The sequence below is a fragment of the Zhihengliuella sp. genome, from assembly GCF_031178195.1.
Taxonomy (GTDB): domain Bacteria; phylum Actinomycetota; class Actinomycetes; order Actinomycetales; family Micrococcaceae; genus Zhihengliuella.
The window spans coordinates 1-56,629 of sequence record NZ_JAPSJL010000007.1; the positions used below are offsets into that span (position 1 = coordinate 1).

The 56,629-nt window shown below is 70.4% G+C and carries 52 protein-coding genes, 3 tRNA genes and 1 pseudogene (1 of these 56 cut by a window edge); 17 read left to right on the forward strand and 39 right to left on the reverse strand.

The window, feature by feature from the left end:
- The 11 genes from rplB to rpoB form a co-directional block, all read right to left on the reverse strand.
- Positions 1–671: 50S ribosomal protein L2 (gene rplB / locus RIN46_RS10515; RefSeq protein WP_309109465.1), on the reverse strand; the 671-nt coding region annotated here is incomplete at its 3' end.
- A gap of 28 nt (positions 672–699) precedes the next feature.
- Positions 700–1,005: a 50S ribosomal protein L23 gene (gene rplW, locus RIN46_RS10520; protein WP_309081126.1), complete on the reverse strand. Its 306-nt coding sequence runs from the start codon at positions 1,003–1,005 to the stop codon at positions 700–702.
- Positions 1,002–1,604 carry a 50S ribosomal protein L4 gene (rplD, locus tag RIN46_RS10525; RefSeq protein WP_309081127.1) on the reverse strand — a complete coding sequence of 201 codons (603 nt, stop codon included), beginning with the start codon at positions 1,602–1,604 and terminating at the stop codon, positions 1,002–1,004. Before rplD ends, rplW begins: the two co-directional genes overlap by 4 nt.
- A gap of 4 nt (positions 1,605–1,608) precedes the next feature.
- On the reverse strand, positions 1,609–2,259 hold the full coding sequence (gene rplC, locus RIN46_RS10530; RefSeq protein ID WP_309081128.1) for a 50S ribosomal protein L3: 651 nt from the start codon (positions 2,257–2,259) through the stop codon (positions 1,609–1,611).
- A 19-nt stretch (positions 2,260–2,278) separates the two neighbouring features.
- Positions 2,279–2,587, reverse strand: coding sequence for a 30S ribosomal protein S10 (gene rpsJ, locus RIN46_RS10535; RefSeq protein ID WP_013349689.1), 309 nt, complete (start codon positions 2,585–2,587; stop codon positions 2,279–2,281).
- Positions 2,588–3,139: 552 nt separating this feature from the next.
- A complete protein-coding gene (tuf, locus tag RIN46_RS10540) occupies positions 3,140–4,330 on the reverse strand; it encodes an elongation factor Tu (RefSeq protein ID WP_309081129.1) in 1,191 nt (396 codons plus the stop codon).
- Between the two features lie 332 nt (positions 4,331–4,662).
- Complete coding sequence (gene fusA, locus RIN46_RS10545; RefSeq protein WP_309081130.1) at positions 4,663–6,777, reverse strand: elongation factor G; 2,115 nt, start codon at positions 6,775–6,777, stop codon at positions 4,663–4,665.
- Positions 6,778–6,864: 87 nt separating this feature from the next.
- The gene (rpsG, locus tag RIN46_RS10550) at positions 6,865–7,335 is read right to left on the reverse strand and encodes a 30S ribosomal protein S7 (RefSeq protein WP_309081131.1); all 471 of its coding nucleotides are present in this window, start codon (positions 7,333–7,335) and stop codon (positions 6,865–6,867) included.
- Positions 7,335–7,709 (reverse strand): 30S ribosomal protein S12, encoded by a 375-nt coding sequence (rpsL, locus tag RIN46_RS10555; protein WP_189349245.1) that lies wholly within the window; start codon positions 7,707–7,709, stop codon positions 7,335–7,337. Before rpsL ends, rpsG begins: the two co-directional genes overlap by 1 nt.
- A gap of 339 nt (positions 7,710–8,048) precedes the next feature.
- Positions 8,049–11,939 (reverse strand): DNA-directed RNA polymerase subunit beta', encoded by a 3,891-nt coding sequence (locus RIN46_RS10560; RefSeq protein WP_309081132.1) that lies wholly within the window; start codon positions 11,937–11,939, stop codon positions 8,049–8,051.
- Between the two features lie 121 nt (positions 11,940–12,060).
- Complete coding sequence (gene rpoB, locus RIN46_RS10565) at positions 12,061–15,567, reverse strand: DNA-directed RNA polymerase subunit beta (protein ID WP_309081133.1); 3,507 nt, start codon at positions 15,565–15,567, stop codon at positions 12,061–12,063.
- A 312-nt stretch (positions 15,568–15,879) separates the two neighbouring features.
- On the opposite strand from rpoB, the gene RIN46_RS10570 reads away from it, so the two are divergent.
- Complete coding sequence (locus RIN46_RS10570) at positions 15,880–17,097, forward strand: acetyl-CoA C-acetyltransferase (protein WP_309081134.1); 1,218 nt, start codon at positions 15,880–15,882, stop codon at positions 17,095–17,097.
- Here RIN46_RS10570 and RIN46_RS10575 read toward each other — a convergent pair.
- The 8 genes from RIN46_RS10575 to RIN46_RS10610 form a co-directional block, all read right to left on the reverse strand.
- Positions 17,045–18,160 carry an acyltransferase gene (locus tag RIN46_RS10575; RefSeq protein ID WP_309081135.1) on the reverse strand — a complete coding sequence of 372 codons (1,116 nt, stop codon included), beginning with the start codon at positions 18,158–18,160 and terminating at the stop codon, positions 17,045–17,047. The two genes, RIN46_RS10570 and RIN46_RS10575, sit on opposite strands and share 53 nt — an antisense overlap.
- Before the next feature lie 167 nt (positions 18,161–18,327).
- Positions 18,328–18,705, reverse strand: coding sequence for a 50S ribosomal protein L7/L12 (gene rplL, locus RIN46_RS10580; protein WP_309081136.1), 378 nt, complete (start codon positions 18,703–18,705; stop codon positions 18,328–18,330).
- Positions 18,706–18,774: 69 nt separating this feature from the next.
- Positions 18,775–19,335, reverse strand: coding sequence for a 50S ribosomal protein L10 (gene rplJ, locus RIN46_RS10585; protein ID WP_309081137.1), 561 nt, complete (start codon positions 19,333–19,335; stop codon positions 18,775–18,777).
- Positions 19,336–19,698: 363 nt separating this feature from the next.
- Entirely contained in the window at positions 19,699–20,403 is a 705-nt protein-coding gene (gene rplA, locus RIN46_RS10590; protein ID WP_309081138.1) for a 50S ribosomal protein L1, read from the reverse strand.
- 151 nt (positions 20,404–20,554) lie between these two features.
- Positions 20,555–20,986 (reverse strand): 50S ribosomal protein L11, encoded by a 432-nt coding sequence (rplK, locus tag RIN46_RS10595; RefSeq protein WP_309081139.1) that lies wholly within the window; start codon positions 20,984–20,986, stop codon positions 20,555–20,557.
- Between the two features lie 144 nt (positions 20,987–21,130).
- Positions 21,131–21,964, reverse strand: a complete 834-nt coding sequence (gene nusG / locus RIN46_RS10600) for a transcription termination/antitermination protein NusG (protein WP_309081140.1) — start codon at positions 21,962–21,964, stop codon at positions 21,131–21,133.
- Between the two features lie 76 nt (positions 21,965–22,040).
- The gene (gene secE, locus RIN46_RS10605; RefSeq protein ID WP_309081141.1) at positions 22,041–22,304 is read right to left on the reverse strand and encodes a preprotein translocase subunit SecE; all 264 of its coding nucleotides are present in this window, start codon (positions 22,302–22,304) and stop codon (positions 22,041–22,043) included.
- A gap of 126 nt (positions 22,305–22,430) precedes the next feature.
- Positions 22,431–22,503, reverse strand: a tRNA-Trp gene (locus RIN46_RS10610).
- Between the two features lie 219 nt (positions 22,504–22,722).
- On the opposite strand from RIN46_RS10610, the gene RIN46_RS10615 reads away from it, so the two are divergent.
- Entirely contained in the window at positions 22,723–23,916 is a 1,194-nt protein-coding gene (locus RIN46_RS10615; RefSeq protein ID WP_309081142.1) for a pyridoxal phosphate-dependent aminotransferase, read from the forward strand.
- Here the strand turns inward: RIN46_RS10615 and RIN46_RS10620 are convergent.
- Together RIN46_RS10620 and RIN46_RS10625 are read right to left on the reverse strand one after the other, a co-directional pair.
- On the reverse strand, positions 23,913–24,614 hold the full coding sequence (locus RIN46_RS10620) for a response regulator transcription factor (protein ID WP_309081143.1): 702 nt from the start codon (positions 24,612–24,614) through the stop codon (positions 23,913–23,915). The genes RIN46_RS10615 and RIN46_RS10620 overlap by 4 nt on opposite strands.
- Complete coding sequence (locus RIN46_RS10625) at positions 24,611–26,080, reverse strand: PspC domain-containing protein (protein ID WP_309081144.1); 1,470 nt, start codon at positions 26,078–26,080, stop codon at positions 24,611–24,613. The genes RIN46_RS10620 and RIN46_RS10625 overlap by 4 nt, the downstream gene beginning before the upstream one ends.
- A 126-nt stretch (positions 26,081–26,206) precedes the next feature.
- Between RIN46_RS10625 and RIN46_RS10630 the strand changes: the two genes are divergently transcribed.
- The 4 genes from RIN46_RS10630 (at position 26,207) to RIN46_RS10645 (ending at position 29,698) form a co-directional block, all read left to right on the forward strand.
- Positions 26,207–27,625, forward strand: a complete 1,419-nt coding sequence (locus RIN46_RS10630) for a PspC domain-containing protein (protein ID WP_309081145.1) — start codon at positions 26,207–26,209, stop codon at positions 27,623–27,625.
- Entirely contained in the window at positions 27,622–28,275 is a 654-nt protein-coding gene (locus RIN46_RS10635) for a hypothetical protein (protein WP_309081146.1), read from the forward strand. Before RIN46_RS10630 ends, RIN46_RS10635 begins: the two co-directional genes overlap by 4 nt.
- A 4-nt stretch (positions 28,276–28,279) precedes the next feature.
- Positions 28,280–28,525: a PspC domain-containing protein gene (locus tag RIN46_RS10640; RefSeq protein WP_309081147.1), complete on the forward strand. Its 246-nt coding sequence runs from the start codon at positions 28,280–28,282 to the stop codon at positions 28,523–28,525.
- Positions 28,526–28,669: 144 nt separating this feature from the next.
- Positions 28,670–29,698 carry a 6-phosphofructokinase gene (locus RIN46_RS10645; RefSeq protein WP_309081148.1) on the forward strand — a complete coding sequence of 343 codons (1,029 nt, stop codon included), beginning with the start codon at positions 28,670–28,672 and terminating at the stop codon, positions 29,696–29,698.
- Between the two features lie 113 nt (positions 29,699–29,811).
- Here RIN46_RS10645 and RIN46_RS10650 read toward each other — a convergent pair whose 3' ends face one another.
- The 3 genes from RIN46_RS10650 to RIN46_RS10660 form a co-directional block, all read right to left on the reverse strand.
- Positions 29,812–30,879, reverse strand: coding sequence for a folate-binding protein (locus RIN46_RS10650; RefSeq protein ID WP_309081267.1), 1,068 nt, complete (start codon positions 30,877–30,879; stop codon positions 29,812–29,814).
- Positions 30,880–30,944: 65 nt separating this feature from the next.
- On the reverse strand, positions 30,945–31,541 hold the full coding sequence (locus RIN46_RS10655; protein ID WP_309081149.1) for an FABP family protein: 597 nt from the start codon (positions 31,539–31,541) through the stop codon (positions 30,945–30,947).
- 182 nt (positions 31,542–31,723) lie between these two features.
- The gene (locus RIN46_RS10660; RefSeq protein WP_309081150.1) at positions 31,724–32,374 is read right to left on the reverse strand and encodes a hypothetical protein; all 651 of its coding nucleotides are present in this window, start codon (positions 32,372–32,374) and stop codon (positions 31,724–31,726) included.
- Positions 32,375–32,559: 185 nt separating this feature from the next.
- Between RIN46_RS10660 and RIN46_RS10665 the strand changes: the two genes are divergently transcribed.
- The 9 genes from RIN46_RS10665 (at position 32,560) to asd (ending at position 40,977) form a co-directional block, all read left to right on the forward strand.
- On the forward strand, positions 32,560–33,264 hold the full coding sequence (locus RIN46_RS10665) for a response regulator transcription factor (RefSeq protein WP_309081151.1): 705 nt from the start codon (positions 32,560–32,562) through the stop codon (positions 33,262–33,264).
- A 56-nt stretch (positions 33,265–33,320) separates the two neighbouring features.
- Positions 33,321–34,322 carry a mycothiol synthase gene (mshD, locus tag RIN46_RS10670; protein WP_309081152.1) on the forward strand — a complete coding sequence of 334 codons (1,002 nt, stop codon included), beginning with the start codon at positions 33,321–33,323 and terminating at the stop codon, positions 34,320–34,322.
- Between the two features lie 115 nt (positions 34,323–34,437).
- On the forward strand, positions 34,438–36,645 hold the full coding sequence (locus RIN46_RS10675; protein WP_309081153.1) for an RNA degradosome polyphosphate kinase: 2,208 nt from the start codon (positions 34,438–34,440) through the stop codon (positions 36,643–36,645).
- Between the two features lie 8 nt (positions 36,646–36,653).
- A complete protein-coding gene (locus RIN46_RS10680) occupies positions 36,654–37,601 on the forward strand; it encodes an NUDIX domain-containing protein (protein WP_309081154.1) in 948 nt (315 codons plus the stop codon).
- A gap of 115 nt (positions 37,602–37,716) precedes the next feature.
- Positions 37,717–38,025 (forward strand): GNAT family N-acetyltransferase, encoded by a 309-nt coding sequence (locus RIN46_RS10685; RefSeq protein WP_309081155.1) that lies wholly within the window; start codon positions 37,717–37,719, stop codon positions 38,023–38,025.
- A 61-nt stretch (positions 38,026–38,086) separates the two neighbouring features.
- The gene (locus tag RIN46_RS10690; RefSeq protein ID WP_309081156.1) at positions 38,087–38,890 is read left to right on the forward strand and encodes a thymidylate synthase; all 804 of its coding nucleotides are present in this window, start codon (positions 38,087–38,089) and stop codon (positions 38,888–38,890) included.
- Between the two features lie 50 nt (positions 38,891–38,940).
- The gene (locus RIN46_RS10695) at positions 38,941–39,489 is read left to right on the forward strand and encodes a dihydrofolate reductase (protein ID WP_309081157.1); all 549 of its coding nucleotides are present in this window, start codon (positions 38,941–38,943) and stop codon (positions 39,487–39,489) included.
- Between the two features lie 4 nt (positions 39,490–39,493).
- Positions 39,494–39,757, forward strand: coding sequence for an NF038396 family protein (locus RIN46_RS10700; protein ID WP_309081158.1), 264 nt, complete (start codon positions 39,494–39,496; stop codon positions 39,755–39,757).
- Between the two features lie 101 nt (positions 39,758–39,858).
- A complete protein-coding gene (gene asd, locus RIN46_RS10705; protein ID WP_309081159.1) occupies positions 39,859–40,977 on the forward strand; it encodes an aspartate-semialdehyde dehydrogenase in 1,119 nt (372 codons plus the stop codon).
- A 157-nt stretch (positions 40,978–41,134) separates the two neighbouring features.
- Here asd and RIN46_RS10710 read toward each other — a convergent pair whose 3' ends face one another.
- The 13 genes and pseudogenes from RIN46_RS10710 to RIN46_RS10765 all read right to left on the reverse strand — a co-directional run bounded on the left by RIN46_RS10710 (position 41,135) and on the right by RIN46_RS10765 (position 53,167).
- On the reverse strand, positions 41,135–41,326 hold the full coding sequence (locus tag RIN46_RS10710; RefSeq protein ID WP_309081160.1) for a hypothetical protein: 192 nt from the start codon (positions 41,324–41,326) through the stop codon (positions 41,135–41,137).
- A gap of 42 nt (positions 41,327–41,368) precedes the next feature.
- Positions 41,369–41,704, reverse strand: a complete 336-nt coding sequence (locus RIN46_RS10715) for a DNA glycosylase AlkZ-like family protein (protein ID WP_375141872.1) — start codon at positions 41,702–41,704, stop codon at positions 41,369–41,371.
- A pseudogene (locus RIN46_RS14345) lies at positions 41,665–42,660 on the reverse strand (DNA glycosylase AlkZ-like family protein); the annotation flags it as partial. The gene RIN46_RS10715 and the pseudogene RIN46_RS14345, both read right to left, overlap by 40 nt.
- Before the next feature lie 16 nt (positions 42,661–42,676).
- On the reverse strand, positions 42,677–43,741 hold the full coding sequence (locus tag RIN46_RS10720) for a UDP-N-acetylmuramate dehydrogenase (RefSeq protein ID WP_309081162.1): 1,065 nt from the start codon (positions 43,739–43,741) through the stop codon (positions 42,677–42,679).
- A gap of 2 nt (positions 43,742–43,743) precedes the next feature.
- Positions 43,744–44,187, reverse strand: coding sequence for a MaoC family dehydratase (locus RIN46_RS10725; protein WP_309081163.1), 444 nt, complete (start codon positions 44,185–44,187; stop codon positions 43,744–43,746).
- 2 nt (positions 44,188–44,189) lie between these two features.
- Positions 44,190–44,636: a MaoC family dehydratase N-terminal domain-containing protein gene (locus RIN46_RS10730; protein WP_309081164.1), complete on the reverse strand. Its 447-nt coding sequence runs from the start codon at positions 44,634–44,636 to the stop codon at positions 44,190–44,192.
- 62 nt (positions 44,637–44,698) lie between these two features.
- Positions 44,699–44,938, reverse strand: coding sequence for a hypothetical protein (locus tag RIN46_RS10735; RefSeq protein WP_309081165.1), 240 nt, complete (start codon positions 44,936–44,938; stop codon positions 44,699–44,701).
- 10 nt (positions 44,939–44,948) lie between these two features.
- A complete protein-coding gene (locus RIN46_RS10740) occupies positions 44,949–46,664 on the reverse strand; it encodes an ATPase (RefSeq protein WP_309081166.1) in 1,716 nt (571 codons plus the stop codon).
- Positions 46,665–47,209: 545 nt separating this feature from the next.
- Positions 47,210–47,283, reverse strand: a tRNA-Met gene (locus RIN46_RS10745).
- A 61-nt stretch (positions 47,284–47,344) separates the two neighbouring features.
- Positions 47,345–47,416 (reverse strand) — tRNA-Thr (locus tag RIN46_RS10750).
- A gap of 164 nt (positions 47,417–47,580) precedes the next feature.
- Complete coding sequence (locus RIN46_RS10755) at positions 47,581–49,968, reverse strand: excinuclease ABC subunit UvrA (protein ID WP_309081167.1); 2,388 nt, start codon at positions 49,966–49,968, stop codon at positions 47,581–47,583.
- Positions 49,969–50,188: 220 nt separating this feature from the next.
- Positions 50,189–52,009: a DEAD/DEAH box helicase gene (locus tag RIN46_RS10760; protein ID WP_309081168.1), complete on the reverse strand. Its 1,821-nt coding sequence runs from the start codon at positions 52,007–52,009 to the stop codon at positions 50,189–50,191.
- Positions 52,010–52,450: 441 nt separating this feature from the next.
- A complete protein-coding gene (locus RIN46_RS10765; protein ID WP_309081169.1) occupies positions 52,451–53,167 on the reverse strand; it encodes an MOSC domain-containing protein in 717 nt (238 codons plus the stop codon).
- 51 nt (positions 53,168–53,218) lie between these two features.
- Between RIN46_RS10765 and RIN46_RS10770 the strand changes: the two genes are divergently transcribed.
- The gene (locus RIN46_RS10770) at positions 53,219–53,728 is read left to right on the forward strand and encodes a hypothetical protein (protein WP_309081170.1); all 510 of its coding nucleotides are present in this window, start codon (positions 53,219–53,221) and stop codon (positions 53,726–53,728) included.
- 47 nt (positions 53,729–53,775) lie between these two features.
- Positions 53,776–54,960, forward strand: a complete 1,185-nt coding sequence (locus tag RIN46_RS10775) for an amidohydrolase (RefSeq protein WP_309081171.1) — start codon at positions 53,776–53,778, stop codon at positions 54,958–54,960.
- Between the two features lie 81 nt (positions 54,961–55,041).
- Here the strand turns inward: RIN46_RS10775 and RIN46_RS10780 are convergent, their stop codons facing one another.
- Together RIN46_RS10780 and RIN46_RS10785 are read right to left on the reverse strand one after the other, a co-directional pair.
- Complete coding sequence (locus RIN46_RS10780; protein ID WP_309081172.1) at positions 55,042–56,229, reverse strand: cystathionine gamma-synthase; 1,188 nt, start codon at positions 56,227–56,229, stop codon at positions 55,042–55,044.
- 49 nt (positions 56,230–56,278) lie between these two features.
- Positions 56,279–56,629: the end of a cystathionine beta-synthase gene (locus RIN46_RS10785; RefSeq protein ID WP_309081173.1), read on the reverse strand. 1,080 nt of this gene lie beyond the right edge of the window; 351 of the gene's 1,431 nt are visible here — the last part of the coding sequence; the start codon falls outside the window, past its right edge; its stop codon occupies positions 56,279–56,281.

Genomic DNA, 56,629 nt, shown 5'->3' on the forward strand with positions numbered 1-56,629 from the left:
ACACCGCGGACGGTCGGGCGGATGCCCTTCCAGCGGTTACGGCCGGCCTTGCCCCAGTTGATGTTCGACTGCTCGGCGTTGCCGACCTCGCCGATCGTCGCGCGGCAGCGGACGTCGACGTTGCGGATCTCGCCGGAGGGCAGGCGCAGCTGGGCGAACTTGCCCTCACGGGCCACCAGCTGGATGGAGGCACCGGCCGAGCGGGCCATCTTGGCACCGCCGCCCGGGCGCAGCTCCACGGCGTGGATGACCGTACCCACCGGGATGTTGCGCAGCGGGAGGTTGTTGCCCGGCTTGATGTCGGCGTTGGCGCCGGCCTCGACGGTGTCGCCCTGGGAGAGCTTGTTCGGGGCAATGATGTAGCGCTTCGTGCCGTCCACGTAGTGGAGCAGCGCGATGCGGGCCGTGCGGTTGGGGTCGTACTCGATGTGAGCGACCTTCGCCGGCACGCCGTCCTTGTCGTGACGACGGAAGTCGATCAGACGGTACGCGCGCTTGTGGCCGCCACCCTTGTGCCGGGTGGTGATCTTGCCGCTGTTGTTACGACCACCGGACTTCGTCAGCGGGCGAACCAGCGACTTTTCCGGAGTGGTCCGGGTGATTTCTGCGAAGTCGGCAACGGACGAGCCGCGAAGGCCCGGCGTTGTCGGCTTGTACTTACGGATTCCCATTTTTATTCCTCGTTAAAGTGGTCTCCGCTTAGGAAAGCGGACCGCCGAAGATGTCGATAGTGCCTTCCTTCAGCGACACGATCGCACGCTTGGTAGCCTTGCGCTCGCCCCAGCCGAAGCGGGTGCGCTTGCGCTTCCCGGCACGGTTGATGGTGTTGACCGAAGCAACCTTCACGCCGAAGATCTGCTCCACGGCGTTCTTGATTTCGGACTTGTTCGAGCGCGGGTCGACCAGGAAGGTGTACTTACCCTCGTCGATCAGGCCGTAGCTCTTCTCGGAGACGACGGGAGCAATGATCACGTCGTGCGGAGTCTTGGTGAAGGCGGCGCTCACTTGGCTTCCTCCTTGTTGACCAGGGCATCGAATGCATCCTTGGTGAAGACCACGTCATCGGCGACCAGCACGTCGTACGTGTTGAGCTGGTCGACGTAGATCACGTGGACGTCGGTGAGGTTGCGCACGGAGAGTGCTGCAACGTCATCGGCGCGGTCGATGACAACGAGCATGTTCTTGCGCTCGGTGAGAGCGCGAAGGGTTGCCAGCGCTTCCTTGGTGGACGGCTTGGTGCCGGCCACGAGGGACTCGATGACGTGGATGCGCTCGTGACGAGCGCGATCCGAGAGAGCGCCACGCAGTGCGGCGGCCTTCATCTTCTTGGGCGTCCGCTGCGAGTAGTCGCGCGGGGTCGGGCCGTGCACGATGCCGCCGCCGGTCATGTGCGGGGCGCGGATCGAGCCCTGACGAGCCCGGCCGGTGCCCTTCTGCTTGAACGGCTTGCGGCCTGCGCCCGAAACCTCGGCGCGGGTCTTGGTCTTGTGCGTACCCTGGCGAGCCGCGGCCAGCTGGCCGACGACGACCTGGTGCAGCAGCGGGACATTGGTCTGGACGTCGAAGATCTCGGCGGGGAGATCGACCTTCACAGTGTTAGCCATTTGGTTATGCTCCCTTCACGGCAGAGCGCACGAGGACGACCTGGCCGCGGGCGCCGGGAACGGCACCCTTGATCAAGAGGAGGTTCTTCTCGGCATCCACCGCGTGAACCGTGAGGTTCTGCGTGGTGTGGCGAACGGCGCCCATGCGGCCAGCCATGCGCAGGCCCTTGAAGACGCGGCCCGGGGTGGACGCGCCACCGATGGAACCCGGCTTACGGTGGTTCTTGTGCGCGCCGTGCGAAGCGCCGACGCCGGAGAAGCCGTGACGCTTCATGACACCGGCGAAGCCCTTGCCCTTGCTCTTACCGACGACGTCGACCTTCTGGCCGGCCTCGAAGATCTCGACAGAGAGTTCCTGGCCGAGCTCGTAGGAGTCGGCATCAGCAGTGCGCAGTTCGACGACGTGGCGGCGCGGCGTGACGCCGGCGGCCTCGAAGTGGCCGGCGAGCGGCTTGGTGACCTTGCGCGGGTCGATCTGGCCGAAGCCGATCTGGAGCGCGGTGTAGCCGTCGCGGTCTGCATTGCGCAGCTGGGTCACGACGTTGGAGTCGGCCTGCACGACGGTGACCGGGATGAGCTTGTTGTTCTCATCCCACACCTGGGTCATGCCGAGCTTCGTGCCCAGCAGGCCCTTGACATTACGGGTTGCGGTCATAGTCTCTCAGCACCTCCCCTTAAAGCTTGATTTCGATGTTGACGTCAGCCGGAAGGTCGAGACGCATGAGCGAGTCGACAGCCTTCGGAGTCGGATCGACGATGTCGATCAGGCGCTTGTGGGTGCGCATCTCGAAGTGCTCGCGGCTGTCCTTGTACTTGTGGGGCGAACGGATGACGCAGTACACGTTCTTCTCCGTCGGCAGCGGCACGGGGCCGACTACGGTTGCGCCTGCGCGCGTGACCGTCTCTACGATCTTCCGGGCAGAAACGTCAATGACCTCGTGGTCATACGACTTCAGCCGGATGCGGATTTTTTGTCCCGCCATGGCGTCATGCCTCTTTCTGATTAGCACTCTCTGTACAGTTGCTGTGCCCTAGACGTGATCCTCACCGGATCGGCACGCCTCGCACGGACTGAATCCGGATGAATCCGGGTTCCTCACCCCGCCGAGGTCCGACCCCCGCGGTCGGGCGTGTCGCTAACTCTTCTCAGAGTTGCCCGCCGTGGGGGAATCTTCAATTGCGCTCTGTTCGCTCCAGTCGGCCACTCCCCCGCCCCGGGCATTATCCCGGGCGGGAAGCTGGCTCCGTCGGAGCCGGCCTGCGGACCGCGTTCTGGTACCGGACACGGCTGACCGCAGGCAAAGCAAATGAACAACTTGTCTAGTGTGCCATGCCCTGCCGCGGCGTCGCAAATCGGGGCCCAGGGCTCGGCCCTCCCCCGGTGCCCGGCCGTTGAATGAACCGGGCCCCGAACGGCATTGCCGTTGAACGACCTGCCGTTAGACGACCTGCCGTTAAAACGACGAGGGGCCCCGCTGCCTTCCGGCAACGGGGCCCCTCGTACGATCCTGCGGATCTACAAGAAGGTCGGGACCTTACTTGAGGATCTTGGTGACGCGGCCCGAGCCAACGGTGCGGCCACCCTCGCGGATGGCGAAGCCGAGGCCGTCCTCCATGGCGATCGGCTGGATGAGCTCGACCGTCATCTCCGTGTTGTCGCCCGGCATGACCATCTCGGTGCCCTCGGGCAGCGTGATGACGCCGGTGACGTCGGTGGTGCGGAAGTAGAACTGCGGGCGGTAGTTCGAGTAGAACGGGTTGTGACGCCCACCCTCGTCCTTGGACAGGATGTAGACGTTCGCCTCGAAGTTCGTGTGCGGGGTGATGGAGCCCGGCTTCACGATGACCTGGCCGCGCTCGACGTCCTCGCGCTTGATGCCGCGGAGCAGAAGGCCGCAGTTCTCGCCGGCCCATGCCTCGTCGAGCTGCTTGTGGAACATCTCGATGCCGGTGACCGTGGTCTTCTGGACCGGACGGATGCCGACGATCTCGACCTCGGAGTTGATCGCGAGGGTACCGCGCTCGGCGCGGCCCGTCACGACGGTGCCGCGGCCGGTGATGGTGAAGACGTCCTCGATCGGCATGAGGAACGGCTTGTCGCGGTCGCGGACCGGGGTCGGGATGTACTCGTCGACTGCCTCCATGAGGTCCTCGACGGCCTTGACCCACTGCGGGTCGCCCTCGAGAGCCTTCAGGCCGGAGACGCGGATGACCGGAGCGTCGTCGCCGTCGAACTCCTGGGAGGACAGCAGCTCGCGGACCTCCATCTCGACCAGGTCGAGCAGCTCTTCGTCGTCGACCATGTCGGACTTGTTCAGCGCCACGAGCAGCTTCGGCACGCCGACCTGGCGGGCCAGCAGCACGTGCTCGCGGGTCTGGGCCATCGGGCCGTCGGTGGCGGCCACAACGAGGATGGCGCCGTCCATCTGAGCAGCACCGGTGATCATGTTCTTCACGTAGTCAGCGTGACCCGGGGCGTCGACGTGGGCGTAGTGGCGCGCCTCGGTCTGGTACTCGATGTGCGCGATGTTGATGGTGATGCCGCGCTGGCGCTCCTCCGGTGCGGAGTCGATCGCGCCGAAATCGCGCTGCTCGTTCAGATCCGGGTACTTGTCAGCAAGCACCTTGGAAATGGCAGCAGTCAACGTGGTCTTACCGTGGTCAACGTGACCAATGGTGCCGATGTTGACGTGCGGCTTAGTCCGCTCGAACTTTGCCTTCGCCACAGGTTCCTCCTAGAACATAGTCAGAAGACTTACCCTCGCCCACGCGGTTCGTGGACGAAACTCATGCAAGTCTAATGGGGGCTGGTTTGTTTCGCTAAATTTGCTTTCCGCAGGCGCCCGCGTCGTCCGGGCCCCTCAGTCTGCCCGGGCGGGGGCCGCCGCTGGGGGGGGCCCCCCCGGCGCCCCCCCCCCGCCCCGCGCGCGCGCCCCCCCCCCGCCCGCCGGCGGGGGCCGCCCCCCCCCGCCGCCCGGGGGGGGCCCCGCGGTGGGGGGCCCCCGCCCGGTCGCCGCCGACCGTCTCCGGCCGGCGGCAGACCAGGTTCCTCAGGCGATTACTCGCCGCGGGACTTCTGGATGATCTCGTCGGCCACGGCCTTCGGGACCTCGGCGTAGCTGTCGAACGTCATGGTGTAGACGGCACGACCCTGCGTCTTGGAACGCAGGTCGCCGATGTAGCCGAACATCTCGGACAGCGGGACCGAGGCCTTGACGACCTTGACGCCCTGCGCGTCCTCCATGGACTGGATCTGGCCACGGCGGGAGTTCAGGTCGCCGATGACGTCGCCCATGTACTCCTCCGGGGTGCGGACCTCGACGGCCATGACCGGCTCGAGCAGGACCGGGTTGGCGCGGCGTGCGCCTTCCTTGAAGACCTGCGAACCGGCGAGCTTGAACGCCATCTCCGAGGAGTCGACGTCGTGGTACGCGCCGTCGATCAGGGTCGCCTTGACGCCCACGACCGGGTAGCCGGCCAGGATGCCGAACTGCATGGCGTCCTGGATGCCGGCGTCGACGGACGGGATGTACTCGCGCGGGACGCGACCGCCCGTGACGGCGTTCTTGAACTGGTACATCTCGCCCTCGGAGGTGTCCAGGGGCTCGAACGAGACCTGCACCTTGGCGAACTGGCCGGAACCACCCGTCTGCTTCTTGTGGGTGTAGTCGACCTTCTCGGCGGCCTTCTTGATCGTCTCGCGGTAGGCCACCTGCGGCTTGCCGACGTTGGCCTCGACCTTGAACTCGCGCTTCATGCGGTCCACCAGGATGTCCAGGTGGAGCTCGCCCATGCCGCCGATCTCGGTCTGGCCGGTGTCCTCGTTGAGGTTGACCGTGAAGGTCGGGTCCTCGGCGGCCAGCTTCTGGATGGCCGTGGACAGCTTCTGCTGGTCGCCCTTGGTCTTCGGCTCGATGGCCACGGAGATCACGGGCTCCGGAAAGGTCATCGACTCGAGGACGATCGGGGCGTCCGTGGCGCTCAGGGTGTCACCGGTGGTGACGTCCTTGAGGCCGATCACGGCGTAGATGTGGCCCGCCACGATCTCCTCGACCGGGTTCTCCTTGTTGGAGTGCATCTGGAACAGCTTGCCCAGGCGCTCCTTCTTGCCCTTGGTCGTGTTCAGCAGCTGCGTGCCGGCCGTGACCCGGCCCGAGTAGACGCGCACGAAGGTCAGCTGGCCGAAGAACGGGTGCGAGGCGATCTTGAAGGCGAGGGCCGAGAACGGCTCGTCCTTGCTCGGCTTGCGGGTCAGCTCGACGGACTCGTCCGACGGGTCGTGACCGATCATCGGCGGGACGTCCAGCGGAGCCGGCAGGTAGTCGATGACCGCGTCCAGCATCGGCTGGACGCCGCGGTTCTTGAAGGCGGAGCCACAGAAGACCGGGTAGGCCTCGGAGTTGACCGTCATCTTGCGGATGCCGGCCTTGAGCTCCTCGTTGCTGATCTCCTCGCCCTCGAGGTACTTCTCCATGAGCTCCTCGGAGGACTCGGCAACCTGCTCGATGAGCTTGTTGCGGTACTCCTCGGCGCGCTCCTTGAGGTCCTCGGGGATCTCGCGGGTCTCGTAGGCGGCACCCATGGTGACGTCGCCCTTGGAGTCGCCCGGCCACACGAGGGCCTTCATGGAGAGCAGGTCCACGACGCCGACGAAGTCGGACTCGGAGCCGATCGGCAGCTGCATGACCAGCGGGGTCGCGCCCAGGCGCTTCACGATGGTGTCCACCGTGAAGTAGAAGTCGGCGCCCATCTTGTCCATCTTGTTGACGAAGCAGATGCGCGGGACGTCGTACTTGTCGGCCTGGCGCCAGACGGTCTCCGACTGCGGCTCCACGCCCTCCTTGCCGTCGAAGACGGCAACGGCGCCGTCGAGCACGCGGAGTGCGCGCTCGACCTCGACGGTGAAGTCAACGTGGCCCGGGGTGTCGATGATGTTGATCTGGTTGTTGTCCCAGAAGCAGGTCACGGCGGCGGACGTGATGGTGATGCCGCGCTCCTTCTCCTGCTCCATCCAGTCGGTCGTCGAGGCGCCGTCGTGCGTCTCGCCGATCTTGTGGTTCACACCCGTGTAGAAGAGGATGCGTTCCGTCGTGGTGGTCTTACCGGCATCGATGTGGGCCATGATGCCGATGTTGCGGACCTTCTTGAGGTCGGTGAGCACATCCTGTGCCACGTTGTCTCCCTTTGTCTGTTGACCCGGGGACGACGGCGGCCTCCGCACCGGGGTGCCTCGGCCGCCGTCATCCTCACGACGTCATGCTTACCAGCGGTAGTGAGCGAAGGCCTTGTTGGACTCGGCCATCTTGTGGGTGTCCTCGCGGCGCTTCACAGCGGCACCGAGACCATTCGAGGCGTCGAGGATCTCGTTCATGAGACGCTCGATCATCGTCTTCTCGCGGCGGTCCTTGGAGTAGCCGACGAGCCAACGGAGGGCGAGGGCGGTGGCACGGCCCGGCTTGACCTCGACCGGGACCTGGTAGGTGGCGCCACCGACGCGGCGGGAGCGGACCTCGAGGGCCGGGCGGACGTTGTCCATGGCCTTCTTGAGGGTAACCACCGGGTCGTTGCCGGACTTGGCCTCGGCACCGGCGAGGGCACCGTAGACGATGCGCTCGGCGGTCGACTTCTTGCCGTCGACGAGGACCTTGTTGATGAGCTGCGTGACCAGCGGCGACCCGTAGACCGGATCGGCGACGAGGGGGCGCTTGGGCGCCGGACCCTTACGAGGCATTACTTCTTCTCCTTCTTGGCGCCGTAGCGGGAACGAGCCTGCTTGCGGTTCTTCACACCCTGGGTATCGAGAGCACCGCGGACGATCTTGTAGCGGACGCCCGGGAGGTCCTTCACGCGGCCGCCGCGGACCAGCACGATGGAGTGCTCCTGCAGGTTGTGGCCCACGCCGGGGATGTAGGCGGTGACCTCGACGCCGCCGGAGAGGCGCACGCGGGCGACCTTGCGGAGCGCGGAGTTCGGCTTCTTCGGGGTGGTCGTGTACACACGGGTGCACACGCCACGGCGCATGGGATCGCCCTTCAGGGCGGGGGCCTTGGTCTTGTTGACCTTCGGCGAGCGGCCCTTGCGGACCAGCTGCTGAATAGTAGGCACTTTCGTGTCCTCCGGTTTCTGTGATCTGCCGCGCCGTGGGCCCAGGAGCCGTCGGCACTGCGGTGTGGTCGTTTCATCGCAACGCAACGGCAGCGGAATCGACCGTAGGCGTGCAAAAGTGTGGCATTCGTCGCGCAACTTCCCCGCGACCCGGACCGTGTCCCTTTGCCACACACAAAACAATTGACATCAATCTACCACGATTCGGCCCCCTCCTCCGAATCGAGGCGCGCGGGCCCGCCGACGGCGCAGGGCGGCACCGCTGCTGCGGTGCCGCCCTGCACTGTCGGGACGGTGGGCGACCTCTCCCCTAGGGGATCAGTCGCCTACTGCGGTCGGTCAGCGGAAGTCGCTGCCCAGGTCGTAGTCGTCCATCGGGATGGCCGTGAACTCGGGGCTGAGACCGTTGTCCATGCCCTCGTAGTCGAAGCCCGTGAAGGCGCTCGGACCCGTGAACAGGTTGGCCTTGGCCTCCTCGGTCGGCTCGACCGCGACCTTGGTGTAGCGGTCCAGGCCGGTGCCGGCCGGGATCAGCTTGCCGATGATCACGTTCTCCTTCAGACCGATCAGGGAGTCCGACTTGGCCTCCATCGCGGCCTGCGTGAGCACGCGCGTCGTCTCCTGGAAGGAGGCGGCAGACAGCCACGAGTCGGTCGCGAGCGAGGCCTTGGTGATGCCCATGAGCTCGTCACGGCCGGAGGCCGCCGACTTGCCCTCGGACACTGCCTTGCGGTTCTCCGCGATGAAGCGGGCCCGGTCGGTGAGCTCGCCCGGGAGCAGGTCGGTGTCGCCCTGCTCGATCACGGTGATCCGGCGCAGCATCTGCCGGACGATGACCTCCACGTGCTTGTCGTGGATGCCCACACCCTGGGACTGGTACACGTTCTGGACCTCGCGGACCAGGAACTTCTGCGCCTCCCGGGGGCCGAGCACGCGCAGGACCTGCTTGGGGTCGATCGCACCGGCGACGAGCTGCTGTCCGACCTCCACGTGGTCGCCGTCGACGACCAGCATGCGGGCACGGCGCAGGATCGGGTACGCGATGTCCTCGGTGCCGTCGTCCGGCGTGATGACGATGCGCAGCTGACGGTCCGCGTCCTCGATGGTCACGCGGCCGGCGACCTCGGAGATCGGGGCCACACCCTTCGGGGTGCGGGCCTCGAAGAGCTCCTGGATACGGGGCAGACCCTGGGTGATGTCCTCCGCGGAGGCCACACCACCCGTGTGGAACGTACGCATGGTGAGCTGCGTGCCCGGCTCGCCGATGGACTGTGCGGCGATGATGCCGACGGCCTCGCCGATGTCCACGAGCTTGCCCGTGGCCAGGGAGCGGCCGTAGCAGAGCGCGCAGGTCCCGACGGCGGACTCGCAGGTCAGCACGGAGCGGACCTTGATCTCCTGGACGCCAGCCTCGTACAGGCGGTCGATCAGGACGTCGCCCACGTCGGCGCCGGCCTCGGCCAGCACGTTGCCCTCGGCGTCCTTGACGTCGGTGGCCAGCGTGCGGGTGTAGGCCGAGTTCTCCACGGTCTCGTGCTTGCGCACGGTACCGAGGTCGTCCACGGTCGCGATCGGCACGGTCAGGCCGCGACGGGTGCCGCAGTCGTCCTCGCGGACGATGACGTCCTGGGAGACGTCGACCAGACGACGCGTCAGGTAGCCCGAGTTGGCCGTCTTCAGCGCCGTATCGGCCAGGCCCTTACGCGCACCGTGCGTCGCGATGAAGTACTCGAGGACCGTGAGGCCCTCGCGGTACGAGGACTTGATCGGACGCGGGATGATGTCGCCGCGCGGGTTGGACACGAGACCGCGGATACCCGCGATCTGGCGCAGCTGGAGCCAGTTGCCTCGAGCCTTCGAGGTCACCATGCGGTTGATGGTGTTCAGCTTCTCCATGCCGTTCTTCATCGCCTCGGCGACCTCGTCGGTCGCCTTGGTCCAGATGTCGACCAGCTCGGTGCGGCGCTCGTCGTCGGCGATCAGGCCCTTGTCGTACTGGGCCTGCACCTTGAGTGCCTGCTCCTCGTACGGGGCCAGGATCTCCGCCTTGTTCATGTTGGAGGAGACGTCCGAGATCGCGACGGTCACGCCCGAGCGGGTCGCCCAGTAGAAGCCGGCGTCCTTCAGGTTGTCCAGCGTCTGCGCGGTGATGACCTTCGGGTAGCGCTCGGCGAGATCGTTGACGATCTCCGAGAGCGCGTCCTTGCCGGCCACGTGCTCGACCCACGGGTAGTCCTCGGGCAGGGTCTCGTTGAAGAGCACCTGGCCCAGGGACGTCTCGATGAGCGCCGGGGTGCCCGGCTCCCAGCCCTCGGGGGCCGGCTGCTCCTCGGACGGCACGAAGCCCTCCACGCGGATCTTCACGACGGCGTTGAGGTGCAGCTCGCCGGCGTCGTGCGCCATGATCGCCTCGGCGGCCGTCGAGAAGACGCGGCCCTCGCCCTTCTCCCCCTCGCGCTTGGTGGTGAGGTGGTGGAGGCCGATGATCATATCCTGCGACGGCAGGGCCACCGGGCGGCCGTCGGACGGCTTCAGGATGTTGTGCGAGGAGAGCATCAGGATGCGCGCCTCGGCCTGGGCCTCCGGCGACAGCGGCAGGTGCACCGCCATCTGGTCGCCGTCGAAGTCGGCGTTGAACGCCGCGCAGACGAGCGGGTGCAGCTGCAGGGCCTTGCCCTCGACGAGCTGCGGCTCGAACGCCTGGATGCCCAGGCGGTGCAGGGTGGGTGCACGGTTGAGCAGCACCGGGTGCTCGGTGATGATCTCCTCGAGCACGTCCCAGACCTGCGGACGGTAGCGCTCGACCATGCGCTTGGCGCTCTTGACGTTCTGCGCGTGGTTCAGGTCCACGAGGCGCTTCATCACGAACGGCTTGAAGAGCTCCAGGGCCATCTGCTTGGGCAGACCGCACTGGTGCAGCTTCAGCTGCGGGCCGACGACGATGACCGAACGGCCGGAGTAGTCGACGCGCTTGCCGAGCAGGTTCTGACGGAAGCGGCCCTGCTTGCCCTTGAGCATGTCGGACAGCGACTTCAGCGGGCGGTTGCCCGGTCCGGTGACCGGACGGCCGCGGCGGCCGTTGTCGAACAGGGAGTCCACGGCCTCCTGCAGCATGCGCTTCTCGTTGTTCACGATGATCTCGGGCGCACCGAGGTCCAGCAGGCGCTTCAGGCGGTTGTTGCGGTTGATCACGCGACGGTACAGATCGTTCAGGTCGGAGGTCGCGAAGCGGCCACCGTCCAGCTGGACCATCGGGCGCAGCTCCGGCGGGATCACCGGGACGGCGTCCAGGACCATGCCCAGCGGGCTGTTGTCCGTGGTCAGGAACGCGTTGACGACCTTCAGGCGCTTCAGCGCACGGGTCTTGCGCTGGCCCTTGCCGTTCTTGATGATGTCGCGCAGGTGCTCGGCCTCGGCCTCGAGGTCGAAGGACTCGAGACGCTTGCGGATCGCCTCCGCGCCCATGGCGCCCTCGAAGTACAGGCCGTACTTCTCGCGCATGGCGCGGAACAGGCCCTCGTCGCCCTCGAGGTCGGCGACCTTGAGGTTCTTGAAGCGGTCCCAGACCTGCTCGAGGCGCTCGATCTCGGCGTCGGCGCGCTTGCGGATCTGCGCCATCGTCTTGTCGGCGAGGTCGCGGGCCTTCTTCTTCTCGGCGGCCTTGGCGCCTTCGGCCTCCAGGCGTGCGAGGTCGTTCTCGAGGTCACGGGCGACCGCCGCGATGTCGGAGTCGCGGTTCTCGACGAGCTGCTTGCGCTGCAGGTCGTGCTGCGCCTGCAGGTTCGGCAGCTCGGCGTGACGACGGTCCTCGTCGACGGACGTGATCATGTAGGCCGCGAAGTAGATGATCTTCTCGAGATCCTTCGGGGCCAGGTCCAGCAGGTAGCCCAGTCGGGACGGGACGCCCTTGAAGTACCAGATGTGCGTGACGGGGGCGGCCAGCTCGATGTGGCCCATGCGCTCACGGCGCACCTTGGCACGGGTCACCTCGACGCCGCAGCGCTCGCAGATGATGCCCTTGAAGCGCACGCGCTTGTACTTGCCGCAGTAGCACTCCCAGTCCCGGGACGGACCGAAGATCTTCTCGCAGAAGAGTCCGTCCTTCTCGGGCTTCAGGGTGCGGTAGTTGATGGTCTCCGGCTTCTTGACCTCGCCGAAGCTCCACTCACGGATGTCTTCACCGGTGGCGAGGCCGATGCGCATGAGGCCGAAGGAGGAATCGTTGGACATATGGTCCCTATCTCTCTAATTCTCTGAAGTCTTGTCCAGCGGCGCGAGCCGCTGATGGGTTCGGGAAAAAGATCGGTACGACGGCGGGTGCCCGGCGGTGCGCCGGGCCCCCGCCCGCGTACTAGACCTCCTCGACGGAGCTCGGCTCGGCCCGCGAGAGGTCGATGCCGAGTTCTTCCGCGGCCCGGAAGACTTCCTCGTCCGAGTCACGCATTTCGATCGTGGTGCCGTCCGCGGACAGCACCTCGACGTTCAGGCACAGCGACTGCATTTCCTTGATGAGCACCTTGAAGGACTCGGGCACGCCCGGGTCCGGGATGTTCTCGCCCTTGACGATCGCCTCGTAGACCTTCACGCGGCCGTGGACGTCGTCGGACTTGATGGTCAGCAGCTCCTGCAGCGTGTAGGCCGCGCCGTACGCCTCGAGGGCCCAGACCTCCATCTCACCGAAGCGCTGGCCGCCGAACTGGGCCTTACCGCCGAGCGGCTGCTGGGTGATCATGGAGTACGGACCGGTCGAGCGGGCGTGGATCTTGTCGTCGACCAGGTGGTGCAGCTTCAGGATGTACATGTAGCCGACGGAGATCGGGTCCGGGAACGGCTCGCCGGAGCGGCCGTCGAACAGGTTCGCCTTGCCGGTGTTGCCGATCAGCCGCTGGCCGTCGCGGGTCGGGGTGGTGTGGTCCAGCAGGTTGCGGACCTCGCCCTCCTCGGCGCCGTCGAAGACCGGGGTCGCGACCGTGGTCGGGCCCGACTCGCGGGGCAGGTTCGGGAGGTGCTGGAGCCACTCGGGCTCGCCCTCGATCTTCCAGCCCTGCTTCGCGGCCCAGCCCAGGTGGATCTCCAGGACCTGGCCGATGTTCATGCGGCCCGGGACGCCCAGCGGGTTCAGGATCACGTCGACCGGCGTGCCGTCCTCGAGGAACGGCATGTCCTCGACGGGCAGGATGCGCGAGATGACGCCCTTGTTGCCGTGGCGGCCGGCGAGCTTGTCGCCGTCCGTGATCTTGCGCTTCTGGGCCACGTACACGCGGACCAGCTGGTTCACGCCCGGGGGCAGCTCGTCGTCGTTGTCGCGGTCGAAGATGCGCACGCCGATGACCGTGCCGGACTCGCCGTGGGGCACCTTCAGGGACGTGTCGCGGACCTCGCGGGACTTCTCGCCGAAGATGGCGCGCAGCAGGCGCTCCTCCGGGGTCAGCTCCGTCTCGCCCTTCGGCGTCACGCGGCCCACGAGGATGTCGCCGGCCTCGACCTCGGCGCCGATGTGGATGATGCCGCGCTCGTCGAGCTGGCTCAGCACCTCCTCCGAGACGTTCGGGATGTCGCGGGTGATCTCCTCGGCACCGAGCTTGGTGTCGCGGGCGTCGACCTCGTGCTCCTCGATGTGGATCGAGGTCAGGACGTCCTCGGACACCATCCGCTGGGACAGGATGATGGCGTCCTCGAAGTTGTGGCCCTCCCAGGACATGAACGCCACCAGGAGGTTCTTGCCCAGGGACAGCTCGCCCTTGTCGGTGGAGGGGCCGTCGGCGATGATGCTCTGGAACTCCACCCGGTCGCCCTCGGAGACACGGACCCGCTGGTTGTATGCGTTGCCCTGGTTGGAGCGCGCGAACTTCATGATCGGGTACGCGGACTCCGTGCCGTCGTCGTTCATGACGATGACGAGGTCGGCGGAGACCGTGGTGACCACACCGGCCTTCTCGGCGGTGACGGCGTCGCCGGCGTCGACGGCCACGTACTTCTCCATGCCGGTGCCCACGAGCGGGGCCTCGGACTGGAGCAGCGGCACGGCCTGACGCTGCATGTTCGCGCCCATGAGGGCGCGGTTGGCGTCGTCGTGCTCGAGGAACGGGATCAGGGCCGTCGCCGCGGACACCATCTGGCGCGGGGAGACGTCCATGAAGTCGATCTCGGTCGGGGCGACGAGCACGGGCTCGCCGCCGCCGCCGCGCTCGCGGCAGAGGACGAGGTCCTCGGCGAAGCGCTGGTCCTCGGTCAGCGGCGCGTTGGCCTGGGCGATGAGGGCGTCGAGCTCCTCGTCGGCCGTGAGGTACTGGACCTCGTCGGTGACCCGGCCGTCGACGACCTTGCGGTACGGCGACTCGATGAAGCCGAACGCGTTGATGCGCGCGTAGGTGGCGAGCGAGCCGATCAGGCCGATGTTCGGGCCTTCAGGGGTCTCGATCGGGCACATGCGGCCGTAGTGCGACGGGTGGACGTCGCGGACCTCCATGCCGGCGCGGTCGCGGGACAGGCCGCCCGGGCCGAGCGCGGACAGGCGGCGCTTGTGCGTGAGGCCGGCCAGCGGGTTGTTCTGGTCCATGAACTGCGACAGCTGGGAGGTTCCGAAGAACTCCTTGATCGCGGCGACCACCGGGCGGATGTTGATCAGCGTCTGCGGCGTGATGGCCTCGACGTCCTGCGTGGTCATGCGCTCGCGGACGACGCGCTCCATGCGGGACAGGCCGGTGCGGACCTGGTTCTCGATGAGCTCGCCGACGGCGCGGATGCGGCGGTTGCCGAAGTGGTCGATGTCGTCGACCTCCACGCGGATGTCGACGTCCTCGCCGTTGCGGCGACCCGGGATCGTGGTCTCGCCGGCGTGCAGCGCCACGAGGAACTTGATCATGGCGACGATGTCGTCATTGCCGAGCACCGAGGCGCCCGGGCCCGAGAGCGGCTTGTCCAGGCCGAGCTTGCGGTTGATCTTGTAGCGGCCGACCTTGGCGAGGTCGTAGCGCTTGGGGTTGAAGTACAGGTTGTCCAGCAGGTTCTGTGCGGACTCGACTGTCGGCGGCTCTCCCGGACGGAGCTTGCGGTAGATGTCGAGGAGGGCTTCCTCCTGCGTCTCCGTGGTGTCCTTCTCCAGGGTGGCGCGGATCGACTCGTAGTTGCCGAACTCGGCGAGGATGTCGGCCTCGCTCCAGCCCAGGGCCTTGAGCAGGACCGTGACGGACTGCTTGCGCTTGCGGTCGAGGCGGACGCCGACCTGGTCGCGCTTGTCAATCTCGAGCTCGAGCCAGGCGCCGCGGGACGGGATGACCTTGGCGGTGAAGATGTCCTTGTCGGACGTCTTGTCCGGGGTGCGCTCGAAGTAGGCGCCCGGGGAGCGGACGAGCTGCGAGACGACGACGCGCTCGGTGCCGTTGATGATGAACGTGCCGTTCTGGGTCATCAGCGGGAAGTCGCCCATGAACACGGTCTGCTGCTTGATCTCGCCCGTGTTGTTGTTCATGAACTCGGCCTTGACGTACAGCGGGGCGGCGTAGGTCGCGTCGCGATCCTTGCACTCGGCCTCGGTGTACTTGGGGTCGGCGAACTCCGGATCGGAGAAGCTCAGCGACATCGTCTGCTGGAAGTCCTCGATCGGGGAGATCTCCTCGAAGATCTCGGCGAGGCCGGAGACCTCGGCGATGCTGTCGTCGCCGATCTCCTGGGCCGCGGCGAAACGGTCCTTCCACCGCTGGTTGCCCACCAGCCAGTCGAAGCTCTCCGTCTGCAGTGCCAGCAGGTTGGGCACGTCCAGCGGTTCGTGGATCTTTGCGAATGAGATTCGGCCGGCCGCTTCTGCGGACCGCGCCGAACTAGCGGTTACGTTTTGAGAGGTGCTCGAGGCGACCAAGATGGATCCTTCCACAGACCGTCAGGTTTCCGAGCGCCTCCCCCGCCCGTCCATGCCGCCGCCGCCAGCAGGGCACGCCAGTCGTCGTACTGGAGTGCTGCTGTTCGGGATTGCCGGTCGACATCACGGGATTTTCGGACCCACCGCTATATGAAGGCCAGAACGCAGAGAGGGAAGACGCAAAGCTCCATTCTACATACGGGCGCCTAGCATGTCTAGTGGAGGCTTGACAAGCCGCACACGCCGGATCCGCGCCGGCACGGCCCTGACCTGCGGACTCCACTGTGTCGTTGGTCACGGTAAAGTGGCCGTATGAGCAATCGGGATACGGGGAAGAGCGACGCCAGGACCGCCCGGGAGGCCGTGATCGTCGGGGGCGCGCGGACGCCGTTCGGCCGGTTCAAGGGCGGGCTCGCGGCCCTGTCCGCCGTGCAGCTGGGATCCCGCGCCATCGCCGGCGCGCTGGAGCGCTCCGGGGTCGGTCCGGAGGCCGTCGACGCCGTCGTGATGGGCCAGGTGGTCCAGGCCGGCGCCGGGCAGAACCCCGCCCGCCAGGCCGCGGTCGCCGCCGGCATCGGGTGGGACGTCCCCACGGTCACCATCAACAAAGTCTGCCTCTCCGGCCTGGCGGCCGTCACGGACGCCGCCCGCCTGGTCCGTCTCGGCGAGGCGGACGTCGTCGTCGCCGGCGGGATGGAGTCGATGACGAACGGCCCGCACGTCCTGCCCGGCTCGCGCCAGGGCTGGAGCTACGGCGACATCTCGGCGGTCGACTCGGTCGCCCACGACGGCCTGACCGACGCGTTCGACGGCGTCTCGATGGGCGTGAGCACCGAGCGGCACAACGGCAGGCTCGGGATCGCGCGCCGCGACCAGGACGAGGTCGCCGCCGCGTCGCACCGCCGGGCCGCAGCCGCCCAGAGCGACGGCGTGTTCGATCAGGAGATCGTTCCGGTCGAGATCCCCCAGCGCCGGGGAGAGCCCGTGGTGGTCTCCGCCGACGAGGGCGTCCGGGCCGACACCACGGCCGAGGGATTGGCGGGCCTGCGCCCCGCGTTCGACCCCGAGGGGACGATCACCGCGGGCAACTCTTCGCCGCTCTCGGACGGCGCCGCGGCCGTCGTCGTCGCCTCCCGGGCGTATGCCGAGGAGCACGGACTGACCGTGCTCGCGGCCATCGGCGCCCCGGGCCAGGTGGCCGGTCCGGACAACTCGCTGCACTCCCAGCCCTCGCGGGCGATCGAGCGGGCCCTGGAGACGGCGGGCTGGAGCCTCGCCGACGTCGACTTCATCGAGATCAACGAGGCCTTCGGCGCCGTGGCGTGCCAGTCCCTGCGGGATCTGGACTACCCGCTGGAGCGCACCAACATCCACGGCGGGGCCATCGCGCTGGGCCATCCGATCGGGGCCTCCGGTGCACGCCTCGCGCTGCACGCCGCGCTGGAGCTGGCCCGCCGCGGCTCGGGCCGCGCGGCGGTCAGCCTGTGCGGCGGAGGAGGGCAGGGCGAAGCCCTGCTGCTGCAGCGCTGAACCGCTCCCCCGCCCAGTCCAGGCCCTGCGTGACCTTCTCGGAGAGCGTCCTGCCGTAGGGGCGCTCGACCGCCCGGTGCACCGCGAAGGCGGCGACGAGGACCAGGGCCACGACGACGGCGAGCGTGACCGGGCGCGGCAGCACGGGGGCCAGGATGCCGATGAGCCACCAGCCCCACATCTGGTGCAGCAGGTAGACCGGGTAGGTCAGCGCCCCGGCCGTCGTCGCCCCCGGGATGGACCAGTCGCGGGCCCGGGTGAGCGTCATGCCGGCCAGGAGCGCGAACAGGGCGACGACGATCGGCCAGTACACCTCCGGGGCGATGGTGTAGCCCACGAGCGACTCGACCTCGCCGCTGACGCGTTTCCCGGTGAAGAAGGCGCTGAGGGCCACGTTGGTCCCGAGAACGATCCAGCGCAGGGGCGTGTGGCCGAAGCGGAAGATCAGGAAGAGCGCGATGCCCCCGGCGAAGAGCGGGGCGTGCTGCTTCATGAGGACCGTGTCCAGCGCCTCGAGGCCGGCCGCGTCGGCGAGGATCCCCGCGACCGGCCAGAGCCCGGCGAAGGCGATCATCCGTCCGGGCGTGAGCCAGCCCAGGAGCATGAGCAGCAGGATCCAGCCGTAGAAGCGCATCTCGGCCCAGAGGGTCCAGTAGACGCCGTCGATGTCGGGGACGTCGGCCGCCGACTGGAACATCGTGAAGTTCACGGCCCAGTCGGCGTACGTGAGCTTGTCGCCGGCGTCCGCCCAGATGAAGAACACGAGGATGCCGGTGGCGAGCACGCCCACCCAGTAGGCGGGGAAGAGCCGGCCCACACGCGAGCCGATGAACTGGCTGGGCCGGCGGCCGTAGCTGGAGAGCAGGATGACGAACCCGCTGACGATGAAGAACAGGGGGACGCCGAGGTTCCCGAAGGTGGTGATCCGGCTCAGCAGGGGCCAGGCCTCGCTGGCGTTCTCCGGGCCCCAGTTGCTGTGGTGCCAGGCCGTGTAGTGGTAGAACACCACCATCAGCGCCGCCACGAGGCGCGTGACATCGAGGAGGGCCAGCCGAGATCTCATATTGGTAACGGTACGAAGCCAGCCTTGGAGCTTCGTCAACGTTCACTGGTACGCGCGTGCGCGCGGGCGGACGCGGGGACGACGGAAGCCCCGCCCTCCGCTGCTGCGGTGGGCGGGGCTTCCGATGCTGAGATCCGGGGGTCCCGGCCTCGAGTAGTCCGGGGGACTTACTTGAGGGTGACCGTGGCGCCGGCGGCCTCGAGGGCCTCCTTGGCCTTCTCGGCGGTCTCCTTGTTGGCGCCCTCGAGGACGGCCTTCGGAGCGCCGTCGACGAGCTCCTTGGCCTCCTTCAGGCCCAGCGACGTGAGGCCACGGACCTCCTTGATGACGCCGATCTTCTTGTCGCCGGCGGCCTCGAGGATGACGTCGAACTCGGTCTGCTCCTCGGCAGCGGCCTCGCCGCCACCGGCGGCCGGGCCGGCAACGGCGACGGCAGCGGCGGTGACCTCGAAGGTCTCCTCGAAGGACTTCACGAACTCGGAGAGCTCGATGATGCTCATTTCCTTGAAAGCGTCGAGCAGCTCGTCAGTGGTAAGCTTCGCCATGATTTTGGCGTCCTTTCCTTTGAGCGGCGCGGTGTAGGCGCCGCAAGTTTGCGGTGGGGGTGAGAAGCCTCAGGCCTCTTCGGTGGCGGCGTCGGAAGCGGGTGCTTCCTCGGCCTCGGCGGCGGGAGCCTCAGCCGGGGCGCCACCTTCTTCTTCGCGCTTGGCGCGCAGTGCGTCGATGATGCGGGCCGCGGCGGACGCCGGTGCCTGCAGGACGCCGGCGACACGGGCCAGCTGGTGCTCGCGCGACTCGAGTGCGGCCAGGGCCTCGACCCCGCTCGCGTCGAGTGCCTTGCCCTCGAAGAAGCCGGTCTTCACGACCAGCTGCTTGTTCTCCTTGGCGAAATCCGTCAGGCTCTTGGCTGCGGCCACGGCGTCGCCCTTGATGAAGGCGATGGCGGTCGGGCCGGAGAGCTGGTCATCGAACGCGTCGATGCCCGCTTCCTTGGCGGCGATGCTGGTCAGGGTGTTCTTGACGACCGAGTACTTGGTGTCGGGACCAAGTGCGCGGCGCAGATCCTTAAGCTTCGCAACCGAAAGCCCGCGGTATTCGGTCAGGACAGCGGCGTTCGACTCCTTGAAGTCGGCGGTGATCTCCTCAACAGCGGTGATCTTGCTCTGCGTTGCCATAACCCTCCTTCCGGGGATTGAGTCGGATGTCGATCAGTTCCGGAAGTCCAGCCCCTGGGGGCTCGGGCCCGGGAGGGCCGCACACAAAAAACGCCCCGTGCAGGCGCACAGGGCTTCGGAGGACGACGACGTTGGTCACCGTGGAGGAAGTGTGTCACCTGCGTGGGTCGTCCTCTACGAGGAACTTTCAGATGCCCGCCCACGCTCTTCCTTGCGGAATCGCCATGGGCACACACCGACCGACGGTCTTAGGTACAGACAACTATAGCGACACGGCGGGCCCGCTCCAAATCGGCGGCCCCGCCAGACGCGGAAGGCCCCGCTGCTCGCGCAGCGGGGCCTTCCAGCCGAGGTCCGGGGACCCTAGGCGGTGACGACCTTGGTGACGTTCGGGTCCACCGGGATGCCCGGGCCGAAGGTCGTGGCGACGGTGGCCTTGCTGATGTAGCGACCCTTGGAAGCGGTCGGCTTCAGGCGAAGGATCTCCTCCAGCGCTGCGGCGTAGTTCTCGGCGAGCTTCTGGGTGTCGAAGGACGCCTTGCCGATGATGAAGTGCAGGTTGGAGTGCTTGTCGACGCGGAAGTCGATCTTGCCGCCCTTGATGTCCTCGACGGCCTTGGCGACGTTCATGGTCACCGTGCCGGTCTTCGGGTTCGGCATGAGGTTGCGCGGGCCGAGGATCTTGCCCAGGCGGCCGACCTTGCCCATGAGGTCCGGGGTGGCGACGGCGGCGTCGAAGTCGGTCCAGCCGCCCTGGATCTTCTCGATGATGTCGTCCGAGCCGACGAAGTCGGCGCCGGCGGCGATCGCGGCCTCGGCCTTGTCGCCGGTGGCGATGACGACCACGCGGGCCGTCTTGCCGGTGCCGTGCGGCAGGTTGACGGTGCCGCGGACCATCTGGTCGGCCTTGCGCGGGTCAACGCCCAGGCGGAAGGCGACCTCCACGGTCGGGTCGGCCTTGGAGACCGCGGTCTCCTTGGCCAGTGCCACGGCTTCGGCCGGCGAGTACAGCTTGCCGAAGTCGATCTTGGCTACAGCTGCCTCGTATGCTTTGCTGCGCTTTGCCATCTGCGTTTTCTCCTTATGCAGTCGTGGTCCAGTGGGTCGCGCTCGACCCTGCCACTTGCGGTGTCCGGCTCATCGGCCGTCCCGCGTTGATGATGTTCGGTGCCCCGGGTGGGGCTGCTCCGGACGGACCGGAGCGAGGGGGTGGGGCTGGTCAGCCCTCGACGGTGATGCCCATGGAGCGGGCAGTGCCGGCGATGATCTTGGCGGCGGCCTGGACGTCGTTGGCGTTCAGGTCGGTCATCTTCTGCTCGGCGATCTCCTCGCACTGCGCCTGGGTCAGCTTCGCGACCTTGACGGTGTGCGGGGTGGCGGAGCCCTTCTGGACGCCCGCAGCCTTCTTGATGAGCTCGGCCGCCGGCGGGGTCTTCGTGATGAAGGTGAAGGAGCGGTCCTCGTAGACCGTGATCTCCACGGGGATCACGTTGCCGCGCTGGGATTCGGTCGCGGCGTTGTACGCCTTGCAGAACTCCATGATGTTGACACCGTGCTGACCAAGCGCGGGACCGATCGGCGGTGCCGGGTTGGCGGCGCCTGCCTGGATCTGCAGCTTGATGAGGCCGGTGACCTTCTTCTTGGGGGCCATGTCGGGTCCTTCTACTCTTTACGTTTCCCACGCAGCACAGGAGCGTGCTGGAGGGGGTTGATTGCCGTGGCGCGGCAACCGAACGGCCCCATCCGGTCAAAGCGGTCCGGAATGGGGCCGAAGCTTGTTAATCCTACGGGATCGCTACTGGATCTTGGTGACCTGGTCGAAGGAGAGGGTCACCGGCGTCTCGCGCTCGAAGATCGACACGAGGACCACGAGCTGCTTGGTGTCCAACTTGATCTCGGAGATCGTGGCGGGCAGCGTCTCGAACGGGCCGTCGTTGACGGTGACCGACTCGCCGACCTCGAAGTCCACCGTGACCTCGGTGATCGGCGCACGGCCGGGCTTCGAGGAGCCCTCGGGGCCCTCCTCGGTCACGACCGTGTGCTCGAGCATCGAGAAGACCTCGTCCAGGCTCAGCGGCGTCGGGTCGTGGGCGTTGCCGACGAACCCGGTGACGCCCGGAGTGTGGCGGACGACACCCCAGGACTCGTCCGTGAGCTCCATGCGCACGAGCACGTAGCCCGGGATGCGCACGCGGCGGACGATCTTCTTGGTGGTGTTCTTGATCTCCATGACCTCTTCCATGGGGACCTGGATCTCGTAGATGAAATCCTCCATGTTGAGGGTCTGGATGCGCGTCTCCAGGTTGACCTTCACGCGGTTCTCATAGCCCGCGTAGGAGTGGATGACGTACCAGTCGCCCGGCTGGCGGCGCAGCTTGGACCGGAACTCCTCCTTGGGGTCGACCTCGGCCGCGGCGTCCGCGTCCTCCGTGGCCGACTCGGTGCCCGGTGCGTCGGCGTCCTCCTGGACGGCGTCGGACTCGGCGGCGGGCGCGTCCTGCGCCGGCGCTGCGTCCTCGGAATCCGCGCCCTCGGAAACGGCAGCTTCGGCCGACGCCTCGGCGTCGGCCTCCGGTGCCAGGTCAACGTTCTCTTCGTTGCTCTGGGCTTCGAGTTCCTGATCGGACACTGCGTTCCTGCTTTCTATCACTGGTTAACCAGAAGTGTTCATCGTGCAGCGGGCCGTCGCCACGCGTCAACGAGACTTACTGTTCCAGCGGTTCCGTGAAAACGAAGATCGACGCGTTGCCGAACAGGAAGTCCAGTGCACTGACAATCAGCATCACGACGATGACGAAGCAGAGAACGGTGATCGTGTAGTTGACCCATTCCTTCTTCGTCGGCGTGACGACCTTTTTCAGCTCGGAGAGGACCTGGCGGAGGAACAGCGCGATCTTGGCGAAGATCCCCCGCTTGTCGGCCTCGGGAGCTCGCATGTCGTTGGAGTCGCTCACCGCGCTATCGCTCACGCTACCTCGATCCAGGTGGTTTCCGATGAAACAGTCACGGTGCCCCGCTGGTCCCTCAGACCCGCGAGACACCGTGACGTGGTTATCGCTGAGCACGTCACGGACGGATCCGTGATTGCCACTGCGCAGGGCAGACAGGACTCGAACCTGCAACCTGCGGTTTTGGAGACCGCTGCGCTACCAATTGCGCCACTACCCTTGGTTGTTTCGACCGGCCGGACGCCTGCCGTCGGGACGGGGTCCCACCGACTGCACGGCTCGATCATGGTGCTTCGCAACACCGAGGTAAGAGTTTACGCAATGGATCGCCACAAGTCGAACCGGGCCGGAGCACGGCCCGCCGAGCACCATGACGGGGCGGGCGGCACTAAGCTGGGGACGTCGCCCCGCAACCCCAGTGAAAGCGAGCCAGAAGCGCATGTCCCGGATCTCCCGCCGCATCGGTTCCATCGCCGAATCCGCCACTCTCGCCGTCGACGCAAAGGCCAAGGCCCTCAAAGCGGCCGGGCGCCCGGTGATCGGGTTCGGCGCCGGAGAGCCCGACTTCCCGACCCCCGAGTACATCGTCGACGCGGCCGTCGAGGCCGCGCGCGACCCGCGGAACCACCGCTACTCCCCCGCCGCGGGGCTGCCCGAGCTGCGCGAGGCGATCGCGGCCAAGACCCTCCGCGACTCCGGCTACGAGGCCGCCGCCGCCCAGGTCCTGGTGACCAACGGCGGCAAGCAGGCCGTGTACAACACGTTCGCCACGCTGCTGGACCCCGAGGACGAGGTCCTCGTGCCCGCCCCCTACTGGACCACCTACCCGGAGGCCATCCGGCTCGCCGGCGGCGTGCCCGTCGACGTGTTCGCCGGCCCGGAGGCCGAGTACAAGGTCACCGTGGACCAGCTCGAGGCCGCGCGCACCGAGCGGACCAAGGTCCTGCTCTTCGTCTCCCCCTCCAACCCGACCGGCTCGGTGTACTCGCCGGAGGAGGTCGCCGCGATCGGCCGCTGGGCCGCGGAGCATGGCCTCTGGGTCGTCACCGACGAGATCTACGAGCACCTGGTGTACGACGGCGTCGAGTTCACCTCGATCGCCAGCGTTGTCCCCGAGCTCGCCGACCGCGTGGTCATCCTCAACGGCGTCGCGAAGACGTATGCCATGACGGGCTGGCGCGTCGGCTGGATGGTCGGCCCCCAGGACGTCATCAAGGCGGCCACCAACCTGCAGTCCCACGCCACCTCCAACGTCTCCAATGTCTCCCAGCGGGCCGCCCTGGCCGCCGTATCCGGGCCCCTGGACGCGGTGCACGAGATGCGCACGGCCTTCGACCGGCGGCGGAAGGCGATGGTCACGGCGCTGAACGAGATCGAGGGCTTCTACGCGCCGACTCCGCAGGGCGCGTTCTACGCGTACGTGGACGTTCGCGGCGCGCTGGGCCGCGAGATCGGCGGCGTCACGCCGACCACGTCCGCCGAGCTGGCGGCGCTGATCCTCGAGCAGGCCGAGGTCGCCGTCGTGCCCGGCGAGGCGTTCGGTCCGTCCGGGTTCATCCGCCTGTCCTACGCCCTCGGCGACGAGGACCTGGCCGAGGGCGTCGCCCGGATCCAGAGGCTCCTCGCCCGCTAGAGGATGCGGCGGTCCACGGCCCACCGGGTCAGCTCGTGCCGGTTGGACAGCTGCAGCTTGCGGAGCACCGAGGAGACATGGGTCTCGACGGTCTTGACGGAGATGAAGAGGTCCTTGGCGACCTCCTTGTAGCTGTAGCCGCGGGCGATGAGCCGCATGACCTCGAGCTCCCGCGCCGAGAGCAGATCCAGGTCCTCGTCCGCGCTGACGGCCGCGCCGGTGCCGAAGGCGTCCAGCACGAATCCGGCCAGCCGGGGCGAGAAGACCGCGTCCCCTCCGGCGACCCGGACCACGGCGTCGGAGATCTCCCTCCCGGAGGCCGACTTGGTGATGTAGCCGCGGGCACCCGCGCGGATGACGGTGACCACGTCCTCGGCCGCGTCGGAGACGCTGAGGGCCAGGAAACGGGTCCCGGCGAGCTGCCCCGCGCAGAGGGCCAGCACCTCGGCGCCGCCTCCCCCGCGGCCGCCGGGCAGGTGGACGTCCAGGAGCACGACCTCCGGACGCAGCTGCTGCACCGCGGCGGCGGCCTGCTCCACCGTGGCGGCCTCGCCGACGACCCGGAGGCGGCCATCGAGCTCGGCCTTCAAGCCGGCCCGGAAGACCGCGTGGTCGTCCACGACCACCACGCGGATCGGCTCCCCCGCGCCCGGGGAGCCCGGCTGCGGGGCGGGGGCGGCGTCGTCGTGCTGGTTCATGCCTGTTCCTCCTGGTGCGGGCGCTGCGCCCGATGCTCGTGCTCGGCGGGGTCGTGCTGGCGGCCGGGCCCGGAGCCCTCGCCGCCGTTGCCGTTGCGTCCGTCGTCGCCGCTCAGGGGCAGGCAGAGCTGGACCTCCGTGCCGTCGGGGCCGCTGCGGATGCGGGCGGTGCCGCCGTGGCGGTGCATGCGCCCGATGATGGACTCGCGCACGCCGAGCCGGTCCTCGGCGATGGTCTCGACGGCGAAGCCCTCGCCGCGGTCGCGGACGAACACCGCGACCTCCCGCGGGCCGCTCTCCACGTAGACCGAGACGCTGCCGCCGGCGTGCTTCGCCGCGTTGATCATGGCCTCGCGGGCCGCCTGGACCAGGGCCTCCTGACCGGGGACGCCCTCCACCCGGCCGACGGTCACGACGTCGAACCGGACCGGATAGCGCGCCTCCAACTCGGCGGCGTCGTGCCGGATCGCATCCCCGACGTCGGTCCTCTCCGGCGGCGCGTCCCGGTAGAGCCACTGCCGCAGCTCCCGCTCCTGGGCACGGGCGAGCCGGACCACGTGGGCCTCGTCGCCGGCGCGCTGCTGGATCAGGGCGAGGGTCTGCAGGACGGAGTCGTGCAGGTGGGCCGCGATGTCGGCGCGCTCGGCGGCGCGGATGCGGCTCGCGCGCTCGGCCTGGTAGTCCCGCCAGAAACGCAGCCCCCAGGGCAGGAGCACCACCACGACGCCGGCGAGGACCACCAGCGACACCAGCGCACCGGCCCAGATCGCCTCCACCCGGAGGCTCTGGGCGAGCAGCAGCATCAGGCCGACGATGACGAGGGCGAGCCCTCCGGCCAGCCGGGCGCCGAGGATCCAGCGCCGTTTCCGCCGCGGGGCGTCCGGGTCCTCCGGGCCGGACCCGCCGTCGCCGCGACTCGGCTCCGTCCCGGCCTCCGCGTTCAGGCGGGACCGGCCGGCGTCGATCTGCGTCCAGACGAGGGCGGCGCCGACGGCGGTCACCACGATCGGCCAGACGAAGCCCCACGCCAGGTCGAGGCCCAGCAGCTGCGCGACCAGCAGCAGGCCGGCCGCCAGCAGGGCGACGCCGATCAGCACGGTCCGCAGCGCCTGACCGGTGCCCGGGTCGCCGAGGCCGCCCGGGAGGCCGCGCATCGCCTCGGCGAGGGTGCGGCGGCGGGATGAGTCGAGCGTCTCGGAGGCCCGGGCCGCGTCGGTGCTGCTGGGCAGCAGGATCCAGAGCCAGGCGTAGAGGAAGAGGCCGGCGCCTCCGGCGAAGGCCGCCAGGACCATCAGCAGGCGGACCACCCACGGCTCGGTCCCCAGATGGGCGGCGAGCCCGGAGCAGACTCCCGCGAGGACGGCGGGCTCGCTGCGCAGCAGCGGGGCGCGCCCGCCGCCCGGGCGCTGGGCCGCGGCGTCGTCGGGTCCCGGCGGGCTGCCGGTGGCGGTGGCGGTGGCGGTCATGGGACTACTAAAGCACGCGGAACCGCCGCTCAGGGCCCGGCCCCGGGGTACCCCGGGGCCGGTTCAGGGTCCGTTCAGGGCCTCCCCTCATGGTGCGCCGCGGCGCCGAGGAGAAGGATGGATGACATGAACCCCACCCCTGAGAACTCCATCTTCCGCTGGCTGCGGTCGCTGGGCGTCGCGCGCAGCTCCGACCGGTGGATCGGCGGCGTCGCCGGCGGCCTGGCCGACCGGACCCGGCTCGATCCCATTCTCGTCCGCGGGCTCACCGCGCTGGTGGTGATCTTCACGGGCTTCGGGCTGCTGCTCTACGGCGCGGCGTGGGCCCTGCTGCCCGGCCCGGACGGGCGCATCCACGCCCAGGAGGTCGCCCGCGGCAACTGGACCACCGGCTTCACCGGCGCCCTCGTCGTCACGCTGATCGGCCTCTTCGGCTGGTTCCGCCCCTGGGACGCGTTCGACGGCGGGTTCGACGGCGGCGACGTGATCCTGCTGCTCATCGTCGGCCTCGTGGCCTGGTTCCTCATCGCCCGGACCCGCCGGAACGACGGCGTCCCGGGCCCCGCGGAGCGCGGCCCGACGGGCACGACGGCGTTCGCCGCCCCCGACGCCCCGTCCGACGCCTCCGCCTCCGCCGCGGCGGATCCCTCCGCCGCTGCCTGGCCCGGCGGCACTGGGACGGCCCCCGCGGAGTCGGCCTACACCACGCCGACATACACCCCGCCGACGTACACGGCTCCGACCTACACCGCGGCGGCCGGCACCGGGACAGCCGGCACCACGACGTCGTCCACGGCGCCGCCCCGCCCGCCCAAGCCCCCGCGGCCACTGAAGCCGATGTACCCCACCCTCGGCACCGGCGGCACACTGATCTGGCTGGGGCTGGCCGTCCTCGCCGGCGGAGCCGTGTTCCTGCTCGACGTCCTCGACTTCGGGATCCTGCCCGAGGGCGCGGCGGCGCTGGCGATCGCGCTGGCCGTGGCCCTGGGAGTCCTGTCCCTCGGCGTGGTCACGAGCGCGCTCGCCCAGCGCAGCGGCGGCGCCCTGACCGGCTGGACGGTGCTGACCCTCATCGCCGCGCTGCTCTTCGGCGGTCTGGCCGGGCTCCGCGACCACGGTCCGGACCGGTGGGGCCAGGACTGGAACCGGCCCTTCTCCATCGACTCCGAGACCGGTGAGCGCGGATACGTGTTCTCCGACCACACGCTAGACATGACCGGCTACGCGGGCACGATCACCGACGACGTGACGGTCCCGCTCGCGCTGGCCTTCAGCGACACCACCATCCGCGTCCCGGACAGCATCCCGGTTTACGTGGACGCCAACAGCGCCTTCGCGGACCTGACCATCACCCGCAGCGGCGGCGCCGGATCCGACGGCGGCGAACAGGAGCACGTGCAGGAGTTCGAGGGCCTCAGCGGCCCGAACGACCTGCTCATCACCGGCACGACCGATGGCCCCGCCCTGCGCCTGGTGCTCAACGGCGCCTTCAACGAGGTCACCATCGACGTGGTGGAGACGAAGACCGAGGAGGTCACCCCGTGAACAACCCCGACATCCCCGAGGACGGCCGCCGGCTCGAAGCGGCCGACGAGGAACGTACCGCCGACGAGTACGCCGCCGGCGACCGGCCCACGCAGCCCATCGGCGACCAGCCGACGCGGCCCCTCCCGCCGAGGACCGACCAGCCGACCGAGCGGATCGACGCGACGGAACGGATCGACACCACCGAGCGGATCGACGCGACGGGACGGACCGACACCACCGAGCGAATCGACGCGACGGAATCGACGGATCAGCCCGAGGCCGCCGACCCGGAGCGTGCCGAACGGAAAGCCGGGCCCACGGCGCCCCACGGCGGCGACGAGCCGGCCTGGTCCCGGACCGCGGCCCCGGCACCCCCGGCTCCGACTCCGACTCCGGCCCCCGCCCAGCGGCCGATCAGGCGCGGCGTCCCGCTGGGCACGCTGGTCTTCGGGCTCGCGTCGCTCGTCGTCGCGATCGCCCTCCTGACCAACGCGTTCCTCGACGTGGCGGTGAACCCGGCCATCGTCGTCGTCCTCATCCTGATCGGCGCGGGCGCCATCATGGTGATCGGCGGCATCGCCGCCACCCGCCGGCGCCGCGACGTCGACGGCCCCGGTTCCGATCCCATCCACAGCACTGGCACCCCCGACCCCCATATGAGAGGCTGACGCCATGGACAAGTTCTTCGACATGCTCCGCTCGATCAAGTTCCGCCGCAGCCGACGCCGCGTGGTCGCGGGCATCGCCGGCGGCGTCGCCGACAGCACCGGCTGGGACGTCACGCTCGTCCGCATCGGCGTCCTGCTGTCCTTCCTGCTGCCGGTCGTCGGCCTCGGCGCGTACGTCGTCGCCTGGCTGCTGATCCCCTACGAGGACGGGACGATCGCCCTCGAGAAGCTCGTCAGCGGTACGCGCTGACAACCTCCGAGCCGCACCCGACGGCCGCCGCAGCTCCGGCTGTGGCGGCCGTCTCCTTTGTTGCTAGCATCTATGTCAGCCCAGCGTCGTGCTCATCAGTCAGTTCGGCATCTGCCGACCACAGCGAGACAGGAAGCAGAACGCATGCGCATCGGCATTCTGACCAGCGGCGGTGATTGCCCCGGCCTCAACGCCGTCATCCGCGGCGCCGTCCTCAACGGCATCAAGACCTACGAGCACGAGTTCGTGGGCCTCCGCGACGGATGGCGCGGCCTCGTCGAGGGCGACGTCATGGAGCTCCCCCGCTCCGAGGTGCGCGGCATCTCCAAGCAGGGCGGCACCATCATCGGCACCTCCCGCACCAACCCCTTCGAGGGCGAGCGCGGCGGGCCGGAGAACATCTCCCGGACCATGGCGGAGATCGGGGTCGACGCCGTCATCGCGATCGGCGGCGAGGGCACCCTGGCCGCCGCGAAGCGGCTCACCGACGCCGGCCTGAACATCGTGGGCGTCCCCAAGACCATCGACAACGACCTCGACGCAACGGACTACACGTTCGGCTTCGACACCGCCGTGTCCATCGCCACCGAGGCCATGGACCGGCTCCGCACCACCGGCGAGTCCCACCACCGCTGCATGGTCGCCGAGGTCATGGGCCGCAACGTCGGCTGGATCGCCCTGCACTCCGGCATGGCCGCGGGCGCGCACGCGATCCTCATCCCCGAGCAGTCCGTCCCCATGGAGCAGGTCAACGAGTGGGTCCGCCAGGCCGCCGAGCGCGGCCGCGCCCCGCTGGTGGTCGTGGCCGAAGGCTGGATCCCCGACGGCGCCGACGAGGCCTTCTCGACCCGGGGGCTCGACGCGTTCGGCCGTCCCCGGCTCGGCGGCGTCGGCGAGCAGCTCGCCGAGTCCATCGAGGCCGCGACCGGTATCGAGTCCCGGGCGACCGTCCTGGGCCACATCCAGCGCGGCGGCGTCCCGACGGCGTTCGACCGCACCCTGGCGACCCGGCTGGGGATGGCCGCCGTGGACGCGGTGTCCGACGAGGCCTGGGGCATGATGGTCTCCCTGCGCGGGACCTCGATCATCCGCGTGCCGTTCCAGGCCGCGCTGAACAACCTCAAGCGCGTCCCGCAGAAGCGCTACGACGAGGCCGCGATCCTCTTCGGGTAGCGCGCCCGCCCGGAGGCGGGCCCAGCAAACAGGGAAGCGTCCCGGACCGAGCGGTCCGGGACGCTTCCCTGTTTGCTGTTGCGTGCCCCGACGGGGTGAACCCGTTGGCGGGGTCAGCGGGGCCCGCGGAGGAATCCGCTCTGCCGGCCGACCGTCTTCCCGGCGTCCGGCGAGACGATCACGTGCTGGGCGGCGGCGAGCCGGTCCTCCCCCGCCACGATCGACAGGGTCGCCTCGGGGTCGACGGTGCGCTTCACGAGGGCGAGCGCGATCGGCCCGGCCTCGTGGTGCAGGGCGGCCGAGGTCACGCGGCCCACGCTGCGCTCGCCGCGTCCGGGATCGTCGAAGAGGACGTCGGAGCCGACCTCCGGCAGCGTGTGGTGGCTGCCGTCCAGGTCCAGGAACACGAGCCGGCGCGGCGGGTGGCCCAGGTTGTGGACGCGCGCGATGGTCTCCTGGCCCTTGTAGCAGCCCTTCTCCAGGTGCACGGCGGTGCGCAGGAGGTCGAGCTCGTGGGGGATGGTCTTCTCGTCGGTGTCGAGTCCGTGCCGGGGGCGCCAGGCGGCGATGCGCAGCGCCTCGACCGCCATGGTGCCGGCGAGCTGCCGGCCCTCGACCGCCGCCTCCAGCTCCGCCATCGGAACCAGGGACTCGATCCAGGTCCGCTCGGCCCCGGGGTGCTCGGCGACCGAGTACGCGAACCCGCCGGCCTGGACGTGCGGCCACGGGTCCGTCCAGGCGAGCCGGTCCTCGGGACCCTCCAACGCCGTCGTGGAGCCGATCACGGCCCAGTCCGCGGACGCATCCGCGACCTCGACGCGCAGCATGAAGCGCATGGAGTCCAGCCACGCGGCCAGCGGCGCGGCCTCGAAGGCCTCGACGATCAGCCACGCGGCCTCGCCGTCGTCGACGATCCGGCAGTCGAACTCGATGCGCCCCTGGACGGTGAGGAAGAGGGCCTCGGCGGAGACGCCCGGGCGCAGGTTCAGCAGGTGCTGGGAGGAGAGCGTGTGCAGCCAGTTCAGCCGGTCCGGACCGGTCACCGTGACGACGCCGCGGTGGGACAGGTCGGCGACCGCCTGGCCGCGCTCGAGGCGGCGCTGCTCCGGGAGCGGTTCGCCGTAGTGGGCGGCGACGCCGGCGTCGAGGCCGGTGCCGGCCACGGCACCCGGGCGGGCCAGGAGCGGGGAGAGGTGGGCCGGGCCGCGGCGCTGCCCGCCGGCGCCGTCCGTCGCCTCGCCGGCCGTCACTGCTGCTTCTTCAGGACCGCGGAGGCGTGCGCGGCCAGGTCCTCGCCAGCGGGCCGGGAGTCCCAGCGCCAGAAGAGCTCGCCGTTGACGAGCCCGTAGATGCGGGTGGCGTGGGCGTAGTCCTTGGAGCCGTCGGCCCGCATGACCTCCTCCGTCTCGAGCTGCACGCGGGGGCCGTTGATGGTGCCGTAGTACATCTCCGAGATGCCGCCCGGGTGGACGATGTTCGCCTGGATCGGGAACCCGTCCGCGGAGCGCAGCTGCTCGACGTCGTCCGCGGTGCGCAGCGCCGGGACCACGTCCGAGGGCACCATGCCGGGCCCGGAGTCCGCGTCGACCTGCTCGCGGCGGAGCTGCCAGAAGCCCTGCTCGACGGCGAGCGGGCGGAGGACGTTGCCGTCCTCGTCCACGAGCCAGCTCTCGGCCCGGTACTGGACGAACGGCTGGCCGTTCTCCGTGAACTCGACGCGCTGGAAGAAGTACTCGTCGTCCACGGCGCCCTCGCCGAGGCGGCCGCTACCCTCCCAGGTGCCGAGCAGCCAGGAGAGGGGGACGAGCTCCGGGGTCAGGTTCGTGGGGATCTCGATCGGCATAGAGCGGGGGCTCCTGATCTACTTCTGGCCCTTGAAGAGGCGGGAGATGACCAGCCCGGCGACGCCGGCCATGCCCAGACCCGCGACGACCAGCAGGCTGATGAAGAAGATTTCCAGTGCCAGGTAGTTTTCCATGGCCCCCATACTAGTTCGCGCGGGCGCGTGCGGCTAAGCGCGCGGTGTCACGCGGAGAGCAGGCGCTGGACGAAGTAGGCCGCGCTCCCGGCGGCCAGCAGCGGGCCGATCCCGAGGGCCGCCACGCCCCAGATCCCGACGCGCGGGATGCGCTGCGCGAGGGCCCAGAGGACGCCGAGCGTCCCGAGCGCCACCGCCCCCGCCGCCACCGGGACCGTCAGCGGGGTCCCGGCGAGCGCCGCCGTCGTCACGACGCCCACCCAGCCGGAGCCGAGGGCGACGACGACGACGCCGAGCAGCGACCCCAGGGTCGCCTCCAGCCGCTGGCTGGTGCCCGTGCCGCGCACGAGCTGCGTGACAAAGGTCGCCAGGACGCCCACGGCGATGGTGACGGGGAGCCACTGCAGGGGGTTGGGCAGCGGGGTCCAGAGCGCGGCGAGCGCGGAGGCGAAGCCGACCAGGAGCAGGAGCCAGGTGACGTGCCAGCGGCCGGCGAGGCCGAGCAGGCGCGGCCAGCCGTAGGCGAAGGCGGCGACCAGCACGCCGACGATCCCGGCCATCGGCACGGCGGCGGCGCCCTCCGTGGCGGCCTCGGCCCCCAGCGCGGCGGCGAACAGCCCGCCGGAGATCAGTGCGGCGGCTCCGACGACGGCGGTCGGCGCGACGATCGCGGTCGGGGCCGGGCTTCGTGTACTCACGGTTTCCATCCTGCCCTACCCGCGCGGGACCGGGCGACAGCAGCGGCGGGGGCGGGCGCGTGTAACCGGGGCGACACACGCGCAATCTGCCGGAAACGGGGCCGCTCCTATACTGGAACGCATCCGGCCCACCGGCGTGTTCGGTCATCCGACGCACGGTCCCACGGCACAGAGGAGAACCGGAAATGGCGAGCATCCTGCTCCTGACGAACACCGCGGAGGCGTCGGCCGGCGTCCTCCCGGCCCTCGAGCTCCTCGCCCACGACATCCGCGTGCTGCCCGCCTCGGCGACGGCGCTGCTCGACGCGGACCGGGCGGACGTGGTCCTGGTGGACGCCCGCCGGGACCTCTCCGGCTCCCGCTCCCTCTGCCAGCTGCTGCACACCACCGGCACGTCCGTGCCCGTCATCCTGGTCCTGACCGAGGGCGGGATGGCCGCCGTGTCCGGGCTGTGGAAGGCGGACGACGTCGTCCTCGAGTCGGCCGGCCCGGCGGAGGTGGAGGCGCGGCTGCGCCTGGCCGCGTCGCGGACCCAGGCCCCCGCGGAGGACGACCCCACGGAGATCCGGGCCGCCGGCGTCGTGATCGACGAGGCCAGCTACACGGCCAAGGTGCACGGCGCGCCACTGAACCTGACCTACAAGGAGTTCGAGCTCCTGAAGTACCTGGCGCAGCACCCGGGCCGCGTGTTCACGCGCGACCAGCTGCTGCACGAGGTGTGGGGCTACGACTACTACGGCGGCACCCGCACCGTGGACGTGCACGTCCGCCGCCTGCGCGCCAAGCTCGGCGCGGACCACGAGCAGCTCATCGGGACCGTGCGCAACGTGGGCTACCGGTTCACGGCGCCGCGCCAGCCGGCGGACTCCGAGGCCGGCGTCGAAGCCTAGCGGCCGAACGCCCCGGGGCGTAGCCCGCCGGGCCGCTGCCGGGCTAAGTTGGTGCCATGAGCGACGCCGACACCACCGCGACGACCGACTGGACGATCCGCACGCGCACGTCCGCCCCCACCCCCCAGCAGCTGGAGGCGATCGAGGCCCTCGCCGCGGACGCCGCCGCGGCCGACGGGAACCCCCCGCTCTCCGAGCAGACCCTGGTGGAGCTGCGGACGGGCAGCGCGGACCTGTTCGTCGCGCTCGCCTACCTCTCCGAGTCCCCCGCCGCCGGTGCCCCGGCCCCGGCCTCGCTGGACGGCGCGGACCTGGTGGGCGTGGCGGTGGCGGTCCTGCCCAAGCCGACGGTGGAGGGGCCCGGGGTGCTCGAGCTCGTGGTACACCCGCGCTTCCGCTGTGACGGCATCGGCGGCGCCCTCGCCGACGTGGTCGCCGCCCAGACGGACGTGCAGCTGCTGCGCGCGTGGTCCCACGGTCAGCACGACGGCGCCGCCCGCCTGGCGGACCGCCACGGGTTCGTGCCGGTGCGCGAGCTGTGGCGGATGCGGCTCACCGGCCACACCCCGCTGGAGCAGCCCGCACTGCCCGAGGGCGTCCGGCTGCGCACGTTCGTGCCGGGTCACGACGACCAGCGGTGGCTCAGCGCCAACGCCGACGCGTTCGCGCACCACCCCGAGCAGGGCGGGCTGACCCTGACCGACCTCAAGGCGCGCCTGGCCGAGGACTGGTTCGACCCGGCCGGCTTCTTCCTCGCCGTCGACTCCGAGGACCACGTGCTCGGCTACCACTGGACCAAGGTCCACCCGGCCGCGACGGATGAGACCGGGGAGCACGCCGCGATCGGCGAGGTCTACGTCGTCGGGGTGGTCCCGCGCGCCCAGGGCACCGGGCTCGGCAGGGCGCTGACCGTGGCCGGCATCAACCACCTGCTCGGTCGCGGCGTGCACGGGGTCATGCTCTACGTCGACGCGGACAACACCGCCGCGGTGGGGCTCTACGAGCGGCTCGGGTTCACCCGCTGGGACGTCGACGTGATGTTCGGTCCGCGGGCCTGATTCCGATGCGGCCCCGGATGCGGCGGCTTCGCCGGTAATGTTGTCGTTGAACTGCGACGATGCCGGTCCCGCTCTGCGTCCGTGCAGCAGTCAGGGGCCCGGGAGGGAACGTGAGATGAACACCGTCAAGACGCATACCTTCGGCGACCGGGACATGCCGGCCGCGAGGGCCACACAGGACCGCATCGAGCTGCCCGAGTTCGAGCCGACGCTCGGCCCGGAGGGCGACTTCACCAACGAGCGCCGCTTCCTGGACCGCGAGCTCAGCTGGCTGGACTTCAATGCGCGCGTCCTCGAGCTCGCCGAGGACGACGACCTGTACCTGCTGGAGCGGGTCAACTTCCTCTCGATCTTCGCGTCCAACCTCGACGAGTTCTTCATGGTCCGCGTCGCCGGCCTCAAGCGCCGGATCGCCACGGGGCTGGCGGTGCCCTCCGCCGCCGGCGTCAGCCCCACCGTCCAGCTCGAGTGGATCCTCGACGGCGCCCGCCGCCTCCAGGAGCGCCACGCGGCGGTCTTCGCCGAGAAGATCCGCCCGGCCCTGGAGCAGGAGAACATCCACCTGGTCTCCTGGGACGGCCTCGGCGAGGAGGAGCAGGAGCGGCTCCACCAGTGGTTCGTGGACCAGGTCTTCCCGGTCCTCACGCCGCTCGCCGTCGACCCGGCCCACCCGTTCCCCTACATCTCCGGGCTCTCGCTCAACCTCGCGGTGATCGTCCGTAACCCCACCAGCGGCAAGGAGCTCTTCGCCCGCGTCAAGGTCCCGGACACGCTCCCGCGCCTGGTCTCGGTGGACGGCCGCCGCCCGGGCAAGGATCCGGGCACCCGGGCCCGCTTCATCCCGCTGGAGGACGTCATCTCCTACCAGCTCGAGCACCTCTTCCCCGGCATGGAGGTGGTGGAGCACCACACCTTCCGGGTCACCCGCAACGAGGACCTGGAGGTGGAGGAAGACGACGCCGAGAACCTCCTGCAGGCGCTCGAGAAGGAGCTGCTGCGCCGCCGCTTCGGGCCGCCCGTCCGGCTGGAGGTCGGCAGCGACATCAACCCGGCCGTGCTGGACCTGCTGGTCCGCGAGCTCGGCGTGGAGCGCGACGAGGTGTTCGAGCTGCCCGCGCCGCTGGACCTGCGCGGCCTCGGCGTCATCGGGCGGATCGACCGCGCCGACCTGCACTACCCCAAGCAGCTGGCCCAGACCTCGCGCTACCTCAACGAGTCCGAGACGTCCAAGGCCGCCAACGTGTTCGCGGCCATGCGCCGGCGCGACATCCTGCTGCACCATCCCTACGACTCGTTCTCCACGTCCGTGCAGGCGTTCCTGGAGCAGGCGGCGGCTGACCCGCAGGTCCAGGCCATCAAGCAGACGCTCTACCGCACCTCGGGCGACTCGCCGATCGTGGATGCGCTGATCGACGCGGCCGAGGCCGGCAAGCAGGTCCTGGCGCTGGTGGAGATCAAGGCCCGGTTCGATGAGCAGGCCAACATCTCCTGGGCCCGGAAGCTGGAGCAGGCGGGCGTGCACGTGGTCTACGGGATCGTGGGCCTGAAGACGCACAGCAAGCTCTCCCTGGTGGTGCGGCGCGAGGGCGAGCGGATGCGCCGCTACTGCCACATCGGCACCGGCAACTACCACCCGAGCACCGCCCGCTACTACGAGGACTTCGGCCTGCTCACCTGCGACGACCAGGTCGGCGACGACGTCTCCCGGCTGTTCAACCAGCTCTCCGGCTACGCCCCGCGCTCGACCTACAAGCGGCTCCTCGTCGCCCCGCGCTCGTTGCGCTCGGGCCTGATCGACCAGATCGAGCACGAGATCGCCAACCGGAAGGCGGGTCTGCCGGCCCGGGTGGTGATCAAGGTCAACTCGATGGTGGACGAGGCGATCATCGACGCCCTGTACCGGGCCTCGCAGGCCGGCGTGAGCGTCGACGTCGTGGTCCGCGGCATCTGCGCGCTGCGCCCCGGCGTGCCCGGGCTGAGCGAGAACATCCGGGTCCGCTCCGTCCTGGGCCGGTTCCTCGAGCACTCCCGGGTCTTCATGTTCTGCAACGGCGGCGACGAGGTCGTCTACATCGGCTCCGCCGACATGATGCACCGCAACCTGGACCGCCGCGTGGAGGCCCTCGTCCGGCTGTCCAACCGCGAGTCGATCGCCGAGCTCAGCGGGATCATGGACCGGTACCTGGACGACGCGACGTCGAGCTGGCACCTCGGCGCGGAGGGGAAGTGGACCCGCCACCACCGGGACGCCGAGGGGCGCCCCCTGATCGACGTCCAGACATGGCTGCTGGAATCCCGCAAGCGCGGATCGGTCCGCCGCTAGTGGTGGCGATGCGCCGCTCGTCCGACCGGCCGGACACGGTGGACTCCCCCGCCGTCGTGGCGGCCGGCGTCCTCCCCTGGCGCCTGCGCGACGGCGAGCTGCAGCTGCTGCTCATCCACCGGGAGCGCTACGACGACTGGTCCTGGCCCAAGGGCAAGCGCGACGCGGGCGAGACCCTGCCCGAGTGCGCGGTCCGCGAGACCCGCGAGGAGGTCGGGCTCGACGTCGTCCTCGGGATCCCGCTGCCGGCCATCCGCTACCAGGTGAAGTCCGGGCCCAAGGCGGTCTACTACTGGGCCGCCGAGGTCTCGGAGCGTCCCGTGCCCGACGGCGACGAGGTCGACCGCTGCGCGTGGGTCACCGCAGGCGAGGCGCGCCGGCAGCTGACGAATCCCAGCGACGTCGAGCCCCTGGACGCGCTGATCGCGGCGCACGAGGCGGGCACCCTCGCGACCACGCCCTACGTCGTCGTACGCCACGCCAAGGCCAAGCCGCGCTCGTCCTGGACGAAGGCCGAGGGCGAGCGGCCGCTGGCGGCGACGGGGCAGCGGCAGGCGTGGGCCGTGTGCCGGCTGCTCAGCTGCTGGGGCCGGATGAAGCTGGCGTCGAGCCCGTGGAAGCGCTGCGTGCAGACTATGTCGCCGGTGGCGCACGCCCAGGACGGCAAGCTCAAGCTGATCAAGAACATCACCGAGGCCGAGGCGGAGCGGCGCCCGTACAAGGCGCAGCAGTCGTTCGAGAAGCTCCTGGACAAGCGCGTGCCCGCAGCGGTGTGCACGCACCGACCGGTGCTGCCGATCGCGATCGAGCTGCTGCGTCAGCGCACGACGGCGCCGGTGGCCGCGTTCCTACCCGACTCCGACCCGTTCCTCCGCCCCGGCGCCGCGATCGTCGCGCAGCAGACGCGCGACGGGCGGATCGTCTCCATCGAGGTCGTCGAGGCGTACGACGACTGACGCCCGGGAAGGCGGGCACCGGTCCCCCCTCCTCGGGGCGGTCGGCGCTAGGCTGAGCGCAGGCGGTGTGGCGGACGCCACGCCCGCGGGACCGGACGAACGCGCAGGAGGAACGATGACCGCAGCGCCCGAGAAGATCGTGCACGAGGGGCTCCGGCTGGACCACGACCCGGGGCGCCAGCGCTACAGCCTCTGGCACGGCGCCACCTACGTGGGATTCCTGGGCTACGCGCTGGACGACGGCGTCGCGACGCTGCAGCACACCATCATCAGCGAGGCGTACGGCCGCCGCGGGTACGCGCGCGCCCTGGTCACGCTGGTGTTGGACCGGCTGCGCGGCGAGGGCGTGAAGATCGTCCCGGAGTGCTCCTACGTGCAGGACTACCTGACGCGCTACCCCGAGTACGAGGACCTGCTGGCGTAGCGCCGATCCGCCGCTGCGGTTGACCCGCCGGCCGACTTCCGCCTCCACTACACTGGGGCGCATGCCTATCGCCACCCCGTACGAGGATCTGCTGCGCGACGTACTGGCCAACGGCACCGTGAAATCGGACCGCACCGGCACCGGCACGCACAGCGTCTTCGGCCGTCAGATCCGGTTCGATCTCTCCGCGTCGTTCCCGCTGATCACCACCAAGCGCGTGCACTTCAAGTCCGTGGCGCTCGAGCTGCTCTGGTTCCTCCGCGGCGACTCGAACGTCCGCTGGCTGCAGGAGCAGGGCGTCACCATCTGGGACGAGTGGGCGGATGACGACGGCGAGCTCGGCCCGGTCTACGGCGTCCAGTGGCGCTCGTGGCCGACGCCGGACGGCGGGCACATCGACCAGATCGCCCGCGTGATCGAGCAGATCAGGACCAACCCGGACTCGCGCCGGCACGTCGTCAGCGCGTGGAACGTCGCGGAGCTCGAGGACATGGCGCTCCCGCCCTGCCACGCCCTGTTCCAGTTCTACGTGGCGGACGGCCGTCTGTCCTGCCAGCTCTACCAGCGCAGCGCGGACCTCTTCCTGGGGGTGCCCTTCAACATCGCCTCCTACGCCCTCCTGACGCACCTGGTCGCCGCGCAGACCGGGCTGGAGGTCGGCGAGTTCGTGTGGACCGGCGGCGACGTCCACATCTACGGGAACCATCTGGACCAGGTGAACCGCCAGCTCGAGCGCGAGCCGTTCCCCTACCCCGGGCTGAGGCTCGCCCGCCTCCCCGAGTCGATCTTCGACTACACGCTCGAGGACTTCGAGGTCCTCGACTACCAGCACCACCCGGGTATCAAGGCGCCGATCGCCGTCTGACCGCTTCGCCCATCTCCCCGCCGCACCCCCACAGGAACCGTGAGAGCCCCATGACCTCCCCGCAGAACGCACTCATCGCCCTGGTCTGGGCCCAGACCGTCGACGGCGTCATCGGCCGCGACGGCGACCTGCCCTGGCACCTCCCCGAGGACATGGCGCACTTCAAGGCCGAGACCATGGGCCACCCGGTGGTCATGGGCCGACGCACCTGGGCCTCGATCCCGCCGCGCTTCCGGCCCTTCGCCGGCCGCACCAACATCGTCCTGACCAGCGACCCCGCGACCGCCGACGACGTCCGCCAGGCCGGCGGGATCGCCGTCGAGCGCCTCGACGAGGCCCTCGACGCCGCCCGGGCCGCCGACGGCGGGGAGCTGGTCTGTGTGATCGGCGGCGGCCAGGTCTTCGCCGCGGCGGTGCCGCTGGCGGACACCGCCGTGGTCACCGTCATCAATGCGGAGGTCGACGGCGACACCTACGCCCCCGCACTGGAGGACGGCTGGGAGCTGGCCGCCGCCGAACCCGCCGACGGCTGGCGGACCGCCGCCAACGGCACCGAATTCCGCATCGAACGCTGGCGGCGCACCGCCGAAAGGAACTGATCCGGTGGAGAAGACCGATCTGAAGGCCGCCTTCAAGGCGCTCGTCTCGAAGCCGGAGCCGCTGTTCCTCCTGGGCTACATGCTCTTCCCCCTACTCGCGGTGATCTTCGCGGCACTGGGCCTGTGGATGGTCATCACCGGCCAGCGGGCCGGCGGGCTGATCGTCCTGCTCGTGGTGACGCAGGTCTTCGCCATCGGCGCCCTCTGGGCGATCGCCCGCCGCCGGCAGATTCTGGACAGCCCGCAGGGGAAGCAGGACGCGCCGTAGCCCAGCCGGCGTAAGGCGCTGGCGTCACAGTGGCATCGCCCGCATCACATCCGCGTCATCGACTCGGCGCGCCACCGGGGGCTGCCTCTACCATGGAAGGCATGACTTCTTCCGTTGGTTTTGTCGGCTACCGCGGCATGGTGGGCTCCGTTCTGATGCAGCGCATGCTGGAGGAGGACGACTTCGCCGGCATCGACCCGGTGTTCTTCTCGACGTCGAACCCGGGCGGCGCCGCGCCCTCCTTCGCCGAGGGGGCCGGCCCGCTCCAGGACGCCCATGACCTCGATGCACTCGCGAAGCTGCCGATCATCGTCACCGCCCAGGGCGGCGACTACACGAAGACCGTCCACGGCGAGCTGCGCGGCCGCGGATGGGACGGGCTCTGGGTCGACGCCGCGTCGGCCCTGCGGATGAACGACGACTCGATCATCGTGCTCGACCCCGTCAACCGGGACGTGATCGACCGCGGCCTCGAGGCCGGGATCAAGGACTTCGTGGGCGGCAACTGCACCGTCTCCTGCATGCTCATGGGCCTGGGCGGGCTGTTCCGCAACGGCCTGGTCGAGTGGGCGACGGCGATGACCTACCAGGCGGCCTCCGGCGGCGGCGCCCGCCACATGCGCGAGCTGCTGACCCAGTTCGGCGACATCAACGCCTCCGTGGCCGGCGAGCTGGCCGACCCCGCCTCCGCGATCCTGGAGATCGACCGCAAGGTCCTCGAGACCCAGCGCGGCGGTCTGGACGCCTCCCAGTTCGGCGTGCCGCTGGGCGGCTCGCTCATCCCGTGGATCGACGCCGACCTCGGCAACGGGCAGTCCAAGGAGGAGTGGAAGGCCGGCGTCGAGACCAACAAGATCCTGGGCACCACCGAGTCCAACCGGATCGCCATGGACGGGCTCTGTGTGCGCATCGGCGCCATGCGCTCCCACTCCCAGGCCCTGACGCTCAAGCTCACCGAGGATCTCCTCGTCGAGGAGATCGAGCGCCTGCTCGACGCGGACAACGAGTGGGCCAAGGTCGTCCCCAACTCCAAGGAGGCGACCATGGAGGGCCTGACCCCGGTCGCCGCCTCCGGCAGCCTGGACATCCCGGTGGGGCGCATCCGGAAGCTGGAGATGGGCCCCGAGTACATCTCCGCGTTCACCGTCGGCGACCAGCTGCTCTGGGGCGCCGCGGAGCCGCTGCGCCGCATGCTCGCCATCGCGCTCGGACGTCTCTAGGCGTCGCTTCCGGACCTCGCGTCTACCACGGGAGACGCCGAAGGGGCGCCGTCCACCGGTCGATGACCGTGGACGGCGCCCCGTCGTCTGTGCGCGTCGTCTGTGCGCTGCTCGCCCGGGCACGCTCCCGGCAGCACCCCCGCCGGCGGGCGGGCTGCTAGGCCTCTCGATGGGTGCGCTGCACCTCGGACACCGCGGTTTCGTAGAGGCGCTCGATCGAGGCGAGCCGGTCGGCGTCGATCTCCCCCGCCGCGTGCTGCGCCCGGGCCTTCTCCAGGAGTCGCTTGGCCTCCTTGAAGTTGCCATCCGCCTGTTCCATGGCCATCTCGAGACTCGTCGTGTGTTCCATACCGCAATCCTGCATCCGCTTCCGGCGCTTGTCCAGAGAATCTCAGTGCCCGCGGAAGCGCCGGTACTCGCCCACCCTCGCGGCGAATGCGGCGACCGCCCGGGGGCCCGGCGCCGGGCCGAAGAACTCGGGCGCGGGCACGCCGCCGCGCCGGGCCGACGCCGTCGCACTCCAGCAGCCGACCACCGCACCCCCGACCACCACGGTGGGCCGGAAGACGCCGTTGTTCCCGGGCACGACCCGGTGCGCGTGCTCCGGGGCGAGCACCGCGCCACGGTCCGCGTAGCCCAGCAGGAACTCGTCGAAACGGGCAGCGCGAGGACGCTGCGCGACCCCGGCGGATCGTCCCAGCGAGCGGCGGTCCCCGGCGCCATCCAGTAGACCTCGCCGCGGCCGGCGCCGGGGACCTCGCGCCGGGCCAGCTCCCGCGCCCCGGAGGCCGGTGCCTGGAGGCGTGCCAGGGCGGCGCGGACCGGCGTCAGCGGCAGGCCCAGCCACCACGCCAGATCCCGCTCGGTCGCTGGCCCGTGGCTGCGGAAGTAGTCGACGGCGATCCGGTCCAGCACCGCCGGTTGCGTCCCACCCGCCGCCGCACCGGACGACGGGTCATCGCCCTCGGCGCCGGCGGGGAGCCAGTCCTCGGCGAGGACGAAGCGCTGCGCGGCGGTCCTGCCGTCGTCGGCCATGGGTCCCTGCACCAGGTGCCCGGCCAGGCAGACCGCCATGAGGGTGTGGACTCCACGCTGCCCGTCGGTGCGCAGGCCGGCCTCCTCGATGGCGGAGAGGAGCTCCGCGCGGGTCGCCCCGGGCCGACGGGCTGGCCGATGATCGGGCTGCTGGGCTGGCCGCCGGGCGACACGTCTCCCGGTCCGCTCGTCGCGGCGTGGCCACGCGGACGCCGGGCGGGCGTCGGCGGCAACGGAGCACAGATCCCCGGCCACCCGGGCCGCCGTGGCGACCACGCCGTCGTCGATCCCGAGCTCGCGGCGCCGCGCGGCGAGCTGGGCGGCCATGCGCGGGCCGGTGAGTGTCAGCAGTGGGCGGACGCGTTCCGGCGCGAGCAGCATCAGCGTGCCGCGGGCGCCCCACGTGCGGACGATCCGCCCCTCGTCCAGCGCGGCGCGGACCCCCGTCTCGGTGGAGCCGGGGAGCCGGGCCCCGACGGCCCAGAAGGCCTGGTGCAGGTCCTGCGCCTGGACCATGCCCAGCCGGCGCACGACGTCCTCGACGGAGCGGGGCGCGGCTTCCCCGGCCCCGTCCGGCCCGGCGACGCCCGGTCCGGCGCGGAGCAGGCCCTGCGCGAGCAGCCGCAGCCGGCCCACCGTCCGCTCCATGGGCCCGCCCCCTCGCCTAGAGGCTCTCGTCGATCAGCAGGGGCTCGTTGTGGAGCCGGATGCCGAAGCGCTCCTCGACCCCGTCGCGCACCGCCCGGGCGACCGCCAGGATGTCCGACGCCGTGGCGCCGCCCCGGTTGGTCACCGCGAGAGTGTGCTTGGTCGAGAGGGACGCGCGGCCCGCGGCGAGGCCGAAGCCGTCCGTGCCCTCGAGCCCGTACCCCTTGCCGAACCCGGACCGATCGATGAGCCAGGCGGCGGAGAGCTTCACGAGCCCGTCCCCCGCGAGGTAGCGGGGCGCGCCGTCGGGCAGGCCCTCGGCGCGCTCCGCCGGGACGATCGGGTTGGTGAAGAAGGAGCCGGTGCTCCAGGTGTCGCGGTCCGCCGCGTCCAGCACCATCCCCTTGCCGGCACGCAGCCGCAGCACGGCCTCGCGCACCCTGGCGGCCTCGACGCGGCCGCCCACCTCGGCGTCCAGGGCTCGTGCGAGCTCGGCGTAGCCGAGGGGCGCGCCGAGCGTGCCCTGCTTCAGCTGGAACGTGGTCTGCAGGACCACGTAGCGCGGGGAGCCGTTGGCGGTGGTGCGCTTCAGCAGGGAGTCGCGGTAGGCGAACTGCAGGTCCGCGTTGGCGAAGGAGACGATCCGGCGCTCGGTCCGGTCCCAGGTCCGCACGCGGGAGATGGTGTGGGCGACCTCGGCGCCGTACGCGCCGACGTTCTGCACGGGCGTGGCCCCGGCGGAGCCGGGGATCCCGGACAGGGCCTCCAGGCCGACGAAGCCGTTCCGCAGGGTCTCGGCCACGAAGTCGTCCCAGGAGTGGCCGGCCTGGACGGCGATCGTCCCGCCGGAGCAGGAGGCGAGGTCCTCCAGGGAGGAGCCGCGGGTGGCGACGCGGACGACCGTGCCGGCGAACCCGGCGTCGGAGACCACGAGGTTGGAGCCGCCGGCGATGAGCAGGAGCGGCTCCCCGGCGTCGTCGGCGCGCGTGACGGCGTCGATCAGCTCGGCCTCGGTGGTCGCCTCGACGTAGCGGGCCGCGGGCCCACCGACGCCGGTGGTGGTGAGCTCGGCGAGGCGCACGCTCAGAACCTCACCACGGCCTGCGACTTGACCAGGACCTTCTGTCCCTCGACGCTCACGGCGAGGTCGACGCGCACGGTGCGGGCGTCCTCGTCCTTGGCCCCGATCTTCCCCTCGATGCGCACGGGAGTGCCCTCGGCCTCGGTCGGCGAGACGCCGGCGACATCCTCGACGACGACGGGCTTGGTGAAGCGGGTCTGGTAGTCGACGACGGCGGTGGGGTCGCCCGCCCAGTCGGTGACGAGCTGCACGGCCGCGCCCATGGTCAGCATGCCGTGGGCGATGACGCCGGGCAGACCGACCTCCGTGGCGAAGCGCTCGTTCCAGTGGATCGGGTTGAAGTCACCGCTGGCACCGGCGTAGCGGACCAGGTCCGCCCGGTTGAAGGACACGGCAGTCTCGCCGATGACGTCGCCGACGGCGAGGGACTCGAATTCGACGGCCATGGTCAGTCCTCTCCTCGGACGAGCAGCGATGAGACGGTGGTGGCGACGCGCTCGCCCGAGGTGGTGCTGATCTCGGCGCGCGTGGTGATCATGGCGCCGCCGCCCATGGCGCGGACCTGGTCCACGTGCAGCTCGGCGGTGAGCGCCTCGCCGGCGACGATGGGGCGGTGGTGCGTGAAGCGCTGGTCGGCGTGGACCACGCGCGAGAAGTCGATGCCGGACGCGGGGTCCGCGATCAGTTGCGCGTCGGCGCGCTGGGCAACGATCACGGCGAAGGTCGGCGGCGCGACGACGTCGGCGTAGCCGAGCTCCTGCGCGACGGCGGGATCGAAGTGGGCCGGGTGGTTCGCCTTCACGGCGGCGGCGAACTCGCGGATCTTCTCGCGTCCCACGAGGTAGGGCTCACCGGCGGGGTACACCCGCCCGGCGAGTTCCGGGTTGATCGACATGCGACTCCTTCTGCGCTCGGGGCGGACGCGGATGCGACCGCCGTCGGGGTGGGATTCGGCGCCTACTGGCGCGGCGGGTTCTGCATCCGGTAGGCGCGGGCGTCACGCCCCCGGACCACGAGGCCGGCGACGTGCAGGCAGGCGCCCACGACGATCAGCCCGATCGCCGTGTAGAGCAGCGGCCGGGTGCTCGTCCCGGCGCCCACGAGGGCCAGCACGATGCCGAGCGCCGAGAGGCCCATCGAGGCGGCCACGAGGATCTTGTACAGCGGGGAGAGCGCGTCCCACGGGATCGAGAGCATGCGTGCCAGTCTACTGGGGCCGCGGTTCCGATGCCGTGTCGACGAGCCCGTCGGAGACCGCGGCGGCGGCCTCGAGCCAGGCCCGCTGGGTGGCCGGCTTCAGCGCGTCGTAGCGGATCTTCCCCTTCACCAGGTGCGAGTCGTACGGCACGGTGACGACGGTGCGGGCCAGATCCTCGAACCCGCGCCGGATCCGGCGGAGCTGGCCCGGGTTGATGTTCGGCGACTGCTGGGACACGACGACGACGGCGTTGCGCGCCAGCTCGGCGTAGCGGCCGCCACGCTTGGTGAGCGCGGCGAGCAGCAGGGCGCCGGCCTCGGCGTGCTCCTCCACGGTGGTGGAGGCGATGACCAGCTGATCCGTGTGGTCGATCATGCGCAGCCAGCGCTCGGCCGACTCGTCGTTGCCGGAGTCGACGAACGTGATCTGGAAGTAGCGGCTGACGACCTCGTGGAGCGTGTCGAAGTCCCGGCTGGAGACGGACTGCTCGGCGGCCAGCAGGGTCGGCTCCGTGCGCAGGACGCTGAACCGGTCGGTCTGCTGGTAGTGGACGTAGCCGTCGATGCTCAGCTCGGTCGGCGAGACGCCGAGGAGCCGGTCCGCGTCGTGCAGCAGGTCCATCACGTGGCCCTCGTGGGCGTCCTTGGCGGTGCGCCAGCCCAGGGTGCCGCGGGTGCCGTTGTTGTCCCAGGCGAGGACCGACTGGCTCGAGTTCCGGCCGAACACGGCCGCGAGGAGCACGGTGGTCGGCGTCTTGTTGGCGCCGCCTTTGCCGTTGACGATCGACACGGTCCGCGGCCGGCCGACGCGGCGGCCCACGCGGGCGCGGCGGGCCCGGTCGCGGAGCTCCTCGCCGGTGGGCTCCAGGGAGAAGCCCAGCCGGTTCAGGAATCCGCGCAGGCCCTGCTGGGCCGGGAGCTCGCCCAGGTCCTCCTCGTGGCGGAGGAAGGTCTGGCGGTCGTCCTGCTCGTCGGTCTCCGGACCGGGTGCCGCCACGGGCGCGCTGTCGGTCGTGAGGGGCCGCGCCACTGGGGCGGCTGCAGTGGCCTGCGACGCGGCGACCTGCGGTGGGGTGGACTGGCGTGCGGGAATCACGGGGTGCGTCTCGTTTCGCTGGGGTCCGACGACGTCGTCGAAGTCATCACGGCGGGCGGCGGCGTGCGCGGTCGCGCCACTCGGCGCGGCAGGTCTGGGCCCACCGGGGCCGGCCGTGCCATGGCTGGGATCCGCGGCCGCGGCGGCCTCCGACCGGGGCACCGCGGTGATCAGCGGTGTCGCCGCGGTATCCGGCTCCGCCTCGTCGTCGTCCGGAACGGCCTGGGGGTCCGCAGCGGCGTCATGGTCGACGTCAGTCTCGGTCTCGGTTTCGGTCTCGGTCTCGGCCTCGGCCTCGGCCTCGGCGGGATCGTGCCCGTGCTCGTGCTCGGGCGCGTACTCGGCGTCCTCGGGACGCGACTCGTCCAGGTCGTCGAACTCGTCGACCGTGTCAGAGGTCTCGGCGACCCGGAACCGGTCCGCCTCCGCGGGGTCGACGACGGCATGGCCGTCGGCTGCGGGGGCGGCGGTCCCCTCGGCCGGCGGCACGTTCACCCCGAGCTTCTCCAGGGTCTCCTGCGCGCGGCGCTGGCGCTCGGCGTCCTCGGCGCGCCGGCGCTCCTCCTCGGCCTGCTGCCGGGCCCGACGCATCTCCGCGCGGGTCATGAACTCCTTGTTCGGCTCTGCCACGGCCGTCCTCTCTGCGGATCTCGATACCGGTGCATGCTCGCTCGGTCCGCGCACGGCCGTCGAGCGGCCCCGGTGACTCCCGGGCCTCGGACCAGCTTACCGAACCGCGTCCGGCCCGACCCCGGACGCAGAGATGGGCCGGCTGGCTGTACGCCGCCTGCCTGTCGCCGGTGTACGGCGCCAGCCATCGGCGTCGCACTGACGCAGCTTCGTTCCATCGGCGTTGCGGTGACGCAGGCTCACTCCGTCGGCGTCGCGATTCCACAGCCGGAGACTGCCCGCAGCCTGATGGATCGCGACGCGGATGCGGCCTGCTCCCCCTCGAGGGGACGGGCGGGCGCACGAAACCCCTCGAGGGGACGGGCGGGCGCACGAAACGCGCACTCCGCCGTCGAACGCAATCCACGTCACACGGAGGGTCATGGAGACGTCGACGGTCGGGGCCGCGCCGTGGACGGAAGGTGAGGACCCGGGGCGCCGTCAGGGGGTCGGCGGCGGGCGCAGGAACGGCCCCGAGATCCAGGATCTCGGGGCCGTTCGTCCGGTAGCGGCGCCGGGACTCGATCCCGGGACCTCACGATTATGAGTCGTGCGCTCTAACCAGCTGAGCTACGCCGCCACGAATGGGTCTGCCCGCGTCTGCGCCAGTTTGCACGACACAGACGCGGGCATCCATTCAGAGCCCCCCACGGGAATCGATCCCGTGACCTCGTTCTTACCAAGAACGCGCTCTACCACTGAGCTAGGGGGGCAACGGAGAAATACTTTACCAGCGCCGGGGGTCCGCGCAAAATCGGCGATGACCTGCGGGGGCGTGTCGCTCGTCACGCCCGCCCGGGCGGCCCGTCCGGCTGGCGGGGACCACGGCCGGGTCCGGCCCCGCCGTCCCCGGCCACGACCGCTCCGTACGCCCGCGTCAGGCTCGGACGTACTCCGCCAGATGCTGCCCGGTCAGCGTCGACTCGTCCGCCACGAGGTCGGCCGGCGTGCCCTCGAAGACGATCCGGCCGCCGTCGTGCCCGGCTCCGGGGCCGAGGTCGATGATCCAGTCGGCGTGCGCCATGACGGCCTGATGGTGCTCGATCACGATCACGGTTCGGCCCGCGTCGACGAGCCGGTCCAGCAGTCCCAGGAGGTTCTCCACGTCGGCGAGATGCAGGCCGGTGGTGGGCTCGTCCAGGACGTAGACCTCGCCCTTCTCCCCCATCTGGTTCGCGAGCCGGATGCGCTGCCGCTCGCCGCCGGAGAGCGTCGAGAGCGGCTGGCCGAGCTTGAGGTAGCCGAGGCCGACCTCGTCCAGCCGGGTGAGGATCTTCTCCGCCGCCGGCAGCTTCGCGTCGCCGGAGGCGAAGAAGGCCCGGGCCTCGGCGACGGGCAGGTCCAGCACCTCGGTGATGTCCCTGCCGCCGAGTGTGTACTCCAGCACCTCGGCCATGAAGCGGCGTCCGCCGCAGTCCTCGCACGGCGTCTCCACGGTGTCCATGAAGCCGAGTTCCGTGACAATGACGCCCGCGCCCTTGCAGGACGGGCACGCGCCCGCCGAGTTGGCGCTGAACAGGGCCGGCTTGACCCCGTTGGCCTTGGCGAAGGCCTTGCGGATCGGCTCCAGCAGGCCGGTGTAGGTGGCCGGGTTGGAGCGGCGGGACCCCTTGATAGCACTCTGGTCGATCGCGACGACGCCGTCCTGCGGGGCGATGTAGCCGTGGATCAGCGAGCTCTTGCCGGAGCCGGCGACGCCGGTGACCACGGTGAGCACGCCGCGCGGGACGTCGACGTCCACGTTCTGCAGGTTGTTGGCGGCGGCGCCGCGCACCTGCAGACTGCCCTCCGGCTTCCGGACGGAGTCCTTGAGGCGCGCCCGGTAGTGCAGATGCCGCCCCGTCGTCGTGTCGCTGGCGGCGAGGCCCTCGAGGTCGCCGACGTAGCAGACCTCGCCGCCGGCGCTGCCCGCGCCCGGCCCCAGATCCACCACGCGGTCGGCGATCGCGATCGCCTCCGGCTTGTGCTCGACGACCAGGACGGTGTTGCCCTTGTCGCGCAGCTGCAGCAGCAGGGTGTTCATGCGCTCGATGTCGTGCGGGTGCAGGCCGGTGGTCGGCTCGTCGAACACGTAGGTGACGTCGGTCAGCGGCGAGCCGAGATGGCGGAGCATCTTGATCCGCTGGGCCTCGCCGCCGGAGAGGGTGCCGGAGGGGCGGTCCAGGCTGAGGTAGCCCAGCCCCAGGGTGACGAAGGCGTCCAGATTCGCGCCGAGCGCGTCGAGCAGCGGGCCCGCCGCGGGCCGCTCCAGGCCGCGGACCCAGTCGGCGAGGTCGGTGACCTGCATCCGACACGCGTCGGCGATGGAGACGCCGTCGATCCTCGAGTTGCGGGCCGCCTCGGTGAGCCGCGTGCCCTCGCACTCCGGGCACGCCGTGAACGTCGCGACCCGCTCCACGAAGGCCCGGATGTGCGGCTGGAGGGAGTCCACGTCCTTGGACAGCATGGACTTGGTGATCTTGGGGATCAGGCCCTCGTAGGTCATGTTCATGTCCAGCGCGCGAATCTTGGTGGCCTCCTTGTAGAGGAAGTCCTGGCGCTGCTGCTCGGTGAACGTGGAGACCGGCTTGTCGGCCGGGAAGAACCCGGACTCCGCGAAGCCCCGGACCATCCAGCCGTCGGCGGTGTAGCCGGGAACCTTGATGGCCCCGTCGAGGATCGACTTGGACTCGTCCACGACCTCCGCGAGGTTGACGTCGGAGACGGTCCCGCGGCCCTCGCACCGCGGGCACATGCCCCCGAGGTAGACCACGTCCTTGACGATCTTCTTCTCGCCCTTGGAACTGGTCATCACCCCGCTGGCCTTCTGGGTGGGGATGTTGAACGAGTAGGCGGTGGGCCCGCCGATGCTCGGCTCGCCGAGCCGGCTGAAGAGGATGCGCAGCATCGCGTTCGCGTCCGTCACCGTGCCGACCGTGGAGCGCGGGTTGGCGCCGAGGCGCTCCTGGTCCACCAGGATCGCCGTCGTCAGCCCCTCCAGGACGTCCACGTCCGGGCGGGGCACGGACGGCATGAAGCCCTGCACGAACGCGCTGTAGGTCTCGTTGATCATGCGCTGGGACTCGGCGGCGACGGTGCCGAAGACCAGCGAGGACTTGCCGGACCCGGACACGCCCGTGAACACGGTCAGGCGCCGCTTGGGAATGTCGAGGTCGATGCCGCGCAGGTTGTTCTCGCGCGCACCGCGGACGCGGATGACGTCGTGCCGGTCGGCGGGATGCTCGCCGTCGAGGGTGGGCTCAGCGGTGGGAGTGGTGGAGGTCATGCCCCATTATGGGCACCGATCTGCGGCGAGCGGCACCGCGGCAGCCCGGATTCGACCCCGAGGAGCCGAATCGAGCAGCTCCGGAGAAGTCCACCGGCCGGCGAGGGCGAGGCCGGATACGACGACGAGCCCCGCCGCGCGCTGAGCGCGGAACGGGGCCCGTGATCGGGAGGCCTGCCGGGTCCGGGTGGGACGCGCGGTGGCCGACCGGGGTGGTTGGCTAGCCGCGGGAGTTGCGCGGGCCGCCGCGGCCCTCGCTGTAACCGCCGCGCTTGAAGCCGCCCTCCTTCTTGAAGCCGCCGCGGTCCTTGCGGAAGCCGCCGCCCTTGCCGCCGCGGAACCCACCGGCGTCGCCGTCGCGGCGGGGCTTGCGGCCGGAGTCGAGCTCGAGGTTGATGAGCTCGCCGCCGATGCGGGTCTTGGACAGCGCCTGCATCTGCTCGCTGCTCAGGTCCGCGGGCAGCTCCACCAGGGAGTGGTCGCTGCGGATGTCGATGCCGCCGATCTCGGCGGCGCTGAAGCCGCCCTCGTTGGCGAGCGCACCGACGATCGATCCGGGCATGACGCGCTGGCGGCGGCCGACGGCGATGCGGTAGGTCGCGTTGCCCTCGGTCAGCGAGCGCGACGGGCCGCGGGAGCCGAAGCCGTCCTTGGCGCCCTTGGCCATGCGGGCCTGCTTGGTCGGCGGGACCGGGAGGTCCTGCATGAGCAGCGGGCGTCCGCCCTGGGCCATGTGGGCCAGCGCGGCGCCGACCTCGACGGCCGTGATGTCGTGCTCCTCGACGTACTTCTCGACGAGGTTGCGGAAGACCGTCAGGTCCTCGGACTCCAGGGTCGCCGTGATGCGCTGGGCGAACTTGTCCAGGCGCTTGTCGTTGACGATGTCGACGCTGGGCAGCTGCATGAGCTCGACGGGCTGGCGCGTGGCCTTCTCGATGGCCCGCAGCAGGTACTTCTCGCGCGGGGTCATGAAGAGGATCGCGTCGCCCTTGCGGCCGGCGCGGCCCGTGCGGCCGATGCGGTGCACGTAGGACTCGGTGTCGTGCGGGATGTCGAAGTTGATGACGTGGCTGATGCGCTCCACGTCCAGGCCGCGGGCCGCGACGTCGGTGGCGACGAGGATGTCGACCTTGCCGGCGCGGAGGTTCTCCACGGTGCGCTCGCGCTGCTGCTGCGGGATGTCGCCGTTGATGGCGGCGGCGGTGAAGCCGCGGGCCTGCAGCTTGTCCGCGAGGTCCTCGGTGGCCATCTTGGTGCGGACGAAGGCGATGACGCCGTCGTGCTCCTCCGACTCGAGGATGCGGGTCATCGCGTCCAGCTTGTGCGCGCCCATGACCTGGACGTAGCGCTGGCGGATGTTGGTGCCGGTCGAGGTCTGGGACTTGACCGTCACCTCCTGCGGGTTGCGCAGGTACTGCTTGGAGATACGGCGGATGGAGCTCGGCATGGTGGCCGAGAACAGGACGACCTGCTTGGTGGCCGGCGTGGCCTCGAGGATGCGGTCCACCTCCTCGGCGAAGCCCATGCGTAGCATCTCGTCGGCCTCGTCGAGGACCACGTACTGCAGGTCGGAGAGGTCCATGGACCCCTTGCTGATGTGGTCGATCACGCGGCCCGGCGTGCCGACGACCACCTGGGCGCCGCGGCGCAGGCCGTTCAGCTGCGGGCCGTACGGCGCGCCGCCGTAGACCGGGAGGACGGTGACGCCGTCCATGTGCTTGGCGTAGGAGGTGAAGGCCTCGGCGACCTGGAGCGCGAGCTCGCGCGTCGGGGCGAGGACCAGGACCTGCGGGCTCTTCGTGGGACCGTTGAGGTCGGCGAGCTCGGCCATGCGGGACAGGGCCGGCACGGCGAACGCGGCGGTCTTGCCGGTGCCCGTCTGGGCGACGCCGACGACGTCGTTCCCGTCGAGCAGCAGCGGGATGGTGGCGGCCTGGATGGGCGAGGGCTTCTCGTAGCCCACGTCCTGCAGGGCGGCCAGGACCCGGCCGTCGATGCCGAGTTCGGCGAAAGTGGGGATGTTCTCTTCGTTCGTGGGCACGTCAGATGACACGTCGTTAGACACGGTTCAATAACCTCTGTGTGGTTGGCCCAGGCGCGGCACCCTGGCGGGCGCCTGCAGTGGGCTGGTGTGGCGGGGGCGGCAGGATCGCCGCGCTGGGCGCGGGAGGCCGCTACGCATTCGGACTCGATCACTACGGCCCGGCGACTCCCCTATGACTCTGACCCGCACTACTTCAGTCAGCAGCCTGCGGATGACACACACGACACGAGGGGGCTCCTGCCTCAAATATTGGGCAGGATGCGAGGGAAACCGGAATGAGTGAACACTTCATTCTAGCCGACCTGCGGCTCCGCGTCTCCCGGCAGGGGCTCACGGCGACGTGCGATGCAGCACATCGGCCGCCGCATGGGGCGGTGCAGCCCGGTCACCCACCGGATGGCGGCCCCGCTGCGAAGCCTCCCCGGCGTCGCTCCTTCGTCACGACTCCACGGCGCCGAGCACCCGGTCCACCTCGCGGGCGGCCTTCGGCGTGAGCTCCCAGGCGCCGGCCTCGCGTCCGGCGTGCAGGCGGCCGGCCTCGTCCGGCGTCGGCCCGAGGAAGAGATCGCGGACGCTGACCCCGTGGTCGGGGCGGTGCACGACGGCGACCGCGTCGCCCGCGGCGAGCTCGCCCCGGCGGAGGACCCGCAGGTAGGCGCCGGTCGCGGCGCGCTCGGCGAAGCGCCGGACCCACTTCGGCTCGCCCATGCGGCGGGCGAAGGTCGCACACGGGGTGCGCGGGACCGTCACCTCGAGCAGGGCGGTGCCGATCCGCCAGCGCTCTCCGATGACGGCGTCGGACACAGCGAGACCGCGTACCCGGAGGTTCTCGCCGAAGAGGCCCGGCGGGATCTCGCATCCGAGTTCCGCGGCCCATTCGGCGGCGTCCTCCTCCGCGTAGGCGTAGACGGCCTGCTCCTCGCCGCCGTGGTGGGCCCGGTCCGCCTGAACGTCCGCGTAGAGCCCGAGCCGCCCGACCTTCACGGGGCCCTCGACCGGCCGCTTGTCGATGGCCGTGATCCCCACCGGCCCGGCGTCGGGCACAAGCTGGTGCACCCGGCAGACCGCCAGCACCTCGCCGACGGCGAGCGCGGGGGCGGGCTCGGCGGACTCCGTGGCCGGGTGGGCGGACGCCGTGCGCTGGTCGCTGCTCATGTCCCCCAGCGTACTGGGACGCCGACGGGCCGCGCCGGTAGGCTCGACGTCGTGACTGCCTCGCCTTCGAACCGCCGCCCCGAGCCGTCCCGCTCGGAGGATCCGCCCGCCCCGGGCGGCCGCCCGTCCGGCCGGTGGGCCTGGCCCCGGCTGCCCGGCACGCTGCGCGCGGCGGCGGCCTGGTGGGGCGTGCTCGCGGCGGCCCTGCTGGTCTTCGCCCTGGCCGCCTTCGCGAACCACCGACTGCTCGCCGGCGAGGCGGACCGCTCGGCTCTCGTCATCCTCGGCATCTTCCTCTGCGGGCTCGCCGCGGTCATCGGGTGGGGGACCGTCCTGCTCCTGCGCGGCCGTCTGTCCGGACGGGCGCAGTTGACCACCTTCGGCCTGATCGCCGGGTTGCCGCTGCTCTTCCGCGGACCGCGGCTGATGATTCCCGCCGTGGGACTGCTGATCGGCGTGCTGCTCCTGTGGCTGCCGCCGTCCCTGCGGTACTTCAAGGCGCAGGCGAAGGCGGCGCGTGCCGCCCGCCGCCGGGAGAAGGACCGGCTGAAGGGACGGTAGCCGCAGGAGTAGGGTCGACAGCAGGACCGATCCGAAAGGACTGCTGAATGAGCACCTTCTCCCTCGTCAATGCGCACGTCGTCCCGATCGAGGGCGAGCCGTACGACGGCGCCGTCGTCGTCCGCGACGGGCGGATCGCCGCCGCGGGCCCCGGGGTCCAGCCCGAGGGCGACGTGATCGACGCGGACGGCCAGTGGCTGCTGCCCGGCTTCGTGGACGCCCACGTCCATCTCGGCATGGACCCGGAGGGCGAGAACGCCGCGACGGCCGACGTGAACGAGATGACCGACCCGGTCACGGCCGCCGCGCGGGCGATCGACGCCGTCGACCCGTTCGACCCCGGATTCGACGACGCGCTGGCCGGCGGCGTGACCACCGTGAACGTCAACCCGGGCTCCGGGAATCCGATCGGCGGGCTCGCCGTCGCGCTGCACACGCATGGCCGCTATCTCGAGGAGATGGTGCTGCGCTCCCCCAGCGGCCTGAAGTCCGCGCTCGGCGAGAACCCCAAGCGGGTCTACGGCGAGAAGAAGCAGACGCCGTCCACGCGGCTGGGCACGGCGATGGTCATCCGTCAGGCCTTCATCGAGGCCCAGGACTACCTGCGGGCGCGCGAGGCCGACGAGTCCACACCCCGGGACGCCCGGCTGGAGGCGCTGGGCCTGGTGCTCCAGCGCGAGATCCCGTGGCGCCAGCACTGCCACCGAGCGGACGACATCGCGACCGCCCTGCGCCTCGCCGACGAGTTCGGGTACGAGCTGGTGCTCGACCACGGCACCGAGGCGCACGTGCTCGCGGACGTGCTCGCCGAGCGCGGGACGCCGGTCCTGATCGGACCGTTGTTCACCACCAAGTCCAAGGTGGAGCTGCGCGGGCGCTCGCTGGCGAACCCGGGGAAGCTGGCCGCCGCGGGCGTCGACCTCTCGATCATCACCGACCACCCGGTGGTGCCGATCCACTTCCTGGTCCACCAGGCAACCCTGTCGGTGAAGGAGGGGCTGGACCCGGTGACCGCGCTGCGCTCCATCACCCTCAACCCGGCCCGGGTGCTGGGCCTGGCGGACCGGATCGGCTCGATCGAGCCCGGCAAGGACGCCGACCTGGTCCTCTGGTCCGGGGACCCACTCGACGTCATGCAGCGCGCCCGGCGCGTATTCATCGGGGGCCGGACGGTCATGGAGTACGACGACGAGGCGCGCGCCCCGCGCGTGACCGCCCGCGGCGCCGGGTAGGCACTGCGGGCGGAGTCCGTGGCAGCGCCGGGCACGCCACGCCGTCCTACCGGCCGCGCCGGGCGGCCGGCACGGACCGCGTCAGCCCAGCTTCGCGAAGGCCTGCTCGAGGTCCGCGATGAGGTCCTCGGCCTCCTCGATGCCGACGGAGAGGCGCAGCAGGTTCTCCGGCACCGCGAGCTCGGTGCCCTTCACGGACGCGTGCGTCATCTCCGACGGGTAGTTCATCAGCGACTCGATGCCGCCGAGCGACTCCGCCAGCGTGAACAGGCGCGTGGACTCGGCGACGGTGCGCGCCGCGGCCTCGCCACCGGCGAACTGCACGGAGACCATGCCGCCGAACCGCTTCATCTGCTTCCGCGCGAGCTCGTGGCCGGGGTGATCCTCCAGCCCCGGGTAGAGCACCCTCTCCACCTCGGGACGCTCCAGCAGCCAGGCCGCGATCCGCTCGGCATTGTCCGAGTGGCGGTCCATGCGCACGCCGAGCGTCTTGAGCCCGCGCGTGGTGAGGAACGCGTCCATCGGCCCGTTCACCCCGCCGGCGGCGAACTGCAGGAAGCCGATCTCCTCGGCCAGCGCGTCGTCGCGGACCACCACGGCGCCGCCGACGACGTCGGAGTGGCCGCCGATGTACTTGGTGGTCGAGTGGATGACGATGTCCGCCCCGAGGGTCAGCGGCTGCTGGAGGTACGGGGAGGCGAAGGTGTTGTCCACGACCAGCAGGGCGCCGGCAGCGTGGGTGATCGCGGCGATCGCCTCGATGTCGGTGATCTTCATCAGGGGGTTCGACGGCGTCTCGAGCCAGACGAGCCCGGCCCCGGTCTCGACGACGGCGGCCTCGACCGCGTCCAGGTCCGCCATGTCGACGGGGCGGTTGCCGATGCCCCAGTCGCCGAAGATCTTGCTGATCAGCCGATAGGTCCCGCCATAGGCGTCGTTGCCGAGGACGATGCTGTCCCCCGGGCGCAGCACGGCCCGGATGATCGCGTCCTCGGCGGCCAGGCCGGAGCCGAAGGTCAGCCCGTGGGTCCCCCGCTCGAGGGCGGCCAGCTGCTCCTGGAGCGAGTCGCGCGTCGGGTTGGTCCCGCGCCCGTACTCGTAGCCGTGGCGCAGCTGCCCGATGCCGTCCTGGGCGTAGGTGGTGGAGAAGTGGACCGGCGGGACCACGGCGCCGGTGTGGCGCTCGGGCTCCTGTCCGGCGTGGATGGCGCGGGTGTTGAAGCCGTCCGGGGCTGCCTGCTCGGCGGGGGTGTGCTCTGCGTTGCTCATGCTCTGCGGTCCTTCGGGATCGTGGAATCGTGGGAGGTGGAGGCAGCCGTCAGCGGGTGGCGGCGGCGATGAGGTCGTGGCGCGTCAGCACGCCGACCAGGTCGCCGTCCAGGGTCGCGAGGAGGACCTCGGACTCGGCCAGCAGGCGGCGGGCGGCCGTCAGCGGCTGCCGCGCCCCGATCAGCGGGGGGAGCCCGTCCAGGTGCTCGCCCACCGGCGCCTCGAGCGAGGCCGCACGCGTGAAGACGGCCTCGGTCAGCCCCTGCGCGGTCGCGGCTCCGGCGACCTCGCCCAGCCGGACCGTCCTCGGCGCGGGGTGCTCGGCGGGCTGCCCGCTGAACACGGGCAGCGCCGGCAGACCGGACGCGCGGAGCGCCTCCAGCGCCTCCCCCACCGTGGC

What these genes read in the sequence shown, in the direction of transcription:
- rplD (WP_309081127.1), bottom strand. Translation starts at nt 1,604, where the DNA reads ATGGCTAACACTGTGAAGGTCGATCTCCCCGCCGAGATCTTCGACGTC.
- rplC (WP_309081128.1), bottom strand. Translation starts at nt 2,259, where the DNA reads ATGACCGCAACCCGTAATGTCAAGGGCCTGCTGGGCACGAAGCTCGGC.
- rpsJ (WP_013349689.1), bottom strand. Translation starts at nt 2,587, where the DNA reads ATGGCGGGACAAAAAATCCGCATCCGGCTGAAGTCGTATGACCACGAG.
- rpsG (WP_309081131.1), bottom strand. Translation starts at nt 7,335, where the DNA reads ATGCCTCGTAAGGGTCCGGCGCCCAAGCGCCCCCTCGTCGCCGATCCG.
- RIN46_RS10560 (WP_309081132.1), bottom strand. Translation starts at nt 11,939, where the DNA reads ATGTCCAACGATTCCTCCTTCGGCCTCATGCGCATCGGCCTCGCCACC.
- RIN46_RS10570 (WP_309081134.1), top strand. Translation starts at nt 15,880, where the DNA reads ATGAGCAATCGGGATACGGGGAAGAGCGACGCCAGGACCGCCCGGGAG.
- RIN46_RS10575 (WP_309081135.1), bottom strand. Translation starts at nt 18,160, where the DNA reads ATGAGATCTCGGCTGGCCCTCCTCGATGTCACGCGCCTCGTGGCGGCG.
- rplL (WP_309081136.1), bottom strand. Translation starts at nt 18,705, where the DNA reads ATGGCGAAGCTTACCACTGACGAGCTGCTCGACGCTTTCAAGGAAATG.
- rplJ (WP_309081137.1), bottom strand. Translation starts at nt 19,335, where the DNA reads ATGGCAACGCAGAGCAAGATCACCGCTGTTGAGGAGATCACCGCCGAC.
- rplA (WP_309081138.1), bottom strand. Translation starts at nt 20,403, where the DNA reads ATGGCAAAGCGCAGCAAAGCATACGAGGCAGCTGTAGCCAAGATCGAC.
- rplK (WP_309081139.1), bottom strand. Translation starts at nt 20,986, where the DNA reads ATGGCCCCCAAGAAGAAGGTCACCGGCCTCATCAAGCTGCAGATCCAG.
- RIN46_RS10615 (WP_309081142.1), top strand. Translation starts at nt 22,723, where the DNA reads ATGTCCCGGATCTCCCGCCGCATCGGTTCCATCGCCGAATCCGCCACT.
- RIN46_RS10620 (WP_309081143.1), bottom strand. Translation starts at nt 24,614, where the DNA reads ATGAACCAGCACGACGACGCCGCCCCCGCCCCGCAGCCGGGCTCCCCG.
- RIN46_RS10625 (WP_309081144.1), bottom strand. Translation starts at nt 26,080, where the DNA reads ATGACCGCCACCGCCACCGCCACCGGCAGCCCGCCGGGACCCGACGAC.
- RIN46_RS10630 (WP_309081145.1), top strand. Translation starts at nt 26,207, where the DNA reads ATGAACCCCACCCCTGAGAACTCCATCTTCCGCTGGCTGCGGTCGCTG.
- RIN46_RS10640 (WP_309081147.1), top strand. Translation starts at nt 28,280, where the DNA reads ATGGACAAGTTCTTCGACATGCTCCGCTCGATCAAGTTCCGCCGCAGC.
- RIN46_RS10645 (WP_309081148.1), top strand. Translation starts at nt 28,670, where the DNA reads ATGCGCATCGGCATTCTGACCAGCGGCGGTGATTGCCCCGGCCTCAAC.
- RIN46_RS10655 (WP_309081149.1), bottom strand. Translation starts at nt 31,541, where the DNA reads ATGCCGATCGAGATCCCCACGAACCTGACCCCGGAGCTCGTCCCCCTC.
- RIN46_RS10665 (WP_309081151.1), top strand. Translation starts at nt 32,560, where the DNA reads ATGGCGAGCATCCTGCTCCTGACGAACACCGCGGAGGCGTCGGCCGGC.
- mshD (WP_309081152.1), top strand. Translation starts at nt 33,321, where the DNA reads ATGAGCGACGCCGACACCACCGCGACGACCGACTGGACGATCCGCACG.
- RIN46_RS10675 (WP_309081153.1), top strand. Translation starts at nt 34,438, where the DNA reads ATGAACACCGTCAAGACGCATACCTTCGGCGACCGGGACATGCCGGCC.
- RIN46_RS10680 (WP_309081154.1), top strand. Translation starts at nt 36,654, where the DNA reads ATGCGCCGCTCGTCCGACCGGCCGGACACGGTGGACTCCCCCGCCGTC.
- RIN46_RS10685 (WP_309081155.1), top strand. Translation starts at nt 37,717, where the DNA reads ATGACCGCAGCGCCCGAGAAGATCGTGCACGAGGGGCTCCGGCTGGAC.
- RIN46_RS10690 (WP_309081156.1), top strand. Translation starts at nt 38,087, where the DNA reads ATGCCTATCGCCACCCCGTACGAGGATCTGCTGCGCGACGTACTGGCC.
- RIN46_RS10695 (WP_309081157.1), top strand. Translation starts at nt 38,941, where the DNA reads ATGACCTCCCCGCAGAACGCACTCATCGCCCTGGTCTGGGCCCAGACC.
- asd (WP_309081159.1), top strand. Translation starts at nt 39,859, where the DNA reads ATGACTTCTTCCGTTGGTTTTGTCGGCTACCGCGGCATGGTGGGCTCC.
- RIN46_RS10710 (WP_309081160.1), bottom strand. Translation starts at nt 41,326, where the DNA reads ATGGAACACACGACGAGTCTCGAGATGGCCATGGAACAGGCGGATGGC.
- RIN46_RS10725 (WP_309081163.1), bottom strand. Translation starts at nt 44,187, where the DNA reads ATGGCCGTCGAATTCGAGTCCCTCGCCGTCGGCGACGTCATCGGCGAG.
- RIN46_RS10730 (WP_309081164.1), bottom strand. Translation starts at nt 44,636, where the DNA reads ATGTCGATCAACCCGGAACTCGCCGGGCGGGTGTACCCCGCCGGTGAG.
- RIN46_RS10735 (WP_309081165.1), bottom strand. Translation starts at nt 44,938, where the DNA reads ATGCTCTCGATCCCGTGGGACGCGCTCTCCCCGCTGTACAAGATCCTC.
- RIN46_RS10755 (WP_309081167.1), bottom strand. Translation starts at nt 49,968, where the DNA reads ATGACCTCCACCACTCCCACCGCTGAGCCCACCCTCGACGGCGAGCAT.
- RIN46_RS10765 (WP_309081169.1), bottom strand. Translation starts at nt 53,167, where the DNA reads ATGAGCAGCGACCAGCGCACGGCGTCCGCCCACCCGGCCACGGAGTCC.
- RIN46_RS10775 (WP_309081171.1), top strand. Translation starts at nt 53,776, where the DNA reads ATGAGCACCTTCTCCCTCGTCAATGCGCACGTCGTCCCGATCGAGGGC.
- RIN46_RS10780 (WP_309081172.1), bottom strand. Translation starts at nt 56,229, where the DNA reads ATGAGCAACGCAGAGCACACCCCCGCCGAGCAGGCAGCCCCGGACGGC.